The sequence below is a fragment of the Vicinamibacterales bacterium genome, assembly GCA_036504215.1.
Classification (GTDB): Bacteria; Acidobacteriota; Vicinamibacteria; order Vicinamibacterales; family Fen-181; genus FEN-299.
Window position 1 is genome coordinate 1 of record DASXVO010000027.1, and the last position, 48,290, is coordinate 48,290.

General features: G+C 66.8%; 36 protein-coding genes and 2 tRNA genes. 26 read left to right on the forward strand and 12 right to left on the reverse strand.

The window, feature by feature from the left end; genetic code table 11:
• Nucleotides 1-38 precede the first annotated feature (38 nt).
• From VGK32_06255 to VGK32_06270, 4 genes are all read right to left on the reverse strand, one after another.
• Nucleotides 39-257, reverse strand: coding sequence for a hypothetical protein (locus VGK32_06255; protein ID HEY3381352.1), 219 nt, complete (start codon nucleotides 255-257; stop codon nucleotides 39-41).
• A gap of 167 nt (nucleotides 258-424) precedes the next feature.
• Nucleotides 425-1,444, reverse strand: a complete 1,020-nt coding sequence (gene moaA, locus VGK32_06260) for a GTP 3',8-cyclase MoaA (GenBank protein ID HEY3381353.1) — start codon at nucleotides 1,442-1,444, stop codon at nucleotides 425-427.
• A 10-nt stretch (nucleotides 1,445-1,454) separates the two neighbouring features.
• On the reverse strand, nucleotides 1,455-2,570 hold the full coding sequence (gene amrS, locus VGK32_06265) for an AmmeMemoRadiSam system radical SAM enzyme (protein ID HEY3381354.1): 1,116 nt from the start codon (nucleotides 2,568-2,570) through the stop codon (nucleotides 1,455-1,457).
• A 25-nt stretch (nucleotides 2,571-2,595) separates the two neighbouring features.
• A complete protein-coding gene (locus tag VGK32_06270; GenBank protein ID HEY3381355.1) occupies nucleotides 2,596-3,285 on the reverse strand; it encodes a M15 family metallopeptidase in 690 nt (229 codons plus the stop codon).
• 30 nt (nucleotides 3,286-3,315) lie between these two features.
• Between VGK32_06270 and VGK32_06275 the strand changes: the two genes are divergently transcribed.
• From VGK32_06275 to VGK32_06300, 6 genes are all read left to right on the forward strand, one after another.
• Nucleotides 3,316-4,461: a heparan-alpha-glucosaminide N-acetyltransferase domain-containing protein gene (locus VGK32_06275; GenBank protein ID HEY3381356.1), complete on the forward strand. Its 1,146-nt coding sequence runs from the start codon at nucleotides 3,316-3,318 to the stop codon at nucleotides 4,459-4,461.
• Between the two features lie 100 nt (nucleotides 4,462-4,561).
• Entirely contained in the window at nucleotides 4,562-5,266 is a 705-nt protein-coding gene (locus VGK32_06280; protein HEY3381357.1) for a helix-turn-helix transcriptional regulator, read from the forward strand.
• Between the two features lie 14 nt (nucleotides 5,267-5,280).
• Nucleotides 5,281-6,522, forward strand: a complete 1,242-nt coding sequence (locus VGK32_06285; protein HEY3381358.1) for an MFS transporter — start codon at nucleotides 5,281-5,283, stop codon at nucleotides 6,520-6,522.
• Nucleotides 6,523-6,771: 249 nt separating this feature from the next.
• Nucleotides 6,772-7,530, forward strand: coding sequence for a 5'/3'-nucleotidase SurE (surE, locus tag VGK32_06290; protein ID HEY3381359.1), 759 nt, complete (start codon nucleotides 6,772-6,774; stop codon nucleotides 7,528-7,530).
• Nucleotides 7,531-7,542: 12 nt separating this feature from the next.
• Nucleotides 7,543-7,619, forward strand: a tRNA-Pro gene (locus VGK32_06295).
• Between the two features lie 283 nt (nucleotides 7,620-7,902).
• Nucleotides 7,903-9,501, forward strand: a complete 1,599-nt coding sequence (locus VGK32_06300; GenBank protein ID HEY3381360.1) for a radical SAM protein — start codon at nucleotides 7,903-7,905, stop codon at nucleotides 9,499-9,501.
• Here VGK32_06300 and VGK32_06305 read toward each other — a convergent pair.
• Nucleotides 9,453-10,526 (reverse strand): Rieske 2Fe-2S domain-containing protein, encoded by a 1,074-nt coding sequence (locus tag VGK32_06305; protein HEY3381361.1) that lies wholly within the window; start codon nucleotides 10,524-10,526, stop codon nucleotides 9,453-9,455. The genes VGK32_06300 and VGK32_06305 overlap by 49 nt on opposite strands.
• A gap of 335 nt (nucleotides 10,527-10,861) precedes the next feature.
• On the opposite strand from VGK32_06305, the gene VGK32_06310 reads away from it, so the two are divergent.
• From VGK32_06310 to VGK32_06320, 3 genes are all read left to right on the forward strand, one after another.
• The gene (locus VGK32_06310) at nucleotides 10,862-11,695 is read left to right on the forward strand and encodes a hypothetical protein (protein HEY3381362.1); all 834 of its coding nucleotides are present in this window, start codon (nucleotides 10,862-10,864) and stop codon (nucleotides 11,693-11,695) included.
• Nucleotides 11,696-11,728: 33 nt separating this feature from the next.
• On the forward strand, nucleotides 11,729-12,178 hold the full coding sequence (locus VGK32_06315; protein ID HEY3381363.1) for a nucleoside 2-deoxyribosyltransferase: 450 nt from the start codon (nucleotides 11,729-11,731) through the stop codon (nucleotides 12,176-12,178).
• Between the two features lie 169 nt (nucleotides 12,179-12,347).
• Complete coding sequence (locus VGK32_06320) at nucleotides 12,348-15,488, forward strand: hypothetical protein (protein ID HEY3381364.1); 3,141 nt, start codon at nucleotides 12,348-12,350, stop codon at nucleotides 15,486-15,488.
• Nucleotides 15,489-15,503: 15 nt separating this feature from the next.
• Here VGK32_06320 and VGK32_06325 read toward each other — a convergent pair whose 3' ends face one another.
• A complete protein-coding gene (locus tag VGK32_06325) occupies nucleotides 15,504-17,342 on the reverse strand; it encodes an APC family permease (protein HEY3381365.1) in 1,839 nt (612 codons plus the stop codon).
• Nucleotides 17,343-17,520: 178 nt separating this feature from the next.
• On the opposite strand from VGK32_06325, the gene VGK32_06330 reads away from it, so the two are divergent.
• The 3 genes from VGK32_06330 to VGK32_06340 all read left to right on the forward strand — a co-directional run bounded on the left by VGK32_06330 (nucleotide 17,521) and on the right by VGK32_06340 (nucleotide 18,465).
• Complete coding sequence (locus VGK32_06330; GenBank protein HEY3381366.1) at nucleotides 17,521-17,796, forward strand: acylphosphatase; 276 nt, start codon at nucleotides 17,521-17,523, stop codon at nucleotides 17,794-17,796.
• 15 nt (nucleotides 17,797-17,811) lie between these two features.
• Nucleotides 17,812-18,327, forward strand: a complete 516-nt coding sequence (locus VGK32_06335) for an adenine phosphoribosyltransferase (GenBank protein HEY3381367.1) — start codon at nucleotides 17,812-17,814, stop codon at nucleotides 18,325-18,327.
• A 61-nt stretch (nucleotides 18,328-18,388) separates the two neighbouring features.
• Nucleotides 18,389-18,465 (forward strand) — tRNA-Arg (locus VGK32_06340).
• Nucleotides 18,466-18,700: 235 nt separating this feature from the next.
• On the opposite strand, the gene VGK32_06345 is transcribed toward VGK32_06340, so the two are convergent.
• Nucleotides 18,701-18,832 (reverse strand): hypothetical protein, encoded by a 132-nt coding sequence (locus tag VGK32_06345; GenBank protein ID HEY3381368.1) that lies wholly within the window; start codon nucleotides 18,830-18,832, stop codon nucleotides 18,701-18,703.
• 496 nt (nucleotides 18,833-19,328) lie between these two features.
• Here VGK32_06345 and VGK32_06350 point away from each other — a divergent pair, with 496 nt between their 5' ends.
• The 4 genes from VGK32_06350 (at nucleotide 19,329) to VGK32_06365 (ending at nucleotide 25,084) form a co-directional block, all read left to right on the forward strand.
• On the forward strand, nucleotides 19,329-20,813 hold the full coding sequence (locus VGK32_06350) for a radical SAM protein (protein HEY3381369.1): 1,485 nt from the start codon (nucleotides 19,329-19,331) through the stop codon (nucleotides 20,811-20,813).
• Between the two features lie 367 nt (nucleotides 20,814-21,180).
• Nucleotides 21,181-21,582 carry an ATP-grasp fold amidoligase family protein gene (locus VGK32_06355; GenBank protein HEY3381370.1) on the forward strand — a complete coding sequence of 134 codons (402 nt, stop codon included), beginning with the start codon at nucleotides 21,181-21,183 and terminating at the stop codon, nucleotides 21,580-21,582.
• Nucleotides 21,583-21,859: 277 nt separating this feature from the next.
• Nucleotides 21,860-24,235, forward strand: a complete 2,376-nt coding sequence (locus VGK32_06360) for a TonB-dependent receptor (protein ID HEY3381371.1) — start codon at nucleotides 21,860-21,862, stop codon at nucleotides 24,233-24,235.
• Nucleotides 24,236-24,397: 162 nt separating this feature from the next.
• Entirely contained in the window at nucleotides 24,398-25,084 is a 687-nt protein-coding gene (locus tag VGK32_06365) for a tetratricopeptide repeat protein (GenBank protein HEY3381372.1), read from the forward strand.
• On the opposite strand, the gene speB is transcribed toward VGK32_06365, so the two are convergent.
• Genes speB through mutS form a run of 3 tightly spaced genes read right to left on the reverse strand, consistent with a single transcriptional unit; the run spans nucleotide 25,074 to nucleotide 31,703 of the window.
• Nucleotides 25,074-25,961, reverse strand: a complete 888-nt coding sequence (gene speB / locus VGK32_06370; protein HEY3381373.1) for an agmatinase — start codon at nucleotides 25,959-25,961, stop codon at nucleotides 25,074-25,076. The genes VGK32_06365 and speB overlap by 11 nt on opposite strands.
• Nucleotides 25,962-26,010: 49 nt before the next feature.
• On the reverse strand, nucleotides 26,011-28,950 hold the full coding sequence (locus VGK32_06375) for a BamA/TamA family outer membrane protein (GenBank protein ID HEY3381374.1): 2,940 nt from the start codon (nucleotides 28,948-28,950) through the stop codon (nucleotides 26,011-26,013).
• Between the two features lie 50 nt (nucleotides 28,951-29,000).
• Entirely contained in the window at nucleotides 29,001-31,703 is a 2,703-nt protein-coding gene (gene mutS / locus VGK32_06380; protein HEY3381375.1) for a DNA mismatch repair protein MutS, read from the reverse strand.
• A gap of 40 nt (nucleotides 31,704-31,743) precedes the next feature.
• Between mutS and tsaB the strand changes: the two genes are divergently transcribed.
• The 5 genes from tsaB to pssA all read left to right on the forward strand — a co-directional run bounded on the left by tsaB (nucleotide 31,744) and on the right by pssA (nucleotide 35,029).
• Nucleotides 31,744-32,490, forward strand: a complete 747-nt coding sequence (tsaB, locus tag VGK32_06385) for a tRNA (adenosine(37)-N6)-threonylcarbamoyltransferase complex dimerization subunit type 1 TsaB (protein ID HEY3381376.1) — start codon at nucleotides 31,744-31,746, stop codon at nucleotides 32,488-32,490.
• 71 nt (nucleotides 32,491-32,561) lie between these two features.
• Nucleotides 32,562-33,035 carry a ribosomal protein S18-alanine N-acetyltransferase gene (rimI, locus tag VGK32_06390; protein ID HEY3381377.1) on the forward strand — a complete coding sequence of 158 codons (474 nt, stop codon included), beginning with the start codon at nucleotides 32,562-32,564 and terminating at the stop codon, nucleotides 33,033-33,035.
• 140 nt (nucleotides 33,036-33,175) lie between these two features.
• The gene (locus tag VGK32_06395) at nucleotides 33,176-33,445 is read left to right on the forward strand and encodes a YdcH family protein (GenBank protein HEY3381378.1); all 270 of its coding nucleotides are present in this window, start codon (nucleotides 33,176-33,178) and stop codon (nucleotides 33,443-33,445) included.
• Nucleotides 33,446-33,556: 111 nt separating this feature from the next.
• The gene (locus VGK32_06400; protein HEY3381379.1) at nucleotides 33,557-34,180 is read left to right on the forward strand and encodes a phosphatidylserine decarboxylase; all 624 of its coding nucleotides are present in this window, start codon (nucleotides 33,557-33,559) and stop codon (nucleotides 34,178-34,180) included.
• Nucleotides 34,181-34,189: 9 nt separating this feature from the next.
• Nucleotides 34,190-35,029, forward strand: a complete 840-nt coding sequence (gene pssA, locus VGK32_06405; protein HEY3381380.1) for a CDP-diacylglycerol--serine O-phosphatidyltransferase — start codon at nucleotides 34,190-34,192, stop codon at nucleotides 35,027-35,029.
• Nucleotides 35,030-35,053: 24 nt separating this feature from the next.
• Here pssA and VGK32_06410 read toward each other — a convergent pair whose 3' ends face one another.
• A complete protein-coding gene (locus VGK32_06410; GenBank protein ID HEY3381381.1) occupies nucleotides 35,054-39,064 on the reverse strand; it encodes an ATP-binding protein in 4,011 nt (1,336 codons plus the stop codon).
• Between the two features lie 95 nt (nucleotides 39,065-39,159).
• Between VGK32_06410 and VGK32_06415 the strand changes: the two genes are divergently transcribed.
• The gene (locus VGK32_06415) at nucleotides 39,160-40,167 is read left to right on the forward strand and encodes a hypothetical protein (protein HEY3381382.1); all 1,008 of its coding nucleotides are present in this window, start codon (nucleotides 39,160-39,162) and stop codon (nucleotides 40,165-40,167) included.
• Nucleotides 40,160-41,386, forward strand: a complete 1,227-nt coding sequence (locus VGK32_06420; GenBank protein ID HEY3381383.1) for a PLP-dependent aminotransferase family protein — start codon at nucleotides 40,160-40,162, stop codon at nucleotides 41,384-41,386. Before VGK32_06415 ends, VGK32_06420 begins: the two co-directional genes overlap by 8 nt.
• A 44-nt stretch (nucleotides 41,387-41,430) precedes the next feature.
• Here VGK32_06420 and VGK32_06425 read toward each other — a convergent pair whose 3' ends face one another.
• A complete protein-coding gene (locus VGK32_06425) occupies nucleotides 41,431-42,636 on the reverse strand; it encodes a PQQ-binding-like beta-propeller repeat protein (protein HEY3381384.1) in 1,206 nt (401 codons plus the stop codon).
• Nucleotides 42,637-42,655: 19 nt separating this feature from the next.
• Between VGK32_06425 and VGK32_06430 the strand changes: the two genes are divergently transcribed.
• The 3 genes from VGK32_06430 to VGK32_06440 form a co-directional block, all read left to right on the forward strand.
• Nucleotides 42,656-46,204 (forward strand): DNA polymerase III subunit alpha, encoded by a 3,549-nt coding sequence (locus tag VGK32_06430; GenBank protein ID HEY3381385.1) that lies wholly within the window; start codon nucleotides 42,656-42,658, stop codon nucleotides 46,202-46,204.
• A 50-nt stretch (nucleotides 46,205-46,254) separates the two neighbouring features.
• The gene (locus VGK32_06435) at nucleotides 46,255-47,229 is read left to right on the forward strand and encodes an acetyl-CoA carboxylase carboxyltransferase subunit alpha (GenBank protein HEY3381386.1); all 975 of its coding nucleotides are present in this window, start codon (nucleotides 46,255-46,257) and stop codon (nucleotides 47,227-47,229) included.
• 12 nt (nucleotides 47,230-47,241) lie between these two features.
• On the forward strand, nucleotides 47,242-48,290 hold a 1,049-nt coding region (locus tag VGK32_06440), incomplete at its 3' end, for a DHH family phosphoesterase (protein HEY3381387.1).

The following is a 48,290-nucleotide window of genomic DNA, read 5'->3' on the forward strand; positions in this document are numbered from 1 at the left end:
GGCGGGCGTGACCGCCGGCCGACCGCTGCACGCCGACCCTAACTTGGCTTTCTTCCGGCGGCCAGGCGCTCGCCGGTTTGCGGACGCGCGGACTGGGCAATCAACGCTGGCCCTTGCGCCGTCGTTCCCACCAACCGCCCAAGCAGCGTCACGAACTCGTCGGTGCTCAGATGGGCGCTCTCGCCAGGCCCGAACGTATGGACGAGCGAGCGGGCCAGCTCTTCCAATGGGTGATTCCAGAAGCTCCGTGGGCTCATAGGGTTCGCTCCGCCGGGGTCCTCACTGACTAGGCTATAAGCAAGAGCGATGCCTATTTGATACTTGCCGAAATCCTCAGAAAACATGGTGGGTCAGGTGGTGCGAGGCGGTCGGCAGACCGACACTCCCTGTCAAGGAAGAGTTGCCGCAAGAGGTCAGGCTGGCTCTATCCGCCTCGGGTGTGCATCTCGAGATGGGGATTGTGCTTGAGGGTCACGGTCGGGATGAACACTCCGCGTTCCCGTTCGGCGAGCCGAACCTCGGCGCCGCGATCGACGCGTCCCTGCCAGGCTCCCCGGATCGTCTGGGCGACGGCCGAACTTCCAGCACCGGTCCGCAGAGGACGCCGCAAGTCGAGTCCTTCGGCCGCGTACAGACACATGAACCAGACGCCGTCGGCCGTCAACCGTGAGCGGTCGCACGTGCCGCAGAACGGTGTCGTGGTCGATGCGATGACGCCGATGACCGTCCCATCGGGCAGGCGGAACCGATCCGCCGGCGCCCAGACCGTCTCCTCGATTGGCTCGGCGCTGCCGTAGTGCGCAGCCAGACGCCTGAGCATCTCCTCGCGCGGCACCACCTTGTCGGTGGACCAGCGCGTCGCCCCGCCCACATCCATGTACTCGATGAAGCGCACCTCGGCGCGGTGGGTCTTCGCGTACTCAATCAGCGGGACCATCTCGTCATCGTTCACGCCGCGCATGACCACGGTATCGATCTTCAGGCCGTCGAACAGCGGGGCAGCGGCCTCGATGCCGGCGAGCACGCGATCGTGCGTGGTCAGGCGGGTGAGGGCGGTGAACCTGTCGGGGCTGAGCGTGTCGAGGCTGACGGTCAGCCGCATCAGGCCCGCGTCCTTCAGGGGCGCCGCCTGGCGGGCGAGCAGGACGCCGTTGGTCGTGAGCGCGAGATCGGTCAGCCTCGCGCTCGAGGCGAGCAGGCGCACGAGGTCCGGCAGGTCGCGCCGAAGCAGCGGTTCACCGCCGGTGAGGCGCACCTTGTCCACACCGAGGTCGGCGAACAGCGCGACCAGCGTCGCGATCTCCTCGAACGTGAGGAGGTCCTCCTTGGGCAGCCACGCGTACTCCTCCTCCGGCATGCAGTACTGGCAGCGGAGGTTGCAGCGGTCCGTGACCGAGACACGCAGGCTGCGAAGGGGTCGGCCGAGCCGATCGACGAGTGACATCCCCTCGATCTTAACTCAGAGAGACCGTTCCGAGGCGACGGCCGAGTGGCCGAGCTACGGTCTGGCCCTCGAACTTCGGGTCCCATCGGCCGGGGATTCGGGTGCCGCAGGCGGGGCACGCGCCGTCTGGCGTCAGGCGGTAGCGGCGAATCAGGTAGGCGAAGCGTTCGATGAGAATCTCATGGCACGACGGGCAGGTCGTGTCCTCGCACCCGCCGACCGAGCCGGGCATGTTGCCGGCGTAGACGTAGGTGAGTCCGGCAGCCCGACCAATGTCCACGGCCCTGAGCAGCATGTCGACCGTCGTGTCCCCCGTGCCGCTCATCCGGTAATCCTCGTGGTAGGCCGAGACGTGCCACGGAATGTTGGGGGAGACGCCGGCCAGAAACGCCGCCAGGCGCGTCAACTCGGCATCCGAATTGTTGAAGCCCGGTACGAGCAGCGTCACGACCTCCAGCCACAGCCCCATGGCGTGGGCCCGCCGGATCGTGTCAAGGATCGGCTCGAGACGTCCGCCGAGACTCCGGTAGTGCTTGTCGTCGAAACCCTTCAGATCGATCTTGAAGAGATCGATCCAGGGCCGGAGGTACTCGAGCACCTCGGGCGTCCCGTTGCCATTGGAGACGAAGCCGGTGACCAGGCCGGCCTGCCTGGCGTGCTTGAAGATCTCCACCGCCCACTCGGTCGTGATCAGCGGTTCGTTGTAGGTGCTGACGATGGCCTTGGCGCCGGAGCGGACGGCGTCTTGGACCAGCGCCTCGGGCGAGGCGGTCTGCGCGTGGAGCGAGGCGTTGGGGTCGCGGAGCGCCTGCGAGGTGACCCAGTTCTGGCAGTACCCGCAGTGGAGATCGCACCCGAGCATGCCGAAGCTGTAGGCGAGCGCGCCGGGATAGGCATGGAAGAAGGGCTTCTTCTCGATGGGGTCGCACTGGGCGCTGCTCACGTAGCCCCAGGGCACCATCAAGCGACCGTTCCGGTTGAACCGGACCTTGCACACGCCCTGCGCGCCGTTGGGGATTGGACACCGATGTCCACACGCGAAGCATCGCGTCCAGTCTCCGTTGTACGTCTCGTACAACTCGCCTTCCCTCGTGCGCCGCGCCAGTTCGTCGGCCAACGATCTCATGCTGCCTTCTGACTCCTGCCCAAGTTCACCTCGGTGCCGCCCGCGGAACAATCTCCGAGAACTGAATGTTGAGGATCGGATAGCGTGCCCACTCGCGGTAGTTGAAGTGCCACCACTCGTTCGGCTCGACCGTGAACCCCTCGGTTTCCATCGCGGCCTTCAGCCGATCTCGCGCGATGCGCTGCTGGTCAGTGCCGCCGGTGTACGTCGGGTAGGCCCGCGGCGACATCTCGTCGTAGACGCTCGGCATCTCGGCCTCGCGACCGGTCGCAAGGTCGTACAGGGACAGGTCCACGGCGCAGCCGCGGTTGTGCTTGGAGCCCTTCGTCGGATCGGCGACGAACTCCCGCTTGTCGGGCGGCGTCACGTCCCAGAAGATCTTCGTCACCGACCAGGGCCTGTAGCCGTCGTAGACCAGCAACCCGAATCCCTGCTTCCTGAGCGCGGCATTGACGCGGACGAGCGCCTCGGCGGCCGGGCGCTGGAGCAGCGCCCGCGCCTCGGGGTAGACCGGGCGGCCGGCGAGGTTGTTCGGCGTGGCGTAACGGATGTCGAGATGGATGGTCGGGTCGAGTGCGACCAACTCGACCAGGTCCGAGTCCAGGATCTCTGCTGCGTCGCGACGCGGAAACTCGGCCGGAACGGCCACCTGGGCGCTGGCCACCGCGGCCAGCAGGAGGCCGGCCGCGACGAGGACGAGCAGGACTTTGCGCATGCGCCTAGGATACTGCTAATCTCTCACGCCATGACACGGACCACCACGCCGGTTCCGGCTCTGGCTCAGCGTCTGGTCTCGCTCGACGTCTTTCGGGGCATCACGATGGCGTCGATGGTCATCGTCAACAACCCGGGCGACTGGGGCAATGCCTACTGGCCGTTGCTCCATGCCGAGTGGAACGGCTGGACGCCGACGGATCTCATCTTTCCATTCTTCCTGTTCATGGTCGGCGTCTCCATGACGCTGTCCAAGGCCACCACGGGACCGGGATGGCGCATCGTCCGGCGCGGCGTGATGATCATGGCGCTTGGATGGTTCCTCGGTGGGTTCCCCTACTTCGACCTGACGAAACTCAGACTGCCGGGAGTGCTCGTGCGGATCGGACTCTGCTACCTGGCGGCGGCGGGGATCTTCCGCCTCACGTTGCCTCGTGGCGATCGCGACGACCGGCGTCACGCGCGCAGGCTTGGAGCCTGGGTCGCGGGCCTGACGCTCGGATACTGGGCGCTCATGGTGCTGATGCCCTATCCGGGGCACGCGCCTGGTGACCTTACGCCGGCTGGCAATCTGGGTGCGTTCATCGACCGCGCGCTGCTCGGCCGGGCGCACATGTGGGGACGGCGTCCTTGGGACCCCGAAGGACTGTTGAGCACGCTGCCGGCGATCGCAACGACGTTGATGGGGCTCATGACCGGGTTCTGGCTCCGAGCCCCGGCGGAGGGACGAACGAAGGCGCTGCTGATGGCCGCGGCTGGAATTGCGGCGATGGCCATCGGGGCCCTGTGGGATCTGGCGTTTCCGATCAACAAGAACCTCTGGACCAGTTCCTACGTGTTCTTCACCGGTGGCGCCGGGATGGCAGGCCTGGCCGCCTGCTACTGGGTCATCGACGTCGAGGGCTGGCGTTGGTGGACCAAGCCGTTCGTCATCCTCGGCGTCAACGCGATCGCCCTGTTCATGCTCGCCGGCCTCAGCGCAAAGCTGCTGATCCTGATCAAGATGACCGACGCGGCGGGGAAACGGATCTCGCTTCAGAGCCTGATGTACGCACGGGGGTACGAGCCGTTCCTCGAGCCGAAGAACGCCTCACTGCTGTTCGCGCTGACCTACGTGGTGGCGCTGTATCTGGTTCTGTGGTTGATGTATCGACGGAGGATCTTCCTGAAGGTATAGCGGGCGACTGAGTCGGGCTGGTCTGGATGGCTCCTTCACGTTCAGCTTGATCGCAACCGCCTCCAGCCGCCATACTCCGTAGGCGACACGGGGAGGATTCATGACGGAACGCGAGACCTTCGGCCTAGAACTGCGCCGCACCAGGGAGCGACGTGGTCTGACGCTCAACGAGATTGCCGAGAAGACGAAGGTCAAGACGTCGCTGTTTGCCGGACTCGAGCAGAACGATCTGTCGCGATGGCCCGCCGGGATCTTCCGTCGCGGGTTCGTCAGGAGCTATGCGGAGGCCATCGGGCTCGACCCGGAGGAAGTCGTCTCGCGGTTCGTGCGGTTGTTTCCCGAGACCACCGGTGAACCGGTGAACTCGGCTGTCCAGTCGGCCGACCCGCGCACCCAGGTCGAGGTTCCCGCGCTGCGCCTGGTGCTCGACCAGCCGCAGCCCGTCGAGCACGGGCGATCCCTGGCTCGGGCCGAGCGCCGTCTCGTGGCGGGCGCGATGGACATCGGTCTGGCACTCGTGCCCGCGGTACTCATCGCGCTGTGGCTCGGACGCGAGTGGTTCTGGGCGACGGCGGCCTGCGTCGGGCTGGCGGGCCACGTGACGGCGCTCTGCGCCACCGGTAGCACCCCGGGAACGTGGCTGCTGCTGCGCGAACCGGCTCCGATCGACGCGCTGCCGGCGCCTGTTGCCCCTGTAGCTCGACGCGTGGACACGATGCCGCCGGCCCAGCCTGCGCCCCGGCGTCACTCGCTCCGACAGGTGCCCGCGCGGACACAGGTTCGGTCACACCGCCTTCCTCACTAGCCAACGGCTGCGCGATGGCGACCACGCCTCCCGATGACATCGAAGCTACCCCGGGCACAGAGGACACCCGCGTCGTGTTCGGCCTGCCTCGCCCCGTCTGGCTGCTCGGCCTGACGAGCCTCTTCACTGACACCGCGAGCGAGGCGATCTACCCGCTGCTTCCGCTCTACCTCACGCGCGTGCTGGGCGCCGGGGCAGCGTCGCTCGGCCTGATCGAGGGATTTGCCGAGGCCGCCAACAGCCTCCTCAAGATCGTGTCAGGGTACTTGTCGGACCGATGGCAGACGCGGCGGCCGATCGTGATCGCCGGCTACAGTTTGTCGTCGGCCGTCCGCCCGCTGATTGCGCTGGTGTCATCCTGGCCGCAGCTGTTCGTTGTGCGGTTCATGGATCGAGTGGGGAAGGGCGTGCGCGGCGCACCGCGCGACGCGCTGCTCGCCGCCTGCGCCACGCCGTCGACGCGAGGACGGATCTTCGGATTCCATCGGGCGATGGACCACGTCGGTGCCGTGGCCGGCCCGCTGCTTGCCTCGCTGTTCCTGTGGGTCTACCCGGGGCGCTACCGTTGGCTGTTCGCGCTCACGATCATCCCAGGCGCGCTCGCGGTGGCGATGCTCTTCAAGGTGCCCAAGGACCAGGCGTCTGACACCGCGACGTCGTCGCCCGGCGTGAGACCCACGCTCGTGCCGCCTGGCTGGAGAGGTTTGCCGCGGAGTTACTTCACGCTGCTGGCGGTGCTGCTCGTCTTCGCCCTCGGGAATTCGGCCGACTCGTTCCTGCTGTTGCGCCTGACCGACGAGGGAGTCAGGCCGGTGTTCATTCCATTGCTCTGGGCGCTCCTGCACGTGGTGAAGGCGCTCATGTCGGTGTGGGGCGGTGTGAAGTCGGATCGCTGGGGCCGTCGCTTCGTCATCGGGAGCGGGTGGATTGTCTATGCGCTGGTCTACGCCGGTTTCGCCGCCAGCAACTCCGTGGCCACGCTCGTGACCTGGTTCCTCGTCTACGGACTCTACTACGGGCTTTCGGAGGGCACCGAGAAGGCCCTGATTGCCGACCTCGCGCCGGCCGACCTCCGCGGAACGGCTTTCGGCATCTACAACGCGGCCCTTGGCATCGGATCGCTGCTGGCGAGCGTCGCCTTCGGTCTCGTGTGGAAGATGGTGAGCCCGACTGCCGCGTTCGGTGTCGGTGCGGTGCTGGCCATCCTTGCCACGTTCATGCTGTTTGCGTTCATCCGCGAACCGCGGACGGTTTGAGATGCTGATGACCTGGCGGGCATGGATGCCCGCCGCCACTGCCTCGTGAGCAGCGCTGCCGCCCGAGTGGTGCTGCCGTCCGCGTGGCGCTGCCGTCCGGGTGGCGCTGCCGCCCGCGCGGCGCTGCCGCCCGCGTGGCGCTGCCGCCCGCGTGGCGCTGCCGCCCGAGTGGCACGGGCGTCCGAGTGGCACGGGCGTCCGAGTGGCACGGGCGTCCCGCCCGTGCTCATCGTATAATCGATCTCCTGCATGAAACGAATTCTCGTCACCAATGACGATGGCGTGCGCTCCGCGGGAATCAAGGCGCTCGCCGACGCGCTCGCACCCCTCGGCCAGGTGTTTGTCGTCGCGCCCAGCCGCGAGGCGAGTGCTGTTGGCCACGCGCTGACGCTGCACCACCCACTCAGGCTCGAGCACCTCTCCGACTCCACCTACGCGCTCGACGGCACGCCGACCGACTGCGTGAACATCGCCGTGGCCGCGGTACTGCGGGGTCTTCCGGATTTGGTCGTATCGGGCATCAACAAGGGGCTCAACGTCGGCGACGATGTGACGTACTCCGGGACCGTGTCAGGCGCGCTCGAGGCCGCGCTGCTCGGTGTGCCGGGGATTGCCGTGTCGCTGCAGCAGGGGGCGGGCGAGTGGGACTTTCACGCGGCGGCCCGAGTCGCGCGGTTGGTCGCCGAGCCCGTGTTGGCGAAGGGGTTGCCGGCGCGCACGTTCCTGAACGTGAACGTTCCGCGTGTCGATCCGAAGGGAATTCGCCTGACCGTGCAGGGCAAGCGGAATCACTCGACGACCGTCAGCGAGCGGCGCGACCCGCGAGGGCGACCGTACTACTGGATCGGCGAAGGAGAGGACGAGTGGATGCCGAACGGCGAGTCGGACCATGAAGCGATCCGCGCGGGCTACGTGTCGCTGACGCCGTTGCAGTCCGATCTGACCGCGCACGATGCCGTCGGTTTCGTAAAAGGCCTTGGCCTCGAGCGGGAGGCTGGGTTAGAATAGTTTTTCTGCGGTCGGGGCGTGGCTCAGCCTGGTAGAGCACTCGGTTCGGGACCGAGGGGTCGGTGGTTCGAATCCACTCGCCCCGACCAATTTCAGCCATATTATCCAATTCTCTCGGCAACGGCCCGGTGGAACATCGCCGGGCCGTTTTTCGTCGTGCCCTCCGCCCGCCGTCGGGATCGGCGCGTCGGCCGTGCCTTCCGGCGGACGCCGACTCTGCGCGCTTCCTCTCCTGGCCATGGAGGCTTCGGGGACTCGGCGATTCGGATGCCGGCGGCGATTTCGACGTGACGCCCCTGCCGCGTGATGCTATGCTTTGTTGTGTAAAGTCATTTGCATTGGGCGGCCGCCCCATCCAGGAGCGTCACAGGCGTGCGAATCCCGATAGCCTCGTCGTTGTTCGAACGCGTGCCCGACGATCCCTTCTACCTGCCGCGCCGTCCGCTGTGGCTGCCGCCGGACATGGTCCAGCCGCCCGAGTGGCCCCGATCGCGTGGCCCGACGCACATCGCCCCTCGCCACGCGCTGCTCCTGAATCCCTTCTATCCGAAGGATCCGCACGGCAGCTTCGGCAAGCACGTGCTGACGCCGTCGCTCGCCCTGACGAGCCTCGCCGCGGCCACGCCCCCGCCTTGGCAGGTCGATTACTGGGACGAGAACCTGCTCCAAGGCGTGCCCCGGCTCGGAGGCCTGCCGGAAGTCGTGGGCATCACGGTCCACCTGACCTTTGCCGCGCGCGCCTACGAGCTGGCCCGGTGGTTTCGCGATCGGGGCAGCAAGGTGATTCTCGGCGGCCTGCACGTCCAGTCCTGTCCCGACGAGGCCGCACCGCACGCTGACGCGATCGCGCTCGGCGACGGTGTCCAGGTCTGGCCGACAATTCTTGGCGACATCGAGCGTGGCACGCTGCGGCCCCGCTACGTGGCATCTTACGAGAGGGACTTCGATCTCGATCCTCCGCCTCGCCACGATCTCGCCCCTCGCTCGAGCTTCCTGACGACGACCAGCCTCATCGCCACCCGGGGCTGCCGCAATCGCTGCGGATTCTGCTACCTGTCCACCGACGGCCTCCGTGTGCCGTATCGCATGCGCAGCGTGGACGCCGTCTGTCGCGAGATCGAAGCCAACGGCCAGCCGTACGCGGTGTTCATCGACAACAACCTCGGCGCCCACGGCGAGTACCTGTCGGCGCTGTGCTGCGCGCTGGAGAGATCGAGAGTCATCTGGAGCGCGGCCGTGACGCTGGACGTGACAGACGATCCGCGCCTGGTTCGCGAGATGGCCCTCGCGGGCTGTACTGCCGTCTTCATCGGATTCGAATCGCTTACGGACGACAACCTCATCGCCCTCCGCAAGCGTGGGCCCCGCGCCGAGGAGTACGCCAGGCGCGTGCGGGTGCTTCACGACCACGGCATTGCAGTGAACGGCAGCTTCGTGCTCGGCTTCGACGGCGACGGCACGGAGGTATTCCAGCAGACCGCGGACTGGATCGACGCCAATCGGCTCGAATGCGCCACCTTTCACGTACTGACGCCGTACCCGGGCACGCCCCTGTTTCGCCAGCTGGACGCGGAAGGTCGGCTGCTCCACCGCGACTGGTCGAAGTACGACACCGCACACGTCGTCTTCCGCCCCAAGCAGATGACGGCCGAGCAACTGGCGCTCGGCTACGACTGGCTCTACCGGCGGTTGTTCTCCCCAGAATCGGTCTGGCGTCGGCGCCCTCAGGAGGCGACGGCGGTTCTGCCGTACCTGGCGATGTCCCTCCTCTACAAACGCTCGAACCGCCTCTGGCGATTCCTGATCAAGCGGCGGCTCGTACACGCGGTCTGGCGTCCGTTCGTGGAGTGGACACGGCTATGCCACCTCGTGCGGCGCCGCCGCCTCGCCCTGAGCGTTGAGCCGCGAGCACCGCGCGGCAGTCAGCCGCAATCGACCTCGATGGCACCATTCACCACGCGGACCGGGTAGCAGCGCACGCCCTCCTCGGCCGGTGGTTCCAGCACGGCACCATTGGTGACATCGAATGCGGCGCCGTGTAATGGGCACGTGACGACCTGGCCGAGCAACTCGCCCTCCGACAGTACCCCGCCGGCGTGCGGGCATTCGTTGGCGATGGCGAAGTAGCGCTCGCCGACCCGGCAGATCAGTATCTCCCGGCCGTTCACGCGAAGTCCCCGCATCTGCCCTGCGGCCAGCGATCCCGCCTCGGCAACCTTCACGAAGCCGGGCGTGCCGGGCGTGGCTGCGGACGTCGCGCGGGCCTGAGAGCCGGCGTACCCGGCAAACTCCTCGGCGAACACGCGCTCGGGGTCTGCCCCTGCATCGAGCACGGTCTTGGTCGCAGCCGCCACAAGGCCGGGCGGACCCGCGATATAGAAGGTCGGCGCGGCGATGTCCCCGACGTGATCCCGCAGGAAGTCGGCGCTCACCGTCCGACGCTCACCCGCCCAGGGCTGCCCGGACGTGCCGGCGTCCGTCATCGTCGGCACGTACGTGAATGCCGGGTGGGCCTGGGCCATGCGCGCGAACTCTGCGTGATACGCGGCTCCCTCGGGCGTGCGATTCGAGTAGATCAGCGTGATCCGGTACGGCAGGCCCCGGGCGATGGCGTCGAGCACCATGCTGCGAAACGGCGTGATGCCGATGCCGCCCGCGATGAACACCACCAAGGTCTGGGCCGGACGGAGCGCGAACGTCCCGGCAGGGCCGATCAAGCTGACCGGCGTGGCGAATGGCGCCTCCGCCAGACTCCGCTTCAGTGCGCTGCCGGTCATCCGCGTGGCGATCGCCAGCCGCTCCGCGTCCTGGGGCGACGAGGCAATCGAGAAAATCCGGCTGTTGCCCTTCTCGTCGCTGTAGAGCGGGTCGGTCAGCGCGATCGTCACGTGCTGGCCGGCGACGTAGTCCAGCCCCTCGGGCCGCTCGAAGGTGAACGCGAGGGTGCCTTGTGCAACTTCGACGCGGTCGATCAAATGAGTCGTGAATTTCGGCATCTCGACCTCCGGTGAACGATCACCGCCTCCTTCCGTCGACTTCGCAACCATTCCACCCGAGCGTGGCGCGCCGCGAGCTGAGGGAGCCGGTGCCGGGGAACCCGCCGCCCAGGACTGCGCTGCCGCCGAAAACGAGCCAGAAGGTGCCGATGAATCGAGCGAAAGCGCGACGGGACAGGGGCATGGGACACGCTCCCTTTTCAAAGCGAGTATTTGGTACGGGACGTGCGCCGCCTACCGTAGCACAGTCAGAGTCCTGACGCCGCACTGTCGGTGGACCGGCTGCGCCTGCAAGAATCCGGCGCCTCCCCGTTCTCAGAACATAGGAGGTTGACATGACCGGAACATCCCGCACGCTCGTTGCACTTGCCGCCCTCTCCCTGCCGCTCTCCATGAGTCCCGAGGCCCATCCCATTCCCGCCTGTCCGCCCGCCTTCCGCATGGAGGTGCTGGTCGACGGCCGGGCGGTCCCCGAGTACCGGGCGAACGATGCGCGTTATGTCGAGGCGCTGAAAGGAAAGGAGTACGCGATTCGCCTCCACAACCCGCTGCCAGTTCGGGTTGGTGTGGCACTCTCGGTCGATGGTCTCAACACGATCGATGCGCGCCGGACGACCCCACAGGAGGGGCGCAAGTGGATCCTCGACCCTGGCGAGACGATCACGATCGCGGGTTGGCAGACGTCGATGCAGCAGGCGCGCCGCTTCTACTTCACGTCGGAGGAGAACTCCTACGCGACACGGCTCGGCCAGCCGGGTAACCAGGGGGTGATTACGACCGTGTTCTTCCGCGAGCGGACCCCGATCCAGGTGGTTCCCATCGAGGCCGACACCGCCAAGGAGCGTCGCGACGCGCCATCGGCGCCAGCGCCGACGCGGCAGGCGGCGGCAGGGGGCGCTTCGGCCAATGCGATGCCGAAGGCCGAGGCAGCCGCGCCTCCGGCCGACGAATATGCCGCAACGGGAATCGGTGACCGCACAGGCCACCAAGTTCGCCTGGTCCACCTCGATCTGGAGTCGACACCGGCGGCAACGCTGACCGTGCACTACGAGTTTCGCGCGCAACTCGTGCGCCTGGGCATCCTGCCCCCGACCATCGTCGACGATCCGCTCGCGCGCCGCCGCCATGCGACCGGCTTCGCGCCCGGATTCTGCCCGGACGTGAAATAACGGCGCGCCGTTCGTGTAGGATCGTCGCCAGCCATGCGAATCTACCTAGCCTGCACTGTGCGCGGCAACCGGGGCGGTCTAAACGCCGCCCGCCGGCTGGCTGCGCACCTGGAATTCCGGGGCCACGAGATCCTCACCTCGCACCTGCTCGGCGACGACGTCGAGCAGGCCGAGGCGGCGCTGTCCGAGCGCGAGGTGTTCGAACGCGATGTGCGCTGGCTCGATGCCTGCGACGTGCTCATCGCCGAAGCGTCGGGTTCGAGCTATGGCGTCGGGTTCGAGGTGGGATACATCACCGGCCGTGCGGCCCTCACCGGTCAGCGCGTCCTGCTGCTGTTCGACGCCGTCCGCCACGGCGCCATCTCGCGAATGGCATCCGGAAACACGCACTCTGCCTGCGCGATACTGGCGTACCACGACGTGGACGAGATTATCGCCTTCCTTGACCGGCACCTATCACCATCGGACAAGCTCATAGGGTAGAGCCCGAGCCACGCCGGCCTCATTGCCTCTTCGCGGCGCGAGGCCCGCCCCGTTCTGACCGGGTGCGCTTCCAGTCTGTGCCTCGCTGCGCCGGGCGGCTCGCGCAGGCCGGCAGGGTGCCTGACCCGAGCCGTGGTAGTGTGAGCGGGTACTCGAAAGGAGTTCCGCGATGCGTGCGATTCTGTCTGCGATCCTGGCCGGTTGTGTCCTTGCCCTCGCCGCCCTGTCGGCCACGCGCGGCGTGGCCGTCGTTGTCCATGCGCAAGCGTCGGCGTCGGCGACGGGGTACGATGCCGCGTTCTTCGGCGACCTGAAATGGCGGAACATCGGGCCGAATCGAGGCGGGCGGGCGATTGGCGTCGCCGGCTCGACCGCGAGGCCGCTCGAGTACTACTTCGGCGCGACCGGCGGCGGCCTGTGGAAGACGACCGACGGCGGCACGACCTGGAAGCCAGTGACCGACGAACATCTCCGCACGTCGTCGGTCGGTGCGGTTGCTGTCGCGGAGTCGAGTCCGGACACGGTGTTCATCGGGATGGGTGAAACCGAACTGCGGGGCGACGTCATCCAGGGAGACGGGATCTACAAGTCGGTGGACGCGGGCAAGACCTGGAAGTCCTCCGGCTTGGCCGACAGCCAGAACATCGCGCGCATCCGCGTGCATCCAACCGACGCGAACCGCGTGTACGCCGCGGCGCTCGGGCACACGTATGGACCGAACGCCGAGCGCGGTGTCTTCCGCTCCACGGATGGCGGCGCGACCTGGAAGAAGATCCTCTTCCGCGACGAGAGGACTGGGGCCGTCGATCTGTGCCTGGATCCGTCGAACCCACAGGTGGTGTACGCCGCGCTCTGGGAGGTGTTCCGCACGCCGCATTCGCTGTCGAGCGGCGGCCCGGGAAGCGGTCTGTTCAAGTCGACTGACGGCGGCGACTCCTGGACCGAGATCTCTCGCAATTCGGGATTGCCAAAGGGCACGCTGGGCAAGATCGGTGTGGCGGTGGCTCCCGGCGGATCCAACCGTGTCTACGCCATCGTCGAGGCCGAGGAAGGGGGAATCTTCCGGTCGGACGATGGCGGAGCCACGTGGACGAAGGCGAACGACGCGCGGCGCTTCCGTCAGCGCGCGTTCTACTACAGCCGGATCTACGCCGATCCCAAGGAGCGCGACCGCCTCTATGTGCTCAACACCGGTCTCTACAGATCGGCGGATGCCGGGAAGACCTGGAAGTCGATTCGGGTTCCGCACGGCGACAACCACGACCTCTGGGTCGCGGCCAATGACCCCCAGCGGATGATCAACGGCAATGACGGGGGCGGCAACGTCAGTGTGAATGGCGGCGAGACCTGGACGGGACAGCGCTATCCAACTGCTCAGATGTACCACGTTACGACGACTGCTCACGTGCCGTATCACGTGTGCGGCGCGCAGCAGGACAACAGCACCGCATGCGTGCCGAGCACGGGCAACGGCGACGAGTTCTACGAGGTCGGTGGGGGAGAGAGCGGGTACATCGCGGCCGATCCGCGAAATCCTGGCGTGTTCTACGCGGGCAGCTACGGTGGCCTGCTCACGCGTCTCGACCGGCGGACAGGACAGATGCGGCAGATCAACGTGTGGCCGGAGAACCCGATGGGTCATTCGTCGAACGCGATGAAGGAACGGTTCCAGTGGACGTTCCCCATTGTGTTCTCGGCGACGGATCCGCGCGTGCTCTACGCGGGATCGCAGCACCTGTGGAGAACGACGAACGAGGGTCAGAGCTGGGAGCAAATCAGCCCCGACCTCACGCGGGCGGATCCGGCGACGATGGGGCCGTCGGGTGGGCCGATCACCCTCGACCAGACCGGCGTCGAGACCTACGCGACGATCTTCACGATTGCGCCATCGCGGAAGGACGGTGACACGATCTGGACGGGGAGCGATGACGGCGTCGTGCAGGTCACGCGTGACGCGGGCAGGACGTGGAACAACGTGACGCCTCCTGACCTTCCGCCCTTCGCCCGGATCAGCCTCATCGAGGCGTCGCCGCACAAGCCCGGCACGGCGTATGTCGCTGCCAACCGATATCAGCGCGACGACCGCGCACCGTACTTCTACCGCACGGACGACTTCGGCCGTTCGTGGACCACGATCGTCACGGGCATCGCCGACGGTGACTTCGCACGGGCGATTCGCGAGGACATCGTGCGTCCCGGCCTGCTCTACGCGGGGACCGAACAAGGGATCTACGCGTCGTTCGATGATGGCGCGCACTGGCAGTCGTTGCGCCTGAACCTCCCGGTGACGCCGGTGCACGACATTGCGGTCACCGAGAACGACATCGTGCTGGCGACGCACGGGCGTTCGTTCTACCTCCTCGAGCGGATTGGCGTGCTGCGCCAGTTGACGCCGGCCGTCGCGCAGGCGTCGGGACATCTGTTCACACCTCAGGATGCCGTGCGGTCGGTCAACCGCGGCGTCGCGGTCGACTACTACCTGAAGCAGGCGGCCGAGAAGGTCACCATCGACATTCTCGATGGCGACGGGCGCCTCGTGCGGTCGTTCACCGGAACGCCAGACGTCGAAAAGAAGGAGAAGAAGGACGAGGCCGGCGACGAGGAGGAGTACTTCCGCACGCCCGAACCGAAGGTGCCGGTGAAAGCGGGGATGAATCGGTTCGTCTGGGACATGCGGTACCCAGGGCCGGTGCCGATCCCGAAGATGATCCTGTGGGCGGCAGGCCCGCGCGGGCCGACGGCGCTTCCTGGACGCTATCAGGTGCGGCTGACCGTCGCGCAGGCCGGCGCGTCGAACGGCGCCGGTCCGATGGTGGCGTCGTTTGCCATCCGCAGGCACCCGTTGCTGACATCGGTGGCCGACGTGGACCTCCAGCAGCAGTTCGCCCTGGCGATGCAGGTTCGCGATGCCGTGACGCGGGCGGACGAGACGGTGTTGCGGATCCGCTCGATCAAGGAGCAGGTGCACGACCGCTCCGGCAAGGCGAAGAACTCGAAGCTCACGGCCGCGGCGGCTGCACTGACGTCCAGGCTGACGGAGATCGAGGGAGAGATCTACCAATATCGGAACCAGAGCAGCCAGGATCCACTGAACTTTCCGATCAAGCTGAACAACAAGCTCGCGGCGCTGCTCGGCGTGGTGGAGAGCGCGGATGGCCGTCCGACCGAGCAGAGCTACGCGGCGTTCAAGGACCTCACCGTGAGGCTCGATGCGGAGGTTGTGAAGCTGGAGACCATCGAGAAGAGGGACATCCCGGCCTTCAACGCCCTGGTGGCGCGAGCGAAGCTCCCGCCGATCACGGTGCAATGAAGGCGCGGGACTCCGCTAGTTGCGAAGGTGGAACGGCACGCTGGTCACGATGGTGTTCGGCCTGAACAGGAGCGCGGCCTTGATGAGGAGTGCGTTCTGGTTGTGCAGGAGTTGTTGCCACCAGCGGGCGGGCACGAACTCCGGCAGGATGACGGTGACGTAGTCGTCAGGCGTCTCGGCATCGATGTGGCGGATGTAGTCGAGCAGCGGTTCCATCAACGAACGATAGGGGGAGTCGAGCACCACGAGCGGCACCCCCTGTCCCCACAATTCCCAGTCCCTGCGGACAGTCTCGGTGGCCTCTGCGTTCGTGCTGACATAGACCGCCCGTACGTCGGTTGACAGTGTTCGCGCGTAACGCAGTGCCTGCACGACGGCGCGGTGCAGGCCGCCGATCGGTATGAGTACGGTGTTCTTCCGCTTCGGATCCGGTTCCCAGCCCCTCAGCGTGAGCTGGCTGGCGACGTGGTCGTAGTGATGCCTCGTTTCGATGAAGATGACGACGAGCGCCGGGATCAGCATCAGGATGATCCACGCGCCCTCGGGCGTCTTCGTGATCGTCACGACGAGCAGGACGCCCGCTGTGACGATCGCACCAAGACCGTTGACGAACGCGCTGCTGCGCCACCCGGAGGTCCGCAGCCGGCGCCAGCGCAGCACCATGCCTGTCTGTGAGAGCGTGAACGACAGGAACACGCCGATCATGTAGAGCGGGATCAATCGGTGCGTGTCGGCGTGGAAGATGATCAGCAGAACGGCCGCAAAGAACGTGAGGACCAGGATGCCGTTCGAAAAGGCGAGCCGATCGCCCTGGTTCATGAACTGGCGGGGCAGGAACCGGTCGCGTGCCACGATCGAGGCAAGCCGCGGGAAACCGGCGTAGGCCGTGTTCGCCGCCAGCACCAGGATCAGCATCGTCGCGCCCTGGACGATGTAGTAGAGGAGACCGCGTCCGGAGAAGATGCCACGCGCGAGCTGTGACAGGACCGTCTCGTGCGCCGCCGGTACGACGTGATACATCGACGTCATCACGCCCAGCCCGACGATCAACGTCACGGCGAGAAGCGCCATCGTGATGAGCGTCTGCGACGCATGCTTCGTCTCTGGCGGGCGGAAGCCGGGGACGGCGTTCGAAATCGCCTCCACGCCGGTCATCGCGGAGCAGCCGTTCGAGAAGGCTGTCAGCAGCGCGAATATCGTCAGCGTGCCGCCGGCGACGTGCAGGGGCGCGATCTGGACGACGGGCTGGAGGGTGCCGGTCATCGCCCGCCACAGGCCCGTTGCCAGCAAGGCGAGGAGCGAGACCGCAAACACATACGTGGGGACGGCGAATATCCGGCCCGACTCACGGACGCCTCGGAGGTTGCCGAGGGTGAGGAGGAAGACGAAGATCAGCGCGAGTTCGAGACGGCGTGGCGCGAGCGCCGGAAGGGCGGACGTCAAGGCTGCCACGCCGGACGCGATGCTGACCGCCACGGTCAGCGTGTAGTCGATGAACAACGAGGCTGCCGCCACGAGGCCGGCGTACACGCCAAGGTTCTCGTGCGCCACGATGTAGGCGCCGCCGCCCCCGGGATACGCGTAGATCGTCTGCCGGTACGAGAACGTGACGATGATCAGGAGCGTGGCGATCAGAATCGCGATGGGTGGGCTGTACGTGAGTGCGGCGAGACCCCCGACAACGAGAACCCGCAGAACCTCTTCGACCGAGTACGCGACCGACGACAGGCAGTCCGACGACAGGATTGCGAGACCGGTGACGCGCGAGAAGCGTTCCTCGTGCGCCCGGGAAGTGGGAATTGGCCTGCCGACCAGGAACCGTTTGAACTGCGAGACGAGTGTGTCTTCTGCCACCGCTACAGGGCTCCACCGAACGACCCGGCGCGTCCGGGGTGTGATGATGCTATCGCCGACCGCGAAGCACGGTCAATCAATCTCGCCAGGTCGCGGGTTCCGGGAGTGGACGAAAGGGCTGACAGCCCGTGTCGCGGTTGGGTATAATCCGCCGTTCGCGCTCTGACATAAGGCTAGGATGATTATCGCGCGTCGGCTCACCGTCTTTGGTCGCGTCCAGGGTGTCGGATTCCGCTGGTTTGTCATCGAGCGGGCGACCGCGGAGGGCGTGACCGGATGGGTCAGGAACCTGCCCGACGGTCGTGTTGAGATCGTGGCGGAAGGTGAAGCCGAGGCATTCGAGCGCTTCGAGCGGGCCGTTCGCAACGGGCCGCCGAGGTCGCGCGTGGACGACGTGACAACGGACATTCTGGCGCCGACCGGCCGATTTCCGACCTTCTCGGCGCGCCATTGACCGGGACTCTCACCGATGGACACACTCAAATCGCGCATCCGATCCATTCCCGATTTCCCGAAACCGGGAATCTTGTTCTACGACATCACGACGCTGCTGCGTGATCCGGTTGGATTCAAGACCGCACTCGACTGCCTCACGGACCCATACAAGGGGAAGGGCATCGCCCTCGTCGTGGGCATCGAGAGCCGTGGGTTCATCCTGGGCGCGGCCGTGGCCGACCGCCTCGGGGTTGGCTTCTGTCCGATTCGCAAGCCGGGCAAGCTGCCCGCGCCAACGATCAAGGAGTCCTTCCAACTCGAGTACGGCAGCGATGCGATCGAGATCCACCAGGACGCGGTCGAGTCGGGGCAGCGAGTGCTCGTGGTGGACGACGTGCTGGCCACTGGCGGGACCGCCAGGGCCGCGGCGCGCCTGGTCAAGCGGTTGGGCGGCGAGTTGCACGGCCTGGCTTTCCTGATCGAACTGGTGGGACTGAACGGCCGCGCGCTCCTCGAAGGCGAGCAGATCTATTCGGTGCTGAAGTACTAGAAGTGCGGGGAAATCACTCCCGGAGTGGTTTTCGCTCGCACGTGCCATAATTGGCAGCTAGGCGCCCGTAGCTCAGCAGGATAGAGCATCGGTTTCCTAAACCGGAGGTCGCGCGTTCGAGTCGCGCCGGGCGCACCATCTACGACCAACACACATCACGAGATAGCGAGACGGCCTGGCAATCATCGCCAGGCCGTTCGTGTCTGGGGCCTCAGGGATGCGCCCCGCCCCGCAGCCTCTCGCCGTCACGCCCGCGCCGATCGCGAACACGCACTCCTCCGAACCGTTCGACGCGGAAAGCGCCACCTTCTCTCGCGAGCTCGACCGCTCGGAACGGCCGCATCAACCAGGGGGTTCGTCGAGATGCCGCTGCCTAGGTCGGCAGCGGCGGGCAGGTCAATGCCACCGGGTCGAGGCTCCGGTCGTTCTGGGTCCCGTGGTTGTTCGAGATCGTCACATCGGACGCGTTGGTGACCAGGATCCCCTGCGCCTGGGCGTTTCTCACGGTGAAGCCGCTGACGACGACATGCTCTCGTCCCTCGCCTGCCCCTGCGCGGGCAACTCCCGCACCGCCGCCAGCCGCAGCTGGTGAGAGGACGACCGTCTCAGGGGACGATGGCGCAGGACGTGATCGATGGCAGTCCCAGCCCCCAGCACGATCCGGACGTGCGCACGGCTGCGCGCTGCGGGCGCTCCAGGTGACGGAAAGCGGGACGCACGACCGGCGGCCATTCAGCGCCGTGGCCGGCAGGACGGACCCGCTGGAAGAGCCGTCGAGTCGCGGGGAACGGGACTGCATCGAGCCTCCTGCCGCGTGTCGGAGCATGGGGACTTCGTCCTTGTTCCGTCGGCCGAAACAGCGATAATCAGGCTGTGCCTGGGCGGGACGGCTCTTCCGTACGCGGGGCGCCCGAGGGGTCCGATGGCTGGCGCCGGGTCAGCCCGCGCAATGGTGTCCCCAGGATTTCCCGCTCGGGATTCCTGTCGTCTCGGAGGGGTCGATGGCCCGAGTGCTCTTCGTCCTGCCTGTTCCGGAAAGCTACGGCGCCGAGAGACCACTCCTCAATTTCATGCAGGGGAACGCCGGAATCTCGCTGATGGCCGGGCTGCTGAAGGCTCATGGCCACGAGACAGAAGCATTCGTGGCAGGCCACAACCACATGGCGGCCGGCCGTCGCCTGCTGAATCTGACGATCGCGCGATTCAGGCCGGACGTCGTCGGTTTCTCGGCGATGGCGCCGACCTTTCAGGCCTCGGTCCACCTGGCGCGATCACTCCGGCGGCATCATCCGGGACTGTACCTGGTGGCTGGGGGCCCGCACGTCTCTCTGAACCCGGAGACCACGCTCGATGCCGGTTTCGATGCCGCGTGCGTCGGGGAGGGTGAACACCCCCTTCTGGAATTGACGGAACAGCTGAGCCGCGGCCAACGGCCAACGAGCATCGCCAATTTCTGGTTTCGCAACGGAACGGAGACTGAGAGAAACCCACCCCGGCCGTTTCTGGAAGACCTCGACTCCCTACCGCCGGCTGACTACGACGTGTGGCAGAAGTGGGTCGATCCGGAAATGCTGTCGCTCTACGTCAAGGCGGGAATGCCCACGGTGAGTGTTCTGCTGAGTCGGGGCTGTCCGTTCCGATGCACCTACTGCTCAAACCACGCACTGAGCAGACTGGCCTCCGGACCCTATGTGCGAGTCCGGTCCCCGGACGCCATCGTCGCCGACGTTCGGACGGCCTCGCAGCTTCATCCGGGCGTGCACGATATCTATCTCGAAGTTGAGACGATCGGCCTGAACCAGGAATGGGCCCTCGCCCTGTTCGAACGGCTGGAGGCGTTCAACGCCGAACGGACGTCTCCGCTCCGCTTTGGCTGCAATCTGCGGGTGATTCCAGGTCTGCAACCAGACGCCTTGTTTGCCGCGATGCAGACTGCCAACGTCAGGTTTCTGAACATCGGGCTCGAGTCAGGGTCCGAGCGTCTCCGCACGGAGGTTCTGCATCGTCACTACTCGAACGACGACATGGTGAGGACTGTGGCTGCGGCTCGGCGGTACGGCCTTCGCTTCACTCTGTACAATCTGATCGGAATCCCAGGAGAGACCTACGAGGACTTTCTCGAGACGGTCAGGATGAACCGGATCCTCGCTCCGGACGAACACATGACGAGCATCTTCGAGCCGTATCCTGGCACGGAGCTGCACGTGGTCTGCGAGGAACGCGGGTACCTCCGCACGGTGCGCTATGACCCGCTCGGCCGGCAGCGCGCTCAACTCGATCTCCCCGGCTTTTCCAGGGCGACGATCCAGCGTTGTTCGAATTGGTTCGACTACTACGTGTTCAAAGGCAGGATGTCGAACCGCCAGTTGTTACTGCGGATCGGAACACGCTGGTTCCGATCCTCCCGCCTGCTTGTGACGGTGTCGCACTGGAGACCGCTGGCTCGGATTCTTCGTATCCTCAAGTCGCGAGTCCGGCCGGCCTGACTCACGCTGCGTTGCGCCGGAACCGACAGGCTCGGCTCATTCCGGCGTGAGAGGAGGGCGCCGGCCCTGGTGAGTTCGATCCGCTCGATGACAGGTTCGTCCGTCAACCGATTCGGGCTCATGCGAGCAGCCGCTGGTTCGCCGTCTCAGCAAGGGCTCGCTCGGCGCGCCTCTCTGTAGGGCCTCGGGCACGCCGGTGGTTGTCCTGCGTACACCGCCGCTCAACCGAGCGCTGGCCCGATCTGCGAAATCCCCGCACCTTCAACGAGAAGGTGATCTGCAAGATCCTCTACGATCGCCGAACCTATCTCACGCTGTTCGCCGACAAGCTGGGCATACGGGCCTACGTGCGCTTGCGCGCACGTGGCTGAAGCAGAACCATGCAAACGTCCACGGTGAGTGGGCCTACGGCGCTGTCACCCCGACCGTGTACGCCGAGCAGTTTCTCGTCGGCGAGGACGGTGGCATTCCGGACGACGACAAGCTGTTCGTCTTCAACGGCCGGGTCGGCGTGATCCAGGTCGATCGCGACAGGCATGGAGACCATCCCCAGCGTCTGTACGATCCGGGCTGGGGAGATCTCGAGGGAACGGTGATCGCGGCGCGATGTCGGGCCGTGCGACGGGACGACGGGTCCGTCGCCACGGTGGTGACTCCGAGTGGTGGATTCACGTGGACCCTCCCACGTGACGCCAACCTCGGCGGCCTCGATGCGTCTGCTCGCCGCGATGAAGGGATGGGAATCACCCGTGACGGCCGCATCATCTGATCGTTGGCCGGCGTGCTGAACGATCCCAAGACGCTGGAGTCGGTGATCCGAAGCTGGATCGAGCCGAAGAGGCCTTGACGCCGGGAGACGAGTCAACCGATGACGCGGTGAAGGCCTTCCGCCCACAATGCCCGACGGGCGTCGTCAAGGCTGCTGAGCTCCGGGTATAGTTGTAGCCATGGTCCTCAGAGGCTCGCCGGTCGTCGCCCTGGTCCTCTTGGTCTGCGCGCCCGGCTTGGCGGGAGCATCTGGCGCGGACGCCCACCTCAGAGGGCGTGTGATTGACGCCATCTCGCAAAGGGCCGTGGCCGGTGCGACGCTGTCGGTCGGAGAGCGGCAACTGACTGCCGATGCCGAGGGGCGATTTGAGCTGACAATCGCAGCCGGAGAGTGGGGCGTCCGCGTCAGTGCGGCGGCCTACCTCGATTTCGAGGAGAAGGTGCGTCTGGGTGACGGCGAAACCCGGACGCTGGAGATCCTGCTGGTTCACCGGAAGGCGTACGAGGAGAACGTCGAGGTTACGGCGCCGCGGGCTGCGCCCGAGCGGCCCACCGCCATCCCGGTCGAAACCAGGCAGGTCCTGGCCGCCGCCGGAACCGCCGACAACATCTTCCACGTGTTGCAGACGCTGCCCGGCGTTGCCGCGACGGAGGAATTCGGCAGCAGGCTGTCGGTGCGTGGTGGATCGCCGGATCAGAACCTGACCATCATGGACGGTGTCGAGATCCACAATCCCTACCGCCTGTTCGGTCTGACGAGCGCGTTCAATCCCGAGACGGTCCGTCGCTTCGAGTTGACGGCCGGAGGTTTCGGAGCGGCCTATGGCGACCGGCTGTCCTCGTTGCTCATCGTCGAGAATCGACCAGGAGACACGAGCAAGGCATTCAAGGGGTCGGCGGCGCTCAGCGTGACGGACGGGAACATCGTGGCGGAAGGCAAGCTCCCCGGCGGCGCGAACGGATCCTGGCTCGCCACCGTCCGCCGCACCTACTACGACCTCGTCGCCGACCGCATTGTCGGTCAGAAGCTGCCGTCGTTCAGCGACGTGCAGGGCAAGGCCGTGTGGGAGCCGAAGGAGGGAAGCCGGCTGTCCTTCTTCACGCTGGTGAGTCGAGAGGATACGGATGCCTCCTTCGACGGGAACGCTCCGGGCGAGCGCGGCTCCATCCTCGCAAAGGCCCGGAACGACGTCGTGTCGGCCCGGTACGAACTGCAAGTGGGGAATCGCGGCACCTCGACGACGACGGCGAGTTGGTATCAGAACGTGGACCGACTCAACTTCGACGGCAGCTTCCGGCCCGAGAATCGCCGTTCGAACTCGGTGAACGAACAGGCGACGCCCCTGTCCTCGCTGACGCTCAGCCGTGATGTCACGGTCAAGGACTTCTCCGCCCGCCAGGAGTTCGGTCTCATCCTCCCGCGCGGACATGTCGTGGAGACGGGTTTCGACGTGCACCGCCTGATGACGGGAGTGCAGTGGGCCGCGTCGTTCGACCGCTCGCTCGTCATGGGCAACGGGTCGAGCGTGCAGGGCGGGGCGGGCCTGCCGGACTTCCTGGACTCGTGGAAGCCTGCCACACGGACGGGCGTCTGGGTGCAGGACCGCGTGCCCATCTCGAAGCGATTCACGGCCGAGCCCGGCTTGCGTGTCGACTACAGCACGTTCAACAGGAAGACCGCGATATCGCCGCGATTGTCTGCAACGCTGAAGCTCGATCGCGCGTCGCGCCTTCGGGCTTCGGGCGGTCTCTACACGCAGAGTCCGGGCTGGGAGAAGCTCCTCCAATCCGACTATTTCGTGGATATCACGCCCGGGGGCGGCGTCAATCTGGCGAACGAGCGGTCGGCGCACGCCGTGCTGTCGTACGAGCGCGATCTGTCGGCGGCCCTGCTCGTGAGGGTGGAAGGGTACTACAAGCAGTTCAGTGACATGATCGTCGGCCGCCTCGAGACCGAGGCGGAGCGGGTTGCCCGGGTGGCTCAGTACGACTTCCCGGCGAGCCTGCAGGGGAGCATTCCGCGCGATCCGATCATCACCAGCTACCCGACAAATGACGGGTCAGGCAACGCGTACGGCTTCGACGTGTTCGTCTCGCGGTCGGGGCTCGTCGGCCAGCGAGGGTTGACGGGCTGGGCCTCCTACACCTTCGGGATCGCCAATCGGACCGCGTACGGCCGGTCGTACCCGTTCGAGTACGACCGGCGGCACGCCGTGAGTCTCGTGGGCAGCTATCGATTCGGCCCGCGATTCGACATCGCCGTGACGGCGAGAGTGGCGTCCGGTTTTCCGCGCACACCCGCGGTCGGTCTCCGCGTGGCGGCGGCTGAAGACGCGCGGGGCAGACTGGTGCCGGCGCGCGACGAGACGGGAGCGCTGGTCTACACGATCGACGGCGGCGGTGTGGACAACCTGAACACCGCACGCCTGCCGTTCTTCGCGCGAGTCGATCTCCGCGCGACGTATCGACCAGGCGGCGGCTCCGGCCGATGGGAACTCTACCTGGACGTCATCAACGTGCTCAATCGGAAGAACGCGGGCGACATCAGGAACAACCTCGACTACGATGCGACGTCCGACCGGCCGAGACTCGTCGAGGAGCGAGGCGCCGCAATCCCACTTCTCCCGTCGTTCGGCATGCGGCTACGTTTCTAGCGCGGACGGTTCACCGGGTCGGGTATAATTCCAAGGTTTTCCCCCATCCGGTCCTGACGGCAGTCGGCAGGACGTGCAACCGCCGCATCGAGCGGCATCTGGTCCCAGTTCATGAAGAGAACAGAACGTCATCGTTTGAAGGAAAATGAGCTTGCATCGACCGTGACGCGTCTCCGCGAAACGTTCGAGATCTACCGCAAGCCGATCATTGCCGGCGTCGTGGCGGTTGTCGTCGTCGTCGCCGCGGTGATAGGTGTCCTCGCGTGGCGATCAGAGGCCGACAGCCAGGCGCGTGTGGGCCTCGCAGATGCCATGGCCGTCGAGCGAGCCCAGGTAGCGCCGGCACTGGCGCCGGGTGCCACGACACCGCCTCCGCCCGCACCGGCCGGAAGCTTCCCGAACGAGAAGGCCCGGAACGAGGCGGCCCTGGCCAAGTTCATGGCGGTCGCGACTCAGTATCCCTCGGCCGACGCCGGCATCACGGCACGCTATCACGCGGCAGCACTGCTGACCCTGCTCGGCCGTCAGAGCGATGCGCTGCAGCGTTACCAGGAAGTGATCGACCGCGCCGGATCGTCGCTCTACGGTGAGATGGCGAGGCTGGGCATCGCGGACGTCCAGGTGGCGGCGGGTCAGTGGGACAAGGCCATCGCCACTTACAAGGAGATGTCCGCGCGCAAGGACGGCAAGCTGCCGGTTGACGGCATCCTGATGCAGTTGGGCCGGGCGTACGGGGCCGCCGGGAAGCCCGTCGACGCGAAGCAGACGTTCAAGCGAATCGCGGACGAGTTCCCGCAATCGCCCTATGCGGCCGACGCGAAGCGGGAGATGGACGCGATCAAGGGATAGCGAAGCGATAGCTCAGCATCTTGTAGATGAGTTTCGCGCACAGGAAGTTCGGCGCCACCATCCCCGGCAGGGGGCACAGTTCCACGACGTCGCATCCCACGACGAGGCGTTTGCTCATGACCGCCTTCAGCAGCGCCGTCGTCTCGTGCCACGACAGGCCGCCAGGTTCTGGCGTTCCGACGGCAGGCATGATCGCCGGGTCGAGGCCGTCGCAGTCTATCGTCACGTAGACCTGGTCGGTCAGAGTGGATACGACCCGCTCAATCCAGTCCGGGTCCCGCCGCATGTCGTGGTCCCAGAACACGTGGGTCCGCAGGCCGGGAATCGCCTGGGATTCCTCCCGGCACAGGCTTCGAATGGCGACCTGCGTGCAGGGCACGTGCTCGACGATGCGTCGCATGGCGCAGGCGTGGCTGAAGCGGCTGCCCTGGTAGGACTCGCGCATGTCGGCGTGCGCGTCGATCTGCAGCACGGAGAGGCCCGGTGTGCGGGCTGCAATCGCCTCCACGACAGGCACGCTGAGGGAATGCTCGCCGCCCAGGATGACCAGGAACTTCCCGTGCGCCATCACCGAGGCGACGACGCGTTTGATCTCGTCGAGCGCGCCGCCCATGTCGTGGTGCGAGAGGTCCATCTCGGGCAGCGTGTAGATTCCGCGGCTGTAGGCCTCACTGGCCGTCTCCTGATCCCACAATTCGACCTGGCCGGATGCCAGCAGAATCTCGCGAGGTGCGTTGCGCGTGCCGGTGACGTAGCTCGTGGTGCGTTCGAACGGGATGGGCAGTACGACCGAGGCGCAGTCCTCGAAGCTCTGTGAGTGCTCGAAACCGCCGAAGGTCAGGGGGGCAGGGTGGTCGTAGTCAACAAGGTAGTCCATCGCGTCCCTCTTGGATCCGGAACGAAGCCAATTGTAGCCGAGACCCGCGTCAGAACGAGCGTCCGAGGCGGAAGTACGCCGAACTGCCACGCCGACCGGTCGTGCCATCGCGCGTCCACGCGACGCCGCCGGCCAGCGTGAGCGGAACGCTGAAGCCAGCCACGACGTCGCACGCGAACTCCGCACCGACTGCGACCTTGGCGTCATCGAGCGAGAACCGGTCGTCCCATGCGTGGCCGACATCGGCAAAGGCCGCGCCGTGAACGGACCGCAGGAGGAGTGGAAACGTCCCCCACCCGCGGTCGACGCGCCACAGTGGTTGGCGCCACTCGACATTGCCGACGGCGATTCGCGACCCGCTGAACACCTTGTCGTCGAACCCGCGAAGCATGCTCAGTGCGCCGGAACCGAAATTGACGAGCGGGCCCGCGGGTGAGGCGCCGCCAAGATAGAACAGCCTCCGCACCGCGACGTCTCCGGAGGACCCGCCGATCCCCGCACGCGCGGCGAGCACCGAATGGCCCCGTCCCAGACGCGCGTAGCCGCGGAACTCGGCGGTGAAGGCATCGGCATTGCCATCCGCGCCGAATGCGCCGCGAACCTGCTCGCTCGTCGCCGATAGCGCCACTCCGTCTTCGAGGCTGACCGCCCGCCCGTAGGCCTTGGCGCTGCTGAAGGTCCAGGCCGACTGCATCGCGTGCCGATGATAGCTCCGCGGCTGGCCCGTGATGTTGAGCGTGTCACGTTCGACGTTGAGTGCGCTCTGCCAAATCTGGGTATGGCGCATGCGGGCGATCGGCCAGGCGACGCCCGCTTTCACATTCAGTTCTCGCAGTTCGGCGTCGGGCAACCGTATCCCGTCCTTTGCGACGTGGGCCAGGTAGGACGTCTGGTCGGACGCGGCGACGAACATCGACGGCTGCCAGCGGCCGTAGACGTACGAGGCGTTCCAGTCTGGTCGCGCGGTATGCGGACCGGTGATCGCATCACCGCCGCCGCTGAGACGCCACAGGACGCTGGCGGTAATGAGATGACGGCCAAGAACGTCAACCCCATCCGTCCGCACGCCAAGACGGAACAAGCCGTTCGCGGCGTCGGCTCCTGGAAGCCAGGCACGTGGCAACAGCGTGGGAACCGGGGAGTAGGGCCGTTCTGTCGTCGGCTCCTCACGGAGCGTGGCCGTCGTCGTGGGACCGACCGGCCAGCCGCGACCTCCGGACGATGTCGTCCACGTGCTGGGATCCAGGGGCATCTCGAAGGCGTCGTAGCCCTCGCCGAGCGCCGAGACGAACACCAGGTGGCGGCCATCGGGCGATACGTCCGGGTACGTCGCGCCGCCCGGCACCGAGGTGACCTGGCGCACCGATGGGTGCCCGGCGGTGGCCACGGCGAAGATCTGGAACGCGCGGTCGATGTCGTCGGCTGCGAACAACACCGCCTGGCCGTCCGGGAGCCACGTGGGCGTCATGCTGCGGCCCGAGCGGGTCGAGGCCAGCACCGCCATCGCTCCGTCGTCGGGCCGGATGACAACGATCTCGGAGGGACCGCCGTCCACTCGACGTTCCGCCGCAATCCATTCGCCGTCTGGCGACCAACGCGGAGAGCCGAAGTTGGCGACGTCGGACATCGCGATCGACCAGCCGGGAGGCGTTGCGGCCGTCTGGTCGAGCGATACGCGGCCGTCGGTTGCCCGGACCACCCTGAAGAGCGCGAGGTGGCGTCGGCCTCCCGCCATCCGCACGCATGCCAGCGCTCGGCCATCCGGGGAGACGTCGGGTTCCACGAGACGCGCGCCGTGCGTCAGGCGTCGCGTGCCGCCCGTACGAAGAGACGTCACATAGAGGTCGCTTCGGAGCGCGACGCCATCCTCGAGCTCGAATTGATCGAAGAAGACGAGATCCCCGCTCACGCCGATGTGTGTCCCGCCCGCGCGGGTCGCGATGCGACGCGGCGTGCCTGGGCGATCCATTGCGAGAGTCATGATCGCCGGGAAGCGATCGGCATCCCGCGTGGAGTAGAGCAGTGCGCGTCCACCGGCCGCGAAGCGAGGCGCGGTGACGAAGTACCCGTGCGAGGTCAGTCGGCGGGGGATCGCTGACGGCGGCGTGGATGGTGGTGTCGAGACGGGCGTCCCGGCGTGCTGCCCGGTTCCGAAGTCGCGCCACAGCGCACCAAGGCTCTCCCCGAACGTCTGACGGAACGCCCGGCTCGCGAGGTAGGGCAGCCGCCCGGCGGTGCGCCGGCTCAGCTCACCGAGCTTGGCTTCACCGAATCGGTCGGCGAGGTACTGATAGAAGTACGCGCCAACCAGGTAGGGGCCGAGGCCGCCGGGCCACTCCACCGCGCCGCCACTCACGCGGTCGATCGGCTCGGGACCGGTGTCGCGCATTCGGCTCCGGACTACGGCCGCCACATCACCTGAATACAGGCGTCCCTGTCCGGTCGTTCGGCTCTCCTCGAAGGTTGCGAGGCCCTCGAACTGCCACTGCGGCAGGAACAGGTTTGGAAAGACGATTGGCGCCCGGCCGACGATGCGACGGAGGACCGACGCCCAGCCGACCGATTGGTCGAACTGCAGGATGTGCATGTACTCGTGAGTGAACACGAGACGCAGCCAGTCGCTCGTGTTGCCCAGCAGGTCGGAGGAGCCAGGCCACGCGGCGTCCAGCGTAATCGTGTTGTAGGGCACCGGCGTCGCCGAGCCGCTGCTCTCGTCGTCCTGGTCGGAGAGCACGACGTGGGTGACGCGGGGCGCCTGCAATCGCACGCGAGCGGGAAGCGTCGCGTGCACCGACTCGGCGATCGCGGCCACCTGGCGGGCCAGGGCCTGCCCGCCCTGGTGATAGTAGATGCAAAAGTGAGGGGTCACGATCGTGCGGAACCGGAGCCCTGGCTGGTAGCGGGAAGCCCCCTCGGTTCTGGTGCCGCCACACGCCAGCAGTGCGAACACGACGGCGAGCAGAACCGAATGCGTCCGCCGCGCGGTCATCAGTTGCCCTCGCGGAACATGCGGCCCAGGAAGCGAAAGCCGACCGGCCGTCATGGTTCCTGGGCGTCCTTCTTGAGCTCGGCCAGAAAGCCCAGAGCCTCGATCGGCGTCATTCGATCGGGGTCGATTCCCTGCAGGCGCTCGAGGAGGCGTTCTCCATTGGACGGCATCGACTGGAACAGGCCGAGTTGCTGCTGAGGCTCGGTCGGTGTCCGGCTCACCGATGGCCGGCCGCCGCGCGTCAACTCGTCGTGTTCGAGCGCGCCGAGGATCTCCCGCGCCCGCTCCACGACGGTCTGAGGGAGCCCGGCCAGCCGAGCGACCTGGATGCCGTAGCTTCGGTCCGACCGGCCCGGAACGACCTTTCGCAAGAAGATGATGTCGTCGCGCCACTCGCGTGCGTCCACGTGGTAGTTGACGACGCCGGCGATGCCGTCGGCCAGATCCGTCAGTTCATGGTAGTGCGTCGCGAAGATTGTCTTCGGCCGGGCCTTCGGGTTCGTCGCCAGGTGCTCGGCCACCGCCCAGGCAAGGCTGAGGCCGTCGAAGGTGGCCGTGCCGCGGCCGATCTCGTCGAGGATGACCAGACTGCGCGAGGTCGCCGAGTGCAGGATGTTTGCCGTTTCCTGCATCTCGACCATGAAGGTCGACTGACCGCGCGCGATGTTGTCGGAGGCGCCGACCCGGGCGAAGATGCGGTCCACCATCGCGAGCTTCGCCTGCCGTGCGGGAACGAACGAGCCGGCTTGCGCGAGCAGGCAGATGATGGCCGTCTGCCGCAGGTAGGTGGACTTGCCACCCATGTTCGGGCCGGTCAGGATCACCAACTGGTTCGACGTGGTGTTGAGCAGCGTGTCATTGGGCACGAACTGGTCCGACGACCGCCGCTCGACGATGGGGTGCCTGCCGTCCACGATCTGGAGCTCGTCGCCGTCGTGCACGTGCGGCTTGATGTAGTTGTTGAACGTGGCGGTCTCAGCGAGCGCCGACAGGGCGTCGAGCGCGGCCATGGCGCGCGCCGAGTCCTGGATGCGGGGCGCGAGCATCGCGACCTCACCGCGCAACCGGTCGAAGATCTCGACCTCGCGGACCAGGATCCGTTCGTCCGCGCCGACTACCTTTTCTTCGTATTCCTTCAGCGCGGGCGTGACAAAACGTTCGCCGCCGGCAATCGTCTGCTTGCGGTGGTAGTCGTTCGGCACCGCGTGCAGGTTTGATTTCGAGACCTCGATGTAGTAGCCGAACACCCGGTTGTAGCGGATCTTGAGCGACGGAATGCCGGTTCGCTGCCGCTCCTGCTCCTCCATCTGCGCAATCACCTGCTTGCCCGACCGGCTGATGGTGCGGAGTTCGTCCAGTGCCGGATCGAAGCCGTCGTGCACGAACCCGCCGTCACGGGCCAGCGCCGGCGGATCGTCGGCGATCGCCGACTCGATCGCCGACCGAACTTCGGGCACGTCATCGAGTTCGGCGGCCAGGCTTCGTGCGAGCGGTGCCTGAAGGTCCTCGAGGATCAACCGAAGCCTGGGGACGGCGCCAAGCGACTGTTTCAGCGCGACGAGGTCGCGTGGACCCGCCGAGCCGAGCGCCGTGCGGGCGACCAGGCGCTCGAGATCCTGCACCGCCTTGAGAGTGTCGCGGAACCGGCCCCGTTCCGTGGTCTTGAAGGCGAAGTCCTCAACCGCGTCCAGGCGGTCGCGCACCCGTTCCAGGGAGAGCAGCGGCCTGAGCAGCCACTGGCGGAGCAGGCGTCCGCCCATCGGGGTGATCGTCCGATCGATCTCGTCCAGCAGGGAACCGGCGCGGACGCCGCTCGACGACTCCACCACTTCCAGATGGCGGAGCGTGATGGGGTCCACCACCAGCGTCTCGGCGGTCTGCCTGAAGGTGACGGCACGCACGTGCGCCAGATCTGCCTTCTGCGTCTCGCGGAGATACCGAACCAGGGCGCCGCCCGCGCGGATGGCGGGCACGCGCCCCTCGAGGCCGAAGCCCTCCAGACTCTGCGTCCGCAGTTGTTCCACCAGGCTGGCGCGGGCGGATTCGGCCTCGAAAGTCCAGGCTTCGACGGCCGTCGTCGGGATCTTCAGCGCGGCGACGTGGGGAAGGAAGTCGGCCACGGTGAAATCGTCCGGCACCACCAGTTCACGCGGCCGCAGCACACCCATCTCGTCGGCCAGCGCCTGGCGTCCCACGTCGCCGAGATACTCGGCCGTCGTGAACTCTCCGGTCGAGAGGTCGATGAGGGCAATGCCTATCGCCTCGAGCCCGGCCGCAGCCCCGGTGGCCTGCGCTTTGCGCGGCGCCGCGAAGGACGGTGCAAGAGCCATCAGAAACGCTGGTTCCTTGGCATCGAGGTAGGCGGCGTCGGTCAACGTTCCCGGCGAGACCACCCTGACCACCTCACGCCGGACCAGCCCTTTCGCCTTGCGCGGATCCTCGACCTGATCGCAAATCGCGACGCGAAATCCCTTCTTCACCAGACGGGCCAGGTAGCCGTCGACGGCATGGTAGGGCACGCCGCACATGGGAATCGTGCCGCCGCTCGAGTCCTTGCTGCGAGAGGTCAGGGTCAACTCGAGGGCCCGGGACGCCACCAGCGCGTCCTCGTAGAACATCTCGTAGAAGTCGCCCATCCGGAAAAAGACGATGGCGTCACGGTATTGCCGCTTCGCCTCGAGATACTGGCGCATCGCCGGGGTAGCCTGTCCGAGCGTGCCGGCCGACGAGGAGTGTTCTGCGGGAGGTACCATTGGTTTTCCAGACAGTCTACAATGAAGGGCGGTTACCCTGATGCTCGTTCTCGCACTCGACACCACCACCCGGGCCGGAAGTCTCGCGCTCATGCGCGACGCGGAGATGATCGAGGTATTCGTCGGGTCTGCTGATCGCACGCACGCCACGCGACTTCCGGGAGATCTGCTCGAGTGCCTGGCCCGCCACGGCCTGGCGTTACGGGATGTGGATCTCTATGGCGTCGCAGCGGGCCCGGGATCGTTCACGGGCCTGCGGATTGGGATCGCTGCCATCCAGGGGCTCGCGTACGCGAACGGTCGCCTGGTGGTGCCGGTGTCGGCGCTCGACGCGCTGGCCTGCGCGGCGCTGGAGGACGGCCAGGACGGCCGGGCCGCACGGCCGGATTTGGTTGCCGCGGTCATGGACGCACAACGCGGCGAAGTATTTGCTTCACTCTACCGGCCGGCCGCCGGATATGACCGGCGCACGCCGCTCGAACCGCTTCGGGGACCGGTTGTCGCGGCGCCCGAAGCCGTGTTCGCCGGGTGGGCGGAGGATCTGGCAGGACGCCGGGTGCGGTTCGCGGGCGACGGGGCGATACGGTACCGCGACATCCTCGAACACGCCTCGGCGGGCCAGGAGGTCGTCGGCGCCACGCCACCGTTGGCCCCGGCCATCGCCCGGATCGCGCAACGACAGGCGCTGGCTGACCGCGCGGTTCGTCCTCATGCGATCAAGCCGGTCTACATCCGGCGCCCGGACGCCGAACTGGCCCGCGACCGACGTGCGGGGCGCCGGTCGTGACGCGCGAAGGCCGCCCCTCGCCTCCCTGTGAACCTCCGGGAGTCCACGACGGCCTGCCGCCGGGTTGGGTGGTGGAAACGCTCGAGGAAAGCGACATAGACGACGTCCTGTCCATCGAGCAGGCGTCGTTCACCAACCCGTGGACGAGGCAGATGTTCCTGTGGGAACTACAGAACGTGGGGGTGTCCTACGCGTTCGTCCTGCGGACGCCCGAGTGGCACGTGGCCGCCTTCTGCACGATCTGGGTGGTCCTGGACGAGATTCACATCAACAACGTGGCGGTCAGGCCGGAATGCCGTCGGCAAGGCGTCGGGCGGGCGCTCCTCGGTTTCGTATTCCGGCTGGGGGCCGGCCTCGGGGCCCGTCGAGCGACACTCGAGGTCAGACGGTCGAACGTGGCCGCGCTTAAGTTATACGAAAAGCTAGGCTTCTACGTGGCCGGCGCGCGGACGAACTACTACACGAACCCTGTCGAAGACGCCCTCGTGCTCTGGCTCGACGAGTTTTCTTCGCCTCCGGGCACCTCCGGACAAGGTGCAGCTTGAAACGCCCGGTACGATGTGGTAGCGTGCCATTAGATTGCCTGGCACCTTGCCCCAGTACCGGCCACTTCCTGAGCGTGTTCAGACCATGACCCGCGGGTGCAGCCGCGCGTTTCTCATTTTTCCATTGAAGGAGGCGGAGAATGGCCGACTCACAGGATTTAAAGCCCCTGTTGCTCGAAACCGATGAGGAGTTCCGCCAACTCGCCAGCAAGCACCACGAACTCGAAGAGCGACTGCACGAGCTCACCGCCAAGCACTACCTCTCTGGTCCTGAACAGGTCGAAGAAATCACGTTGAAGAAGCGCAAGCTGCAGTTGAAGGACAAGATGGAGGCGATTGTCCGCCACTACCGTCAGCGCACGGCCCCTCCATCCGTTCAGGGGGTGACGCCCAGCCTGCAGCGCGGATGAGCCGCGCGGCGGCAGCGACGCTGTTCCCGAGTTGCTGATTCGAGGAGCCGGCGGCCACGGTCGCCGGCTCTCGACGTCTTCACGCGTCTTTTGCCCGATTCGCTGTCGTCCATGATGATCGACCGAGCCGGATACCCATTCATCGCAGGCGCCCTCATCCCGGCTGTCGCGCTCGCGGCGATCGGCCAGCCGCTCTGGAGTTCGCCATGTGTTGCGGTCGCCCTCGCATTCCTGTTCTTCTTCCGCGACCCTGAGCGTCACGCCGAGGCCCCGGCCGACACCGTAATCTCTCCGGCCGATGGCCGTGTGATGGTGGCGGGTCCGCCGGAGCCCAACGCCGCGCCGCCGGGAGCCTGGACGCAGGTGAGCGTCTTCCTGTCGCCGCTGGACGTCCATGTGAACCGGATCCCGGTGTCCGGTCGTGTCACCAGAGTGGACTACCATCGCGGTGCGTTTCGCGCGGCCTACAAGCCCGAGGCGACGATCGAGAACGAGCGCAACGAGATATGGATCGAAGGGAACGGCCGGACGGTCGTCTGCCGTCAGATTACCGGCGTGCTCGTTCGCCGCGTCGTGTGCCGGGTGAAGGCTGGCGACGAGGTGCGCGCCGGCCAGCGGTTCGGCGTCATGAAGTTCGGCTCGCGCATCGATCTGTTCCTGCCGGAGGGGACACGCCTGCTCGTGGCGCCCGGAGACCGCGTCAAGGCGGGGCTGACACGCCTGGCGACGCTATGATGAGGGCACATGCCGTTTGATCCCGAACCGGAACGCAGACTGAAGATGCTGCACCCGTTGCGGCGACGCTCGGAGATGCAGCGCCGTCGGTTCCGCCGGGGCGTCTATCTGCTGCCAAGCCTGTTCACGCTGGCGAACATGTTCTGCGGCTACGCGTGCATCGTCTACGCGACGCGCGGCGAGTACGAAATGGCGGCGCCACTCATCGGGTTCGCCGTCATTCTCGACATGCTGGACGGCCGCATCGCGCGGATGACTGGCACGACGAGCGCGTTCGGCGTCGAGTTCGATTCGCTCGCCGACGTCGTCTCGTTCGGGATGGCTCCCGCCGTGCTCGTGTTCATGTGGGGCCTGGAGCCCTTGGGCCGGCTCGGCTGGGCGGCAGGCTTCCTGTTCCTGACCGGTGGCGCCATTCGGCTGGCTCGGTTCAACATCCAGGCGACCACCGACAAGCGCTATTTCGTCGGGATGCCGATCCCGGCGGCCGCGGCGGTTCCCGCCGCGACCGTATACGTGTATCCGGCAGGCCTGCACGACTACGCCAGTGCGCTGCCTGCGCTGGCGTTGATGCTGATCCCGGCCGTGCTGATGGTCAGCACGATCCGTTTCCGCAGTTTCAAGACGATTGACCTGCACGCGCGGCGTCCATACACGGTGCTGCTGCTCGTCGCCGTCATGTTCGGCGCGATTGCCACGCACCCACGCTGGACCCTCCTCGTCATCGCGTACGGTTATCTCCTGTCCGCGTTCATCGGGATGGGGATCTCGCGTCTGCGGAGGCGCGGGGGCGGCGGGGACGCCGAGGCGCGGGTCGTCGACGAGCCCCGCGCCAAGCCGGCACAGGAATAGGCGGATTGCCGCGATTGCGATTCGCTAGGCCGCGGCGGCCGGCAGGATCACGGTCACGATGGTGCCGCGGCCGCGTTCGCTCGTGACCGAGATCGTGCCGTGGTTCAGCTCGATGTTCCGCCGGGCGATGGCCAGGCCCAGCCCGGTGCCCACCGCCTTGGTCGAGAAGTAGGGCTCGAACAGCCGCTTCATCGCTTCTTGGTCCATTCCGACGCCACTGTCCTCCACCGTCAAGCGGACGACGCCTTCTGGCTGGGGCCGCGCGATGATCGTCAGCGATCCACCGCCGGGCATGGCGTGCAGGGCGTTGTCGATGACGTTGGTCAGGGCGCGCCCGACGAGCGTGCGATCGATCATCGTGGGCGGAAGGGAGGAGGGGACGTCGATGCGGAAGGCCACGCGCTCGCCCGCGCCAGCGATGTAGGGTCTCACCACCTCGTCGACGAGTTCCTGCAGCCCCGCTGGCGCCAGACGCGCGGTGGGCGACGAGGCGAAGCTCGAGAACTCGGACGCGATCTGGCGCAGCAGGCGGACCTGGGAGAGGATCGAATCGACGCAGTTCTCGAGCACCGGCTCGAGCGGCTTCCCGCGGTCGGCATGCACCCGGCGCAGGTGTTCGGCCGACAATTGGATGGGCGTCAGCGGATTCTTGATCTCGTGGGCGACCTGCCGGGCCATCTCTGCCCAGGCCTCGAGCCGGTGGGTCCGCTCCAATTCGCCCCGTTGCTGCTGGAGTTCGGCCGACATCCGGTTGAAGGCCTCGACGAGCCGCCTCAGCTCGTCGGACGAGGTCGCCGCAATCCTGGCGTCGAAGTCGCCACGCGCGATACGCCGGGTCGCGCGGGTCAGGCGATTCACCGGATCGGCGATCCGCTCGGCCATCGGGTAGCCGATTGCGGCGCCGATCAGGATGAACAGCAGCGCGGCGAGGATGATCCGGCGGTTCAAATCGTCGATCTCGCGCTCGATTTCCTGTTGGCGCAGTGTCAGCGGCACGGTGAGGATCGCCTCCCGGCCGGCCGCACGAACGGGCGCCGCCGCGACCATGTAGCGAACGGTGGCCGCCTGTTCCTCGGTGATCATGGTCGGCATCCGGTCGAGGACGATCGCACGATAGATGTCGGCAGGCGTGCGGGTGGGCAGCAGCCCTGACGCGAACAGATCGCGCTCGCTCGTCGCGTCGAGTTGCGGGCCGATGAAGATATTCACCGCCTGACCGATCACCCGGCTCAATCCCACCATCGCATCGTCGCTCAGCGTCAGGACGGCGTCCGGGCCGCCCGGTTGCTGAATGCTGTACTCCTCGATCATCTGCCGGGCGATGGCCGTGGTCTTGTGGGCCGCCGACTCCACGTCATGCCGCAGGCGGTCCGCGATGTAGGCCCGCGTCACGAGAGCGAGCGTCACGACCGGGACGACCGACGCCGCCACGAACGCGAGGAACAACTTGCGATAGAAGCTCTCGCGAATCTCTCGGAGCAGTGCCCGGCCGCTCCGCACGCGGCGCGCGCCGAGCGCGCGGAACAGCGCGCCGCCGCTGAGTATGCCGATGTAGGCCAGCGCGACGAGCACGGTCATCTCCGCCAGGTTGATGAGGTGTTCGATTGGCTGGATCACCGGGTAGCCGAGCGCGTAGATTCCGGGCCGGTCGTTCTCGATGTAGACCTCGTACACGACACCGGCGGCCGCGAGTCGGGTCCAGAACGGACGCCGAGAGGCACAGATCTGAGAGAAGAGATGGTCGTCGATTGGCCAGGCGCTGTTGCCCGACACGTAGAGCGGGGTGCGGCTCCAGCCGTAGACGGCGAACAAGATCTCGCGACTGGGGTTCTCGTCGGGCGGATGCGTCAGCTGGCCCCGGAGCAACTCGAAGTACGGGTTCTGCGACGAGATGAAGGAAATCGTACTGTCGTCCAAAATGACGTGGATGACGATCGTGCCGAAGATCGCTCCCTGCGGCCCGCAGATGTTCCGACCGGCATGGAGCAACTGGCGTTCGTGGGCGCCGAACCGACTCATCTCGCCGAACGTCTGCCAGTTGCAGCTCTCCTCGTGCCACAGCTGGCGGGAGGCGTCCTCGGGCAGGTTGAGCGCAAACCGGCTGACGAGCGCCCCTCCGGCGTTGTACAGCTCGATGGCCGAGGAGACGCGATACCGCTCGAGAGCCGTGCCGCTCCAGACCAGGAACGCGCTCTGGGTCGGAATCGCCTCCCCGAACGTCGGCGCCAACACCGAGACGTACGCATCCAACGCGGCCCCGCGGCTGTCGATTTCCCCTTGCGCCGCCTGGAGGCGCTCCTGCAAGTTCTCCCGGCGGCCGAGGACCTCTGGCGCATAGCTCAACTCGACCACCCGGCGTCGGGCGCCCTCCTCGAAGTAGACGAGCGATGGGTACGTGATGACCGCCGGAGCGAGCAGCACCAGGAACATGGCGATCAGCCGGTACCCCTGGGAGGCGTGGCGCACGCGGATCAGGCTGCGCGGCGCGAGGAAGGCCGTCAGCAGGAGCGTCCCGCAGACGAGCAGCGCCTCCGGATTCGGCAGGTCGGTGCCGGCGACGGTCCGGAACCACGTCCAGACCACGGCAACTGGCAGGGCCCAGGTGACGAGGAGCAGCGCGTCGGTACGGACGTCTCGGCGGCGGAAACGCCAGGGAGCCAGCCCTGTCCGAAGCAGGAGAACCGCGATCCAGGCAAAGGCGGCGTGAAAGAAGACCAGGCCCCACGCCATCGCCATGCGGGCGGTGTTCCACGGATGTGGGGAGAAATAGAGGATGTCGACCGACGTGCGCTTGAAGGTCTCGGACAGGAACCACTCGTAGCCGATCACGCCGAGCGCAAGGCCCGCCCCCGCGACAGCCTGCGTCACGAGAAACCCGACGGCGGGCCGGCCAGCGTCGATTACCGGGCGCCGCCTGCCACCGTAGAGCTGGCGCCGGCGTTCGAGTGGAGCGGCCAGCAGGCCGACGAGCCCAAGCACCATCAGCGCGGTCAGCAGGAAATCGGCGGGATGGCGCGAGAACAGTCCGAGCCGTGACCAGTGATACGCCTCGAGCGAGAACACACGGGTCGCGCTCGCTGGCGTCGCGAGACCGAGGAGAAGCCGTGCGCCGATTGCGAGGGCGATGGACGCGACGGTCGCGAGGATATACGGCCCACGAGATCGAGCCAGCACCCGGCGGTCGAGCAGCGGTCCGATCATCAAGAGCAGCGCCAGTGCGAGGACGGCAACGGCCACGCATTGGACCGTGTGGCGATGTTCCTGCCGAGCCCGCTGCAGCGCGGCTGGATCGACCGTCGCTTCGAGCAGGGGCTCGCCGGTCGGTGAGCGCACAAGGAAGCTGAAGGGGTGAACCCGCTCGCCGGCGCCCTCGTAGCGGGTGCGCACGTTGACGGGCGCCACCCGGGTCGAGATGGTGAACCGCTCGCCGGCCGCGTCCCCAACGGCTGCGTGCTCGGAGAACAGGCGCTCGACTGCCACTATTCCGGGGCGCCCGCCGGGCCGTGGTGCGAGACGGGTCGCATTCCCGTCTCGTTCAGCGCGCGCGCGCAGCTCGCCATCGGGGCGCTGGGACACGGGCTCGATCTGAACCAGCCGGAAGCCCAGAGGGCCCGGGGCGACAAACAGGGCCGCCGGCCCGGTAATGCGCTCGAGCGGGAGTTCCGAGGAGCGTCCGGCCCATGCGACAGGCGCTCCCGACGGGCCGTACACCGTCAGGGCCAACCGGCCGTCCGGGTCCTGATGCACGAGCGCATCGGCGTGGGTGAACAGCGGGCGCAAGTCGGCTACCTCGCTCGACCCGCGAAGAACGGCCGTCGCCGCCGCCGCTTCGTCTCTGGCGATCGACGCGAGCGCCGCCGCCATCTGGCCGAACTCCGACCGGACCTGCTCCTCGACGCGCGCGTACGCCGCCCGGTCGTCGGGGCCAAGGCGCACGCGTTCGGCCACCCAGCCTCCGGCCAGGACCAGGGCAGCCGCGACGAGGCCGCCGGCGGCTATGGCCGGCACGTTGTTGGGCCGAAGGTCGAGTCGCATTCGCTGCGCTCAGGATACGTCAGGCGCACGGCGCGGAAAAGGGCTGCGTTCAGTGTTATAGTGACGCACGGTGCGCCTGGCGCCGGAACCCTCACATGACGCATCCCGGGAAGGCTCGGACGGCACTCAAGCGTGGCTCGCTGATCGCGGCCGCCAACTGGCAGGTCGTGGTCATCCAGTCCGTTGCTGAAACGACCTTCAAGCTCCTCGTCGCGCTGCCAGTCGTCGGCGGCGTGATCCTGGTCACCGTCCTGCTCGGCCGGGACATCAGCGACATCCTCACGGGAGATCTGCGCGAAATATCGTTCGGCGTCATGGGAACGCTGCTCGCGCGACCCGTGGCGCTGGGCTTCTACCTCTTCGGATTCCTCCTCGTTCTCGCCGGCGGCAGCATCCTGATGTTCCTCGTGAAGGGCGGCACGGTGTCAGTGCTCGTCCACGCCGACCGTGTGGGAGGACCGATCGAGCGTCCACCGCTGCGCTACGCGGCCTTCCGCCGCGCGATGCAATTCACCATCGAGGGGTTCACGGCGGGGGCGGGCCGGCTGTTCAGACGTTACCTGGCCCTGGGCCTCCTCCTTGGCGGCATCTACCTCCTGGCCGGCACGCTCTGCGTGCTCCTGGCGTACGGCCTCTATCGACTGGGCGGCGCTCAACCGCTGCTCCTGGGTTCGGTCGTCGCGCTGGCGATCTCGCTGTTTGTGGCGCTCATCACGATGATCAACGTGCTGTACCTTCTGGCGCAGATGGTCGTGGCCGTCACTGATGGCGGAGTCGGCCGAGCCGCGCGCGAGGTCGGAAGGTTCCTGCGTGGCGAGTTCTGGAAGTTGACGCGCGTGTTCGGTGTGACGGTTCTGCTGCTCGTCGTGGCGACGGGCCTCTCGATTGCCGCCACGTGGGGTTTCTACCTGATCGCGTACGTGCCGCTGGCAGGTTTGATCGTCCTACCCCTGCAACTGGGTGCCTGGCTGCTTCGCAACCTCCTGTTTCAGTACCTCGGGATCACCGCGCTTGCCGCGTATCTTTCGCTGTACCGGTCGTTTGCCGACGACCCAGCGGCCGGCAGGGGGCCCCGTCTTCCGAATGAGCGACCTCATGATTGACTACGAACACTTCTTATCCCGAGCTGCCCTCCGTTCACAGGGTTCGGCGATCCGCAAGATGGGCGTCATGGCCACCCGCGTGCCTGACATGATCTCATTCGCCCCGGGGTACCCCGACCCGACGGTCTACGCGTGGGACGCGTTCCGGGAGATTGCCGCCGAGTTGCTGACGGGGACGGATCCGTCCGTCCTGCAGTACGGTCCAACCCGTGGGCACAAAGCACTGATCGAGGCGGCCAGCGAGATCCTGGCCACGCGCGGAATCAAGGCGACGGTCGAGGAGTTGCTGGTCACCACGGGATCGCAGCAGGGCATCGACCTCATCGGCCGTGTGCTGCTGGATCCCGGCGACGTCGTGCTCGTGGAATTGCCCGCGTACACCGGCGCGATCAGCGCGTTCATGAACACGGGCGCGAAGCTCGTCGGCGTCCGCCAGGAGGCCGACGGCATCGACCTCGGCGACCTCGAACGCGTCGTGGAGCGCGAGCGCGCGACTGGCCGTGCGGTTCGGGCGCTGTACCTGGTTCCCAACTTCCAGAATCCAACCGGGCTGTTGCTGTCTCTCGAGAAGCGGAAAAGGCTGCTGGAGTGGGCGGACCGGGCCGACATGCTCATCATCGAGGACGACCCGTACGGTGCGCTCTACTTCGAGGACACGTCGACTGCCGAGGACACGCGCCCAATCAAGGCCGACGATGACGAGGGGCGGGTGATCTACTTGAGCAGTTTCTCGAAGACGCTGGCACCGGGATTCCGCGTCGCATGGATGGTGGCGCCCGCACCGATTGCCGCCAAGCTCGAGCTGTTCAAGCAGACGCAAGACCTGATGCCGCCGGCGCTCGACCAGCACATCATCTACGAGGCCTACCGACGCGGCGTGTTGATGGGACGGCTCCCGATGCTGCGGCAGTTCTACCAGGACAAGCGTACGCTCATGCAGCAGCAGCTTCGGGAACACCTGGGCAGCCTCATCACCTGGCCTGAACCCAAGGGCGGCTTCTTCCTCTGGGCGTCACTGCCCGCGCACTGCAGCACCGACGACATGCTGCCGCGCGCGATCGAGCAGCGCGTCATCTACGTGACGGGCAGCGCGTTCTTCGTGGACCACGGCGGCGCGAACCTGATGCGGCTGTCGTTCTCGCTGCCGTCGAAAGAGAAGATCGTCGAGGGCGTGCAGCGCCTCACGCGGGTGGTGACCGAGGAACTCGCGGGCCACTAGGCTGGTCCGGGCGCCCGCCCGCGTCAACGCAGAACGGGCCGGCACTACTCGGCGGCGGTCCACGCGGGCAAGGCCAGGTACATCGGCAGGCCGAGGATTGGCTTCGGGACAATCGGAGCCGGGCCGGGCACGAGCATCTGGATTTCGCCCTCACCGGTCACGAGCACGATACGGGCGGACTGCGAGTCCGGCATCGGCACGAAGTGGGGAGGCCCCGCGGGTTCGCCGGCCAGTTCGACGCTTCCGGCCGGGCTGCCGTCCACCAACTGATAAGCCGTGAGCGCCGGCGCCCGGCCCGCGACGAGCAGCAGGCCCGCGTGGAGGAACGGGCCGGCGGTCGGGCGCGTCGGCAGCGACGCCTTCCAGCGCTGATCGCCATGCGCCCGGTTGAGCGCCCGCAGCACGTTGTCGAGCGACACGAAATAGACGTTGTCCTGGTCGGCCGCCACGGTGCCGACGATGGCCCCGCCGGTTCGCCACCGCCACTTTCGGTTTCCCTTCAGCGCATCGAGGCAGTAGAAGTAGCGGTCTCCGCCACCCACGAACAGACGATCCCCGATCACGTGGAGCATCGTCCCGTTCGCGGGGAGCTTCGCGTCCCACACTACGTTCCCGGTGGCGAGCGCGAGCGCCAGCGCCCGGCCATCCTCGAGCAGGCAGTAGACGTGGTCGTCGGCAAGAACAGGACGGACACGGATGGGGGCGCCCATCGGGCGGCGCCACAGCAGTTCGCCGGTGGCGGCGCGGAACATGACGAGGTCCCCGGCCTCGTTCGAAGCAAGGAGCCAGCCGTTCTGCCAGACGAGCGGCGCGGTGACCAGGCCCGGAGCCGCGATGTCCCACGTGGGCTTGCCGGTGTCGATGGCAAGTGCCTGGAGCCGGTTCTGAGCGGCGAGGAACACGTGCCCCTCGCCCGTTGCCAGCGGGGCGGCCGCTTTCGCCGGCGCCGTCCAGAGGATCCTGCCGTCGGTCAGGGAGACGGCTGCGAGTTCACCGGTGCGGAGCGGCACGAACGCATGCGTGTCGTCGGACGCCATGCCACCAGCGGGCGGAGCGGAAAGCGTCGCGCTCCAATCGAGGGTCATGTGCAGGGGCGGAACCTTCCTGGCCTCCTTCTTCCTGTCGACCGGGCGCGGCGGCGTCGGCCGGCGGGCCTGAGCCGAAGCGGGCGCGCTGACCGCGAGACACGCGACCGCGAGAAGGAACATCAGGGTCGTGGAACGGGGTTCGACGTATCGCAGCAACTTCACGCCGCTTATAATACCGTCAGTGGCGCATCCTGACTTCATTCACCTTCATCTCCACACGGAGTACTCGTTGCTCGACGGCGCGTGCCGAGTGGACGAGTTGTTGGACAAGGCGGCTCGACAGAAGATCCCGGCGCTCGCCGTGACCGAGCACGGGAACATGTTCTCGTCGGTCGTCTTCCACGACAAGGCCCGCCAGAAGGGGATCAAGCCGATCCTCGGGTGCGAGACGTACGTCGCGACCAGCAGTCGTTTCACCAAGACCGGCGCGATCGGCGAGAGCAACAACCACCTGGTTCTGCTCGCGGAGAACCAGGAAGGCTACCGAAATCTGATCAAGCTGGTGTCCGCGGCCTACACCGAAGGCTTCTACTACCGGCCCAGGATCGACAAGGAGTTGCTCGCGCAGCACTCGCGTGGCTTGATCGGCCTGAGTAGCTGCCTCAAAGGGGAGATTCCCGTCCACCTGCGCACCGAACACGAGCAGCGGGCGATCGAGGCGGCGTCCACGTATCGCGACATCCTGGGACCAGGGAACTTCTTCCTCGAGATGCAGTATCAGGGCATCGACGCCCAGCGGGTCGTCAATGACGGCTTGCAGCGCGTGGCGAAGGCGCTCGACCTGCCGCTCGTGTGCACGAATGACGTGCACTACCTGCACAAGGAGGACTTCAAGGCGCACGACATCCTGCTCTGCATCGGCACCGGCAAGACGGTGAACGATGTCGAGCGGATGCGCTATCACGGCGATCAGTTCTACCTGAAGACGCCGGAGGAGATGGCGGAGGTCTTCGGCGATCTCCCGGAGGCGATGGCCAACACGGTCCGGATTGCCGAGCGGTGCAACGTCGATCTGGGCAAGACCGTGCACCAGTTGCCGGAGTTCGACGTGCCGGCGCCGTACTCGCTCGACGAGTACTTCGAGTGCATGGTCTGGGAGGGATTCGCCCGCCGGATGGCGCGGATCGAGGCGCTCCAGGCGAGCGGCCAGTTGCGGCACACGATCGAGGAGTACCGGGATCGCGTCGCGTACGAAATCGCGATGATCAAGCGGATGAAGTACGCGGGCTACTTCCTGATCGTGTGGGACTTCATCCGCTACGCCCGCGAACAGGGGATTCCGGTCGGGCCGGGGCGCGGGTCGGCGGCCGGCAGCGTGGTGGCGTACTGCCTCAACATCACCGATGTCGATCCGTTGCACTTCGACCTGATCTTCGAGCGCTTCCTCAACCCCGAGCGCGTGTCGCTGCCGGATATCGACATCGACTTCTGCGAGCGCCGGCGGGGCGAGGTAATCGAGTACGTGACCCGCAAGTACGGCCGCGCCAACGTCGCCCAGATCATCACGTTCGGGACGATGAAGGCGAAGGCCGTCGTGCGCGACGTGGGGCGCGCGCTCGATATCTCGTACGCAGACGTCGACAAGGTCGCGAAGCAGATCCCGTTCTCGCTCGACATGACGCTCGACAAGGCGCTCGTCGAGAACCCTGCGCTGAAGGACCTCGAAGCCAGCGATCCGCGCGTCGGGGAACTGCTCGAGGTCGCCAGGCGCCTCGAAGGGATGACTCGCCACGCCTCGGTCCACGCGGCGGGCGTCGTCATTGCGCCCAAGCCGATCACCGAGTTCGCCCCGCTGTACAAAGGGGCTCGCGACGAGATCACCACGCAGTGGAGCATGAAGGAGATCGAACGGATCGGCCTCCTCAAGATGGACTTTCTCGGCCTGAGCACGCTGACGCTGCTCGATGATGCGGTGGCCGAGATCAAGCGGACGACCGGAGACGAACTCGACCTGGCGGCGCTGCCGCTCGATGACGCGAAGACCTACCAGTTGTTCTCCGACGGACAGACGCTGGGCGTCTTCCAGTTCGAGAGCTCGGGGATGCGGGAGATTCTCCGCAAGGCGAAGCCCCAGCGGTTCGAGGATCTGATCGCCTTGAACGCGCTCTATCGCCCCGGACCGCTGCGCGGCGGCATGGTGGACGACTTCATCGGCCGCAAGCACGGTCGGATCGAGATCAAGTACGAACTGCCCCAGCTCGAACCGATCCTCCGCGACACCTACGGCGTCATCGCCTACCAGGAACAGGTCATGCGGATCGCCAACGAAGTGGCCGGCTTCACGCTCGGCGAGGCCGACCTGCTGCGCAAGGCGATGGGGAAGAAGAGCATCGACGTCATGCAGGCGCAGCGCCAGAAGTTCCTCGATGGCGCGAAGGCGCGCCACGTGGACGCGAAGAAGGCCGGCGACCTGTTCGACTTGATGGAGGCGTTCGCCGGCTACGGTTTCAACAAGTCGCATTCGACGACGTACGCGCTCGTGGCCTACCAGACCGGATATCTGAAGGCGAACTACCCGGCGCACTTCATGGCGGCGCTCCTCACGATCGAATCGCAGAACGCCGCCAAGCTCGCGATGTACCTCGGCGAATGCCGGGAGCTGGGCGTGGCCGTGCTGCCGCCCGACATCAACAGCAGCGAGCTGGCGTTCACGGTGACGCCGGAGGGTGTCCGCTTCGGCCTGGGCGCCGTCAAGAACGTCGGGGAAGGCGCCGTGGTGGCCATGCTCGAGGTTCGAAGGCGCGAGAGCCGCATCCGGTCGCTGTATCAGCTGTGTGAACAGCTCGATTCGCGCCAGGTGAACCGCCGTGTCATTGAGAGCCTCATCAAGGGCGGCGCCATGGATTCGCTGGCGCGGTCGTCTCCCGGCGGCGCGGACCTGCCGATTGCCTCGCTCCGCGCGCGCCTGTTCGCCGCGGTGGAGAAGGCGCTCGACTACGGGAATCGGACGAGGCGTGACCGCGACCAGGGGCAGGCGCAGCTGTTCGGAGGTTTCGACGAGCCATCGGATGGCGGGACAACGGGGGAGCTGGACCTGCCCGATGCACCGCCGTGGACCGAAGCGTTGCAGTTGGCAGGGGAGAAGGAAGCCCTGGGCCTCTACTGGAGCGGCCACCCGATCGAGCGCTACGCCATCGAGTTGCGGGCGGTTGGCGCGCGGACGCTGGCCGAGCTCGCCGGCGACGAGACCGAGAATGCCGACGGTCCTGCGGGCCCGCGGTCGTTCGAGGTCGTCATCGGCGGCATCATCGGCAGCGTGCGCTCGCTGAAGACGCGCAAGGGCGACCGGATGGCCGCCTTCGCGCTCGACGATCCGCACGGCACGATCGAAGTCGTCGCGTTCCCGGAAACGTTCGCGAAGTCGGCGCCGCTCATCCAGACCGACAGCATGGTCCTCGTGAAGGGGCGCTACGAACGGGACGAAGAGAGCAGTCGCCTCCTGGCCAGCGAGATCGTGAGCATCGACACCGTGCGCGAACGCGCGGCGAAGCTCGTGGCCGTTCGCCTGCGAATGCCGCCGCACGATCGCACGACGATCGAGGCGCTTCTCGACGTTCTCGGCCGGCACAAGGGTGACCGGCGCGTCACCCTCGAGGTCGAACTGAGGGGCGGCGCCAGGCCGTTGCGCGTCCGTGCAGACGTCGGTGGCCCGTTGCGCGTCAAGCCGTCTGCGCAGTTGGTGGCCGAGGTGGAACGGATCTGTGGCGAAGGCGCCGTGACCCTGCGCTGAACGCTGCGCTCGCTGCAGCGGAGTCGGAGGGTGGATGCGCCAGGAGGCTCATGATCAAACCCATGGAACTGATGGAGTTCGAAGCGCCCCTCGGCGTCCTGTTCAAGGAGATCGAGGCGCTCTCGATGCTGCCGCGGACCGAGCCGCGCGATCGGGAGATCGAACAGCTGCAGCGACGCGTGGTGTCGATGCGCGCGGACATCTACGCGAATCTGTCGCCGTGGCAACGCGTCCAGCTCGCACGTCATCCCAACCGTCCGTGCATGCTGGACTATGTCGGCCGGCTGTTCGACGGCTTCAGTGAGATCCACGGCGATCGCCGCTTTGCCGACGACCACGCGATCGTGGCTGGCCTGGCCGTCTTCCACGGGGCCCCGGTGCTCGTCGTCGGGCACCAGAAGGGCGGCGGCGACACCAAGCAGAAGATCTATCGGAACTTCGGCTATGCGAAGCCGGAAGGCTATCGCAAGGCGTTGCGTGCGATGAAGCTGGCCGAGAAGTTCCATCGCCCGGTCATCGTGATCGTGGACACGCCGGCGGCGTACCCGGGAATCGAATCGGAGGAACGGGGAGTGGCCGAGGCGATTGCGTTCAATCTGCGCGAGATGGCCGTGCTGAACGTTCCCGTGATCGTCACGATCTGCGGGGAGGGGGGCAGCGGCGGCGCCCTGGGAATCGCCATTGGGGATCGTGTGCTGATCCAGGAATTCGCCATCTACAGCGTGATTCCCCCCGAGGGGTGCGCGGCAATCCTGTGGCGCGATGCCGCTCGCAAGGTGGAGGCGTCCGAGGCGCTGAAGCTGACGGCGCCGGACATGCTGCGTCTCGGCATCGTGGACGAGATTATCCCCGAACCCGCCGGTGGCGCGCACAACGATCCCGACGCGGCCGCGAGCCGGCTCGACGAGGCGATCCGCCGTTCGCTGGGAGAAGTGAGTCGACTGTCAGCCGATGACCGGGTGGCCCGCCGGTACGAGAAGTTCCGGAACATGGGACGGCTCGGGGTGGACTTCGTCGAGAAGTGAGAAGCCGGCTAGATGCCAACTCTGCTCTGGGAACATCAGACGTGTGACGAGGTCGCGGCGGCCGCGCTGGCGACCGCGCTTGGAATCAGTACCGTCACTGCGCGGCTGTTGTGCCTGCGAGGCATCTCCACGCCAGAGGAGGCGGCTCGCTTCCTGAAGCCCTCTCTCGACCAATTGCACGACCCGTATCTGCTCGCCGACATGGCAGTGGCGGTCGATCGCGTGCTGTCCGCCATCGCGCGCCGCGAGCGCATCGTGATTCATGGGGACTACGACGTCGATGGCATCACCTCCACCGTGATCCTCGAGCGCGCGCTCGCGTCCCTCGGGGCCGATGTCGGGCACTTCATCCCCGAGCGCATTCGCGATGGCTACGGCCTGCAGGTGCCGGCCATCGAGCGGCTGCACGCAGAGGGGGCCCGCCTGGTGATCTCGGTAGATTGCGGGATTCGCAGCCTCGACGCGGCACGGCGCGCCCGGGCCCTTGGTGTCGACCTGATCGTCACGGACCATCACGAACCGGAAGCGGAACTGCCGCCCGCGGTCGCCGTCATCAACCCGAAGCGGTCGGATTGCACCTATCCCGACAAGCACCTGGCGGGCGTCGGCGTGGCCCTGAAACTGGTGCAGGCGCTCTGCACGCGAAGCGGACACGAGAAGTGGCTGCCCGCGTTCGTGAAGATTGCCGCCCTCGGGACCCTGGCGGACGTCGTGCCGCTCGTCGGGGAGAACCGGGTGATCGCCAAACAGGGCCTCGAGATGCTCTCGAAGGGCCCCCACAAGGTGGGCCTGCGGGCGCTGCTCGACGCGTCCGGCTTGGGCGGGAAGACCATCGGCAGCTATCACGTCGCGTTCATCCTCGCGCCACGCATGAACGCTGCGGGGCGCATGGCGACCCCGGATATCACCGCCAGGCTGCTGTTGGCCACCGACGAGGCGCAGGCGGATGAAGCACGTGTCCTGGCGACCCAGCTGAACGAGGAGAACCTGCGGCGTCAGGAAGAGGAGCAGGAGATCCTGGCCCAGGCCCGGCGCGCGATCGAAGGCGATCCGGACATCGG

Coding starts and splice junctions, on each gene's coding strand:
- VGK32_06255 (HEY3381352.1), bottom strand. CDS start 257: ATGAGCCCACGGAGCTTCTGGAATCACCCATTGGAAGAGCTGGCCCGC.
- moaA (HEY3381353.1), bottom strand. CDS start 1,444: ATGTCACTCGTCGATCGGCTCGGCCGACCCCTTCGCAGCCTGCGTGTC.
- amrS (HEY3381354.1), bottom strand. CDS start 2,570: ATGAGATCGTTGGCCGACGAACTGGCGCGGCGCACGAGGGAAGGCGAG.
- VGK32_06270 (HEY3381355.1), bottom strand. CDS start 3,285: ATGCGCAAAGTCCTGCTCGTCCTCGTCGCGGCCGGCCTCCTGCTGGCC.
- VGK32_06275 (HEY3381356.1), top strand. CDS start 3,316: ATGACACGGACCACCACGCCGGTTCCGGCTCTGGCTCAGCGTCTGGTC.
- VGK32_06280 (HEY3381357.1), top strand. CDS start 4,562: ATGACGGAACGCGAGACCTTCGGCCTAGAACTGCGCCGCACCAGGGAG.
- VGK32_06285 (HEY3381358.1), top strand. CDS start 5,281: ATGGCGACCACGCCTCCCGATGACATCGAAGCTACCCCGGGCACAGAG.
- surE (HEY3381359.1), top strand. CDS start 6,772: ATGAAACGAATTCTCGTCACCAATGACGATGGCGTGCGCTCCGCGGGA.
- VGK32_06305 (HEY3381361.1), bottom strand. CDS start 10,526: ATGCCGAAATTCACGACTCATTTGATCGACCGCGTCGAAGTTGCACAA.
- VGK32_06310 (HEY3381362.1), top strand. CDS start 10,862: ATGACCGGAACATCCCGCACGCTCGTTGCACTTGCCGCCCTCTCCCTG.
- VGK32_06315 (HEY3381363.1), top strand. CDS start 11,729: ATGCGAATCTACCTAGCCTGCACTGTGCGCGGCAACCGGGGCGGTCTA.
- VGK32_06320 (HEY3381364.1), top strand. CDS start 12,348: ATGCGTGCGATTCTGTCTGCGATCCTGGCCGGTTGTGTCCTTGCCCTC.
- VGK32_06330 (HEY3381366.1), top strand. CDS start 17,521: ATGATTATCGCGCGTCGGCTCACCGTCTTTGGTCGCGTCCAGGGTGTC.
- VGK32_06335 (HEY3381367.1), top strand. CDS start 17,812: ATGGACACACTCAAATCGCGCATCCGATCCATTCCCGATTTCCCGAAA.
- VGK32_06350 (HEY3381369.1), top strand. CDS start 19,329: ATGGCCCGAGTGCTCTTCGTCCTGCCTGTTCCGGAAAGCTACGGCGCC.
- speB (HEY3381373.1), bottom strand. CDS start 25,961: ATGGACTACCTTGTTGACTACGACCACCCTGCCCCCCTGACCTTCGGC.
- VGK32_06375 (HEY3381374.1), bottom strand. CDS start 28,950: ATGACCGCGCGGCGGACGCATTCGGTTCTGCTCGCCGTCGTGTTCGCA.
- mutS (HEY3381375.1), bottom strand. CDS start 31,703: ATGGTACCTCCCGCAGAACACTCCTCGTCGGCCGGCACGCTCGGACAG.
- tsaB (HEY3381376.1), top strand. CDS start 31,744: ATGCTCGTTCTCGCACTCGACACCACCACCCGGGCCGGAAGTCTCGCG.
- VGK32_06395 (HEY3381378.1), top strand. CDS start 33,176: ATGGCCGACTCACAGGATTTAAAGCCCCTGTTGCTCGAAACCGATGAG.
- VGK32_06400 (HEY3381379.1), top strand. CDS start 33,557: ATGATGATCGACCGAGCCGGATACCCATTCATCGCAGGCGCCCTCATC.
- pssA (HEY3381380.1), top strand. CDS start 34,190: ATGCCGTTTGATCCCGAACCGGAACGCAGACTGAAGATGCTGCACCCG.
- VGK32_06410 (HEY3381381.1), bottom strand. CDS start 39,064: ATGCGACTCGACCTTCGGCCCAACAACGTGCCGGCCATAGCCGCCGGC.
- VGK32_06415 (HEY3381382.1), top strand. CDS start 39,160: ATGACGCATCCCGGGAAGGCTCGGACGGCACTCAAGCGTGGCTCGCTG.
- VGK32_06420 (HEY3381383.1), top strand. CDS start 40,160: ATGATTGACTACGAACACTTCTTATCCCGAGCTGCCCTCCGTTCACAG.
- VGK32_06435 (HEY3381386.1), top strand. CDS start 46,255: ATGATCAAACCCATGGAACTGATGGAGTTCGAAGCGCCCCTCGGCGTC.